Genomic DNA, 45,796 nt, shown 5'->3' with positions numbered 1-45,796 from the left:
TGGAATGCAGCCGTGGGCCGGAATGGCAGCGACCTGGATACGGTCTTCGTCAACCGCCCGGCCGACAACCATCAGCGAGTGATCTACCCCAATGAATAAGACCCGCTTCCTGCTCAATGCCTGTTTGCTGTCGCTGCTGAGTGTGCTCGCCGGTTGCGCCAGCAGTCGTGGTCACTCACTACCCTACGATTCTTGGTTTTTAGGCCTCTTCTCACCTGACTACATGGAGGTCTGGGTCGAGACCGTCGAAGTCGTAGACATCAAAAACCGTGGTTTTCTGGGCGTGATGGGAGGCACGGTCTCGATGGGCTATCCAACGGCGTTCAGCCAAGGCATTCCATCGCGATTCAAAGGTAATCCCAAGGGCTGGCCAAAGAGCCCCGGCGGCGGTAAAGGCAAGCACGTCCTTGGTGCTGACCTGCCCCGTGTGATCTACGTGAATTGGCAATCCCTGGTGGAGCCACAGGCCTACGAGGTCTATATCGAGATACCCGAGGAAGCGCAACAACTCATGCTCAAGCCGGAAAAAGCCTACTGCAACCTGGATGGCAAGTGGATCACCGGTTACCGCAACTTCCTGACCATCGGCCTAGCGCCGGGGGGGATCGCCAAAGTCTGGCTGCAAGCCCCCTGCCTCGCCCCCATCGAAGTCACCCGCGTCGTGGGCAAGGTCGATCCGCGTGGGCCATGGCTAGGTGAGTCGCCGGTGTATGACGAGCTGTCCGAGGAATCCAAGGCTTACATCGAGAAATTTGGCGTGCCCTATGGCTCATGGTGACGACTAGCTGGTTATCGACCAGCCGGCACCACCAGCGAGTGATCTACCCCAATGAATAAGACCCGTCGCCTGCTCAATGCCTGTTTGCTGTCGCTGCTGAGTATGCTCGCCGGTTGCGCCAACGGCCGTGGCCACCCGCTACCCTATGACGCTTGGTTTTTAGGCCTGTTCTCACCTGACTACATGGAGGTCTGGATCGAGACCGCCGATGTAACGGACATCCAAGGCCGTGTATTCCGCCAAGCGATGAGTGGCACCGCGGCGATCCAGACACCGCCGGACAACCGCGGCAATCCCAAAGGCTGGCCGAAACGGCCAGGTATCGGGGCAGGCAAACTCGTCATCGGTGCCGACCTACCCCGTGTGATCTATGTGAACTGGCAATCCCTGGTGGAACCGCAGACTTACGAGGCCTATATCGAGATACCCGAGGAGGCACGGCAGCTTATGCTCAAGCCTGAAAGGTCCTACTGCAACCTGGATGGCAAGTGGATCACCGATTACCGCGATTTCCTAACCATAGGGCTCGCACCGGGAGGTATCGCCAAAGTCTGGATCCGGGGTCAGTGCACAGCCCCCATCGAAGTCACCCGTGTCGTGGGCAAGGTCGATCCGCGTGGGCCGTATCTGGGGCGTTCGGGAGGACGGTATCGCCCGCTCAGCGATATCTCCAAGGCCTACGTAGAGAAGTTCGGCGTGCCCTATGGCTCGTGGTAACAACCCCGGCCTTAACACCCCAAGCTGAACCGAGGCGATAGCCGGTGGTCAGGTATAGGTGTTCGCTCGCATGACGTGATTCAGTCATCGTTACGAGGAGCCCTATGTCACCCAACCCGCTGTCCGCTGCGTTCCTGACCCGGCGCCGACTGCTCGGCGCGTTCTGCGCCGGCACCGCCGGCTGTGCCTTGTCGGCCCCCTGGCCGCTCAACGCGGCGCCACGGGACGAGACACTGGAGACGCTGATGCGGGTGTCGCGGCGGCTTACCGGGCGCGAGGCGCTGGAAGAAGTCATCGGTAAACGCATCCGCGACATCCTCGCCCAACGATATCCGGAGTTCCCCGACCTGCTGGGGCAATTGGCCGGCAGCCTGGAGCAGGACCCGTCGCAGTGGAGCGATCCGCTGCAGCGGATGACCCGCGACCTGCTCAGCGGCTGGTACCTGGGCTATATCGGCGACCCCGGCCAGACGGTGCTGGTCAGCTATGAGCTGGCACTGATGCACGGGCTGGTGGCCGACGTGCTGAAACCCCGTACTTATTGCGCGACCCGTCCCGGCGACTGGGCGACGCTGCCCGGCCAGGAGACCTGAGCCATGGCCGACAGCGATTACGCCGACTATGTGGTGATCGGCGCCGGGCTGGCCGGCGGCATGATCGCCCATCGCCTGGCCGAGTCCGGCAAGGATGTGTTGTTGCTGGAAGCCGGCCCCCGACTGAGCCGCTGGGAAATTCTCGAGCGCTTTCGCAACCAGCCGGACAAGACCGACTTCCAGGCGCCCTATCCGTCCACGGAACATGCGCCGCACCCCATGACCCACGTGAACAACGGCTACCTGATCCAGAAGGGAGACCATCCGTACAACGTCCAGTACCTGCGCCTGGTCGGCGGTACCACCTGGCACTGGGCGGCGGCGACCTGGCGCTTCCTGCCCAGCGATTTCAAGCTGAAAAGCCTGTATGGCGTGGGGCTGGACTGGCCGATCGGCTACGAAGACCTCGAGCCCTGGTATGCCCAGGCCGAAGCAGAGATGGGCGTCTGGGGGCCGAACGACGAGGACCTCGGCTCGCCGCGCTCCGGCCCTTACCCCATGGAGCCATTGCCGCTGTCGTACAACGACCGGCGCATCAAGGAGGTGCTCAACGCCCATGGTTTTCGCGTCGTCACCGAGCCGGTGGCGCGCAACAGCCGACCCTACGACGAGCGTCCAACCTGCTGCGGCAATAACAACTGCATGCCGCTGTGTCCGATTGGGGCCATGTACAACGGCATCATGCATGTGGAAAAGGCGGAAAAGGCCGGCGCCCGGCTGATCGCCAATGCCGTCGTCCACGGTCTGGAGCACGACGACAAACAGCGCATCCGTGCCGCGCTCTACAAGGACCCTGCCGGCGCCGAGCACCGGGTCGAAGGCAAGGTCTTCGTGCTCGCGGCCAATGGCGTGGAGACCGCCAAGCTGATGCTGATGGCAGGGGTCGGCAACCGCTCGGGGCTGGTCGGCCGCAACCTGATGGACCACCCCGGCACCGGCGTCAGTTTCTTCGCCGACGAACCGCTCTGGGCAGGACGCGGCCCCCAGGAAATGACCTCCCTGGTGGACTTCCGCGACGGTCCCTTCCGCAGCGAGTTCGCCGCCAAGAAGATCCATCCCTCCAATCTCAGCCGCCTCGACGAAGTGACCCTCGGCGAACTGCGCAACGGCCCGCTGCGTTTCGGAAAGGCATTGGAGGATCGCATCCGCGACCGCACCGCGCGCTTCGTGCGCCTGGACAGTTTCCACGAAATCCTGCCGCGCCCGGAAAACCGCATCGTGCCCAGCGCCACGGAGAAGGATGCCCTGGGCATTCCCAAGCCGGAGTTCACCTACGCCCTGGACGATTATGTGCGCCGCAGCGCCGCCCATACCCGGGAGGTCTATGCCGCCGCCGCACAGGCGCTCGGCGGCGGCGAGGTGCGTTTCCACGACGACTACGCGAACAACAACCACATCGCCGGCACCACGCTGATGGGCGACGATCCGGCCACCTCGGTGGTGGACGCCGGTTGCCGCAGCCACGACCACCCCAACCTGTTCATCGTCGGCGGCTCGGTGATGCCCACCGTCGGTACCGTCAACATCAGCCTGACCATTGCCGCCCTTTCCCTGCGCCTCGCGGAATCGCTCAAGGGGGAGGTCTGAGGATGTGCCGCCCCGTTTTTTTCTTCCTGTTGTGGATATTGGCCTTTCCCGGCGGGGCCGCCCCACGGCTCTCCGCCGAGGATGAGCTGGCGTCCCAGGCCGATTCGCGGCTGTTCAGCCGCGGCGAATACCTGGCGCGTGCCGCGGACTGCGCCGCCTGCCACACGGCCAGCCCGAACGCCCCCTTCGCCGGTGGCGTGGGTCTGGCGACGCCGCTGGGCGCGGTCTATTCCACCAACATCACTCCGGACCCGAAGACCGGCATCGGCAACTACAGTTTCGAGGATTTCGACCGTGCCGTGCGCCAGGGCATCGCCAAGGGCGGCCGGCGCCTTTATCCGGCAATGCCCTATCCGTCCTACGCGAAGCTGAGCGAAGACGACGTGCGCGCGCTCTACACCTATTTCCTCCAGGGCGGCGTGGATGCCATCGCCCGGGAAAGCCGTGAAAGCGATATCCCCTGGCCGCTGGACATGCGCTGGCCGCTGGTGGTCTGGAACTGGCTGTTCCTCGACGAGAAGCGCTTCGAGCCGCGCACGGACAAGAGCGAGCGCTGGAACCGCGGTGCCTATCTGGTCCAGGCCCTGGCCCACTGCGGCACCTGTCACACGCCACGCGGGTTCGCCTTTCAGGAGGTCGCCCTGGACGAGCGCCAGGAGGGCTTCCTCGCCGGCGGCAGCCTGGGCGGCTGGGATGCCTACAACATCACCTCGCACCCGAAGGCCGGCATCGGCGGCTGGAGCGACGAGGAACTGCTCCGCTACCTCAGGACCGGCTCGACGCCCGGCAAGGCCCAGGCCGCCGGGCCCATGGGCGAGGCGGTGCAGCACAGCTTCCGCTACCTGAAAGACGAAGACCTGCGGGCCATCGTCGACTACCTGCGCAGCGTTCCGCCTGTCGACGACGGCCGCCCCAAGGCCCGCTACGAATATGGGGCACCGGCGAACGACGTGGTGAAGCTGCGGGGCACGCCCGTGCGCCAACCCGGCCAGGCAGGGCCCGACCCGCAACACGAGGGTGCCCGGTTGTTTCTCGGCAACTGCGCCAGTTGCCACCAATGGAGCGGCGAAGGCGCTGCGGACGGTTTCTACCCGGCGCTGATGGGCAACACCGTGCTCGGTGCGCAGAGCGCCACCAACCTGCTTCAGGTGATCCTCAATGGCGTATCCCGTGGCGACGAAACCAGCCGCAACGCCGCCTTCATGCCGGCCTTTCATGACAGCCTGGACGACGCCCAGATCGCCTCGCTGGCCAATTACCTGTTCGAACGCTTCGGCAATCCGCAGGTGAAGGTAAAAGCGGAGGATGTTGCCCGGCTGCGCCCGAGGTGAGGGCAGCCGGAACCGGGTCAGCGTGCCTGGCGCTTGTAGGCCCAGGCGATCAGGCCGAGTCCGCCAAGGATCATAGGCAGGCAAAGCACCTGCCCCATGGTCAGCCAGCCGAAGGCGAGGTAGCCGAGCTGCGCATCCGGGACCCGGACGAACTCGACGATGAAGCGGAAGATGCCGTAGCAGAGGGCGAACATGCCGGAAACGGCCATGGTCGGCCGGGGCTTGCGCGAGTAGAACCAGAGGATGCAGAACAGCGCCACCCCCTCCAGGGCGAATTGGTAGAGCTGGGAAGGATGGCGCGGCAGTTGCTGCGGGTCGGTGGGGAAGATCATCGCCCAAGGCAGGTCGGTGGCCTTGCCCCACAGCTCGGCATTGATGAAGTTGCCGATCCGCCCGGCGCCCAGGCCGATCGGCACCAGCGGCGCGATGAAGTCCATCAGTTCGAAGAAGCTCTTGCCGTTGCGCCGGCCGAACCACCAGGTGGACAGCATTACGCCGATCAAGCCGCCGTGGAACGACATGCCGCCCTTCCACACCTGCAAGATCAGGCTCGGCTGGGCGATATAGGCCGGCAGGTCGTAGAACAACACATAGCCCAGGCGTCCGCCGAGGATCACCCCGAGCGCTACCCAGAAAACCAGATCGGAGAGTTTCTCCCGGCTCCAGGCCGGGTCGAAGCGTTCCAGGCGCCGGGCGGCCAGCCACCAGGCGCCGCCGATGCCGATCAGGTACATCAGGCCGTACCAGTGGATTTTTACCGGTCCGAGGGCAATGGCCACCGGATCAATCTGGGGATAGGGCAGCATCGGAACTCCTTAAACAAGAAAGCTCACGCCCACGCACAGCAGCAACAGTGCGAACAGGCGCTTGAGCACGCGCGGCGACAGCTTGTGTGCCAGGCGCGCGCCGAAACGGGCGAAGAACATGCTGGTGAGGGCAATGCCGACCATCGCTGGCAGGTAGACGAAACCCAGGCTCCATTCCGGCAGGTGCTCGTCGTGCCAGCCGAGCACCATGAAGCTCAGCGCGCTGGCCACGGCGATGGGCAATCCGGTGGCCGACGAGGTGGCCACCGCCTGCTGCATGGGCACGCTGCGCCAGGTCAGGAACGGCACGGTCAGCGAGCCGCCGCCGATACCGAAGATCGCCGACGCCCAGCCGATCACCCCGCCGGCGGCGGTCAGGCCGACCTTTCCGGGCACGTCGCGGCTGGCCTTGGGTCTGAGGTCAAGGCCCATCTGAATCGAGATGACGATGGCGAACACGCCGATGATCTTCTGCAACATCGGGCCCTGGATGGCCGCCGCGGTCAGCGAGCCGAGCGCCGCGCCGAGCAGGATGCCGAGGGTCATCCAGGCGAAGATCGGCCAGCGCACCGCACCCTTGCGCTGGTGCTCCAGTACCGAGTTGATCGAGGTGAAGACGATGGTCGCCAGGGAAGTGCCGACCGCCAGGTGGGTCAGCACCGACGGATCGAAGCCCTGGGCGGTGAAGCTGAATACCAGCACCGGCACGATGATGATGCCGCCACCGACGCCGAACAGGCCCGCCAGTATGCCGGCCGCCGCCCCCAGCACCAGGTAGAGCAGGAATTCCATGGCTACCCCCGAAAAAGCAAAGCGGCATGGTAACGGAAGCATCGCCTTCCCCTCCACCGCCGGCCGCGTCACCCGCGCCGACTTTTTTCGACGGGGTATTGCCATGCGGACATTCATCGCCTGATTTCACCATTCGCACCAGAACCAGCCCAAAGAACACACCGAAGGGGCAGCGCGCTTCCCTCGAATCGGGCTAGGCTGTGGCACACATGCCGAGTTCGGATCGGCATGGCACTCGGCAGCCCGTCTGGTCTCATGAATTGCCGTTGTTCACGGAGGAGTCGCTATGTGTCTGATCGCCTTCGCCTGGCGCCCCGGTCACGCCGTACCCCTGGTGCTGGCCGCCAACCGCGACGAGTTCTACGCCCGCCCGGCCTTGCCGCTGGCGGCCTGGGAAGAGTCCCCCTCGCTCTATGCGGGCCGCGACCTGGAAGCCGGCGGTACCTGGCTGGGTATCGCGCCCGGCGGCCGCTTCGCCGCGCTGACCAACATCCGCGATCCGCGCCAGCCGCCGCGCGGTCGGTCGCGCGGCGAACTGCCGGTACAGTACCTGCGCGGCGACTTGTCCCCGGAGGCCTTCGTCGCCGACGTGGCGGAACGGGCCAACGATTATTCGGTGTTCAACCTGATTCTCGGCGACGATCGCGAGCTCTGGCATTTCAACTCCCGCACCGGCAGTGCCCGCTGCCTGCCAGCGGGCCTGTACGGGTTGTCCAACGCCGATCTGGACACACCCTGGCCCAAGGTGCAGCAGGCCAAGGCGGTGTTGCACCACTGCCTGGGCGAACCGCGTCCGGAGGCGCTGCTCAACCTGCTGCACGACGCCGAGCAGGCCGACGACGCCATCCTGCCCGACACCGGCATCGGCCTGAACACCGAGCGCCTGCTGTCGAGCATCTTCATCGCCACGGCCAACTACGGCACCCGCGCCAGCACGGCGTTGATCATGCAGGCCGATGGCGTGCGGCATATCGTCGAGCGCAGCTACGGGCCCCATGGCGGGCATTTGGGCGAAGTGAGTTTGCGGGTGGATGCGCAGGGAAGGACGCTCGTCTGAACCTCCGTCGCCGGACGCGACGGAGCGCTCAAACCTGAATAGTGGCGGCGGGGTTGATCACCCGGCCGAGGCCCAGGTTGCGCAGGGCCAGGTGCAGGGAGCTGTGGATCACCTGCGGGTTGTCGATGTTCATCAACTGGGCGAGCAGCTCGCGCGCCTTGCCCAGGGTGATCTGGCGCAGCAGCCACTTCACCTTGGGCAGGTTGGTGGCGTTCATCGACAGGCTGTCGAAACCCATGGCCATCAGCAGCACCGCCGCCGACGGGTCACCGGCCATCTCGCCGCAGATGCTCACCGGCTTGCCTTCGAGGTGGCAATCATCCACCACCTTCCTCAGCGCCTGCAGCACCGCCGGGTGCAGGTAATCGTAGAGATCGGCGACCCGCGGGTTGTTGCGGTCCACCGCCAGCAGGTATTGGGTCAGGTCGTTGGAGCCGACCGACAGGAAGTCCACTTGGCGCGCCAGTTCGCGGGTCTGGTAGACGGCGGCGGGAATCTCGATCATCACACCCACCGGCGGCATGGGGATGTCCACTCCCTCGTCACGCACTTCGCCCCAGGCACGGTGGATCAGGTGCAGCGCTTCCTCCAGCTCCTGGGTGCCGGAAATCATCGGCAGCAGGATACGCAGGTTATCCAGGCCCTCGCTAGCCTTGAGCATGGCGCGCACCTGGACCAGGAAGATTTCCGGGTGATCGAGGGTCACGCGGATACCGCGCCAGCCGAGGAAGGGGTTTTCTTCCTTGATCGGGAAATAGGACAGGGCCTTGTCGCCGCCGATGTCCAGGGTGCGCATGGTCACCGGCAGCGGGTGGAAAGCGGCGAGCTGCTCGCGGTAGATCGCCAACTGCTCCTTTTCGCTGGGGAAGCGCTCGTTGATCATGAACGGCACTTCGGTACGGTACAGGCCGACGCCCTCGGCCCCGCGCTCCTGGGCACGCGCCACGTCGGCGAGCAAGCCGGTATTGACCCACAGCGGCATGCGGTGGCCGTCCAGCGTCTCGCACGGCAGCGCGCGCAGGGCGGCGAGGCCCTGGGCCAGTTGGCGTTCTTCCTCGACCACCTCGGCGTATTGCTTGCGCAGCAGCTCGCTGGGGTTGGTATAGACCTCGCCATGGTAGCCGTCGACGATCAGCTCGATGCCGTCTAGCTTGGAATACGGCAGGTCGACCACGCCCATGACCGTGGGAATGCCCATGGCACGGGCGAGGATCGCGACGTGGGAGTTACCCGAGCCGAGCACCGAGACCAAACCGACCAACTTGCCTTCCGGCACCTCGCCGAGCATCGACGGCGACAGTTCCTCGCTGACCAGGATGGTGTTGTCCGGGTAGACCAGATTCTGTTTGCGCTCCTGCTGCAGGTAGGCGAGCAGGCGGCGGCCGAGGTCCTTGACGTCCGCCGCGCGCTCGCGCAGGTAGGCGTCGTCCATCAGCTCGAAGCGCTTGACGTGCTCCATGACCACATGCCGCAACGCACCCTGGGCCCACTGCCCGGTGCGGATGATGCGCTTGACCTCGAGGCCGATGGAGGCGTCGTCGAGCATCATCAGATAGACGTCGAACAGTGCCCGCTCTTCCGGGCGTAACTGGGTGGCGAGCTTGGCGGACAGCGTCCGCATATCTTCGCGAACCCCCTCCAGCGCCTGCTTGAAGCGCTCGACCTCGGCCTCGATGTCATCGACGGTCTTGTCCGGTACCACTTCCAGGTCGGCCGGCGGCAGCACCACCAGCGCGGTGCCGACGGCGGCGCCGGGCGCACCGGGCACGCCGACGAAGCGAGCCTCCTGGATGCCCTTGCCCTGCCGGCCCAGGCCACGGATGGAGCCGGTGGCCTCGGCATGGGCAATGACCCCGGCGAGCTGGGCGCTCATGGTGACCAGGAAGGCTTCCTCGCCTTCGTCGAACTGGCGGCGCTCCTTCTGCTGCACCACCAGCACGCCCATCACCCGACGATGGTGGATGATCGGCGCGCCGAGAAAGGAGGCATAACGCTCCTCGCCGGTCTCGGCGAAGTAGCGATAACGGGGGTGGTCGGCGGCGTTCTCGAGGTTGAGCGGCTCCTCGCGGGTACCCACCAGGCCCACCAGGCCTTCGTTGGGCGCCATGCTGACGCGGCCGATGGAGCGCTTGTTCAGGCCCTCGGTGGCCATCAGTACGAAACGGTTGGATTCGGGATCGAGCAGGTAGACCGAGCACACCTGGCTGCCCATGGCCTCCTTGACCCGCTGCACGATGATCGCCAGCGCCGTCTTGAGATCCTTGGCGGCGTTTACTTCCTGGACGATCTTACGCAGCGTGTTGAGCATGCTCGGGGTCCGTCAATCGCGCGCCGGCAGGCGCGGGGCAAGTTCTTTCAGGGCTCTTCGGTAGACTTCGCGCTTGAAGGTCACCACCTGGCCCAGCGGGTACCAGTAACTGACCCAGCGCCAACCGTCGAATTCCGGTTTGCCGGTCACGTCCATCCGCACCCGCTGTTCGTCGGACAACAGACGCAACAGGAACCACTTCTGCTTCTGACCGATGCACAGCGGCTGGCTGTGGGTGCGCACCAGGCGCTGAGGCAGACGATAACGCAACCAGCCCCGGGTGCAGGCAAGAATTTGCACATCTTGCTGCTCGAGACCGATTTCTTCGTTCAATTCGCGATACAGCGCTTCTTCAGGTGTCTCGGCAGCATTGATGCCTCCCTGCGGAAATTGCCAGGCATCCTGATTGATGCGCCGCGCCCAGAGCACCTGCCCCACATCATTGGTCAGGATGATGCCGACATTCGGGCGAAAACCATCAGGATCGATCACGGCTGTCAACCTCGTAAACGCATGTTTCGGCATTGTTCCACAAAGCCTGTAAGAGCAGCAACGCAAGGGCTGGCGCAATGGGCATGCCGGCGAAAAGGGGCTACTCTAGCCGCCCTCCTTTTATACCCAGCAAGAGATATCACCCGTGCGTTTGGCTCTGTTCGATCTCGACAATACCCTGCTGGCCGGCGACAGCGACCATGCCTGGGGCGACTACCTGTGCGAGCGCGGCATTCTCGACGGCGTGGCCTACAAAGCGCGCAACGATGCCTTCTATCAGGACTACCTCGCCGGCCACCTGAACATCCGCGACTACCTGAATTTCTGCCTGGAAATTCTCGGCCGCACCGAGATGGCCCAGCTCGAGCAGTGGCACCGAGAGTTCATGCGTGACTGCATCGAACCGATCATCCTCGCCAAGGGCGAAGCGCTGCTGGAAAAACACCGCGCCGCCGGCGACAGGCTGGTGATCATCACCGCCACCAACCGCTTCGTCACCGGGCCGATCGCCGCGCGCCTGGGCGTCGAGACCCTGCTCGCCACCGAATGCGAGATGCAGGATGGCCGCTACACCGGTCGCACCACCGACGTGCCCTGCTACCAGGAAGGCAAGGTCACCCGTCTGGAGCGCTGGCTCGGCGAAACTGGCCTGAGCCTGGAGGGCAGTTACTTCTACAGCGACTCGCGCAACGACCTGCCGTTGCTGGAGCGGGTCAGCCATCCGGTGGCGGTCGATCCGGACCCGATCCTGCGCGCCGAGGCGGAAAAACGCGGCTGGCCGGTAATTTCCCTGCGCTGATAGGAACGCGGCCATGAGCCTGCCGGTCCGCCAGCGGGCGCCGGGGAAACGGGCGGAGCGCTGGCACACCCAGGCGCTACTACTTCCGCGTCGAGCGCCTGGACCGCGATGTACACCGACTCTGCCCTTCGAACAGGACAGCGAACCGATGACGGCACGCACCGACCGGGCGCGGCTATGTCAGGGGTTTGAGATCGTTCCCACGCTCCGCGAGGGAATGCAGCCTCGGACGCTCCGCGTCCGTTTGCAGCGAGCGGGACGCGGAGCACCCTGGCAGGGGTTCCCACGCGGGAGCGTGGGAACCATCGGCTTTTTTGCCCTGGGAGTCTCATGCCCCTACATGCCCTTCCCTACCATCAGGAAGAAGATCATGACGAAGGCGATGAACGCCGGCCAGCCGAGGATGAACCAGAGGCGCATATAGCGGTGCGCCAGCGGTGGCAGCGGTGTGCCGTTCTCCAGGGCTTCGCAGGCCATGTCGCGCACGCGGATCTGCAGCCAGACCACCGGCAGCCAGCAGAGCCCAGCCAGTACGTAGAACCCCAGGCTCCACAGCAGCCAAGGCTGGGTCAGCGGCCAGCCGGCCAAATGCACCAGGCCGAGGCCGCTGAGGGGCTGGAACACCGCGGTGGTGGCGATGAACAGCCAGTCGGCGGTGACCAGATGGCGGAAGGTCACCGCGATCACCTCGACGCGCCCGCTCAGCCAGGCGCGCAGCGCGTAGTAGGCCGAACCAAGCCCGGTGCCGAACAGCAGGGTGGAGGACAGGATGTGCAACGTCTTCAGAATCAGGTAGGCACTCATCGCCTTATCTTCTCGCCAGCAGACTCGGTCCAAAGCAGCCAAAGCGTGGCCACCATGAGCACGAGGTTCTTCAGTACCGCCCCGTAGGGGTCGAACCAGTAGTGCGGCAGCAGCAGGCTGATCAGCAGCATGTAACCAAGCATCAGCGCCAATTGTCCGCGCAGGGCCCAACGACGCCAACGCGGCAGCAACAGGCCGACACCCAACAGGCCATCCAGCAGGGCTCCGCCGATCACCGCCAGGCTCGCCAGCCAGCCACTGACCCCGGCCTCGCCCATCAGCCGCAGCCCCCAGCCATAACCGGGCCCGAGGCAGACCAGCGCCGTGCCCAGCCAGACCAGCACCAGACTCGCCAGCAACAACGGTCGCAGCGCCGCAGTGACACTGACGAGCGGGTTCGGCCAGCCGTGCAGGCGGTCCGTCAGCGATGCGGCACGGAAACCGCAGGCTTGTTCAAGGGACTCCGCCGACGCCAGGTTGTCGCGCCGGGCCAGCCGGACGGTCTGCGGGTTCAGCGCGCGCCAGCCAAGCAGCGCGCCCACTCGCGCACCGATGGCTGCCAGGGCTGCCGGAACGCGCAGGTAGCGCGCCGGCCCCCAGCCCTGAGCGGCGCGCAGACGGTCGATCAGTTGCGGTTGGGTCATGGGTTCCGGGCCCACCAGCGGCAACACCATGGGTTGTTCCGGCCAGCAACGCAGCAACGCCAGGACCGCACCCACCAAGTCATCCACGTGCAGCGGCTGGACTCGGGCACGGGTGTCCAGCAGCGGAATCAGTGGCCAGGGCGACAAACGGGAAAACCAGCCGCTGCTGGCGCCGCCCTCGCCCAGCACCAGCGATGGGCGCAGCACCACGGCGGGAATGCCGAGGCCGAGAAGATAGGCATCGGCGGCCGCCTTGCTGGCCAGGAAGGGAATGTCGGGCTGCTCGCCCGCGCCGAGGGCAGAGAACTGCAACACCCGCGCGCAGTGGGCGGCGGCCAGATCGAACAGGCACCGCGCGCCGCTGTCCTGCACCCGGGCCAACTCGGCGGCGTCGCTGCCGAGGATGCCCGCCGCGTTGATCACCAGCTCGACGCCTGCCGGCCAGGGAAAATGCGTCGAATCTTCGGACAGGCGGGCCAGGTCGAGCGCTCGCCATTCGACGTCGGGAAAAGCGTCGGCCCGTGGCCGGCGTGCCGTGGCCACCACCTGGTGCCCTGCGCTACGCAGCGCCTCCAGCAGCCGCCTGCCGATGAAGCCACTGGCCCCGACCAGCAGGATGCGCATCCGTGCGGTTCCAGCCTCAGCCAAGGAACAGCCGGTAGGCCGGGTTGTCGCTCTCGTCCCAGAAGGGGTAGCCGATCTCCTCCAGCGCAGCGGGGATCAGGTGGCGCTCCTCCGTCGGCACTTGCAAACCGGCCACCACGCGACCGTCGGCGGCACCGTGGTTGCGGTAGTGGAACATGGAGATGTTCCAGCGCCCGCCGAGCTTGTTGAGGAAGTTGAACAGCGCACCGGGCCGCTCGGGGAATTCGAAGCGGAATACCAGCTCGTCACTAACGCCCGCCGCATGTCCGCCGACCATATGGCGGATGTGCAGCTTGGCCAGCTCGTTGTCGGTCAGGTCAAGCACCGGGAAGCCCTGCTCGCGCAGGCTGGCGACCAGTGCCGCCCGCGGATCGCTCTCCGGGTGAGTCTGCACGCCGACGAAGATGTGCGCTTCGCGGTCGGTGTGGTAGCGGTAGTTGAATTCGGTGATCTGCCGCTTGCCGATGGCCTCGCAGAACGCCTTGAAGCTGCCCGGCTGCTCCGGGATGGTCACGGCGATGATCGCCTCGCGCTTTTCGCCCAGCTCGGCACGCTCGGCCACGTGGCGCAGGCGGTCGAAGTTGACGTTGGCGCCGGAGTCGATGCCCACCAGCACCTGGCCCGCCACGCCGGTGCATTCCACGTATTTCTTGATACCCGCCACCGCCAGGGCGCCGGCCGGCTCGGTGATCGAACGGGTGTCGTCGTAGATATCCTTGATCGCCGCACAGATTTCGTCGGTGCTGACGGTAATCACCTCGTCCACGTAATGCTTGCAGATGTCGAAGGTATGCTGGCCGATCTGCGCCACCGCCACGCCGTCGGCGAACAGCCCGACCTGTGGCAGCACCACCCGCTCGCCGGCAGCCATGGCCTGTTGCAGGCAGTTGGAGTCGTCCGGCTCGACGCCGATCACCTTCACGTCCGGGCGCAGGTACTTCACGTAGGCCGCGATGCCGGCGATCAGGCCGCCGCCGCCCACGGGTACGAAGATGGCGTCCAACTGGCCGGGATGCTGGCGGAGAATTTCCATGGCCACGGTCCCCTGGCCGGCGATCACGTCCGGGTCGTCGTAGGGGTGGATATAGACGAGACCCTTTTCCTCCACCAGCTTCAGCGAATGCGCCAGCGCCTCGGGGAAGGCGTCGCCATGCAGCACCACCTTGCCACCGCGGGCGCGCACGCCCTGGACCTTCAGCTCGGGGGTGGTGCGCGGCATCACGATGGTCGCCTTGATCCCCAGCTCCTTCGCTGCCAGCGCCAGGCCCTGGGCATGGTTGCCGGCCGACGCGGTGACCACGCCGCGCGCCTGCTCCTCGGGCGAGAGCTGCGCCACCTTGTTGTAGGCGCCGCGAATCTTGAAGGAGAACACCGGCTGCAGGTCTTCGCGCTTGAGCAGAACCTGGTTGCCCAGCCGCTCGGAGAGCTGGCGGGCCGGTTGCAGTGGCGTTTCCACGGCGACGTCGTAGACGCGCGAGGTGAGGATCTTCTTGACGTACTGTTCGAGCATCTCGGGCTTCACGGCGGGGAAATAGGAATAGGCGAGTCTACTCCGCCGAGGCCGCATGCGGCCACCCGCTCCAGCCGACCAGCGGAACGGAATCTTTTGCCGCTTCGCCAGTCAGCAATTCAGGCTCCCGAGCAGTGCGCCGCCTCCCCCAACCGTATGAGGATTCATCATGCCTACCGGCATCTCCCGCCTGCTCGTCCAAGGCAGTTCGAACGACGACCTGCTGGTTGCCCATCCCGAGCCCAGCCGTCTGGTCGGCGGCGAAGGCAACGATGTGCTGATCGATGGCCCCGGCAGCGACTCGCTGCTCGGCGGCGCTGGCAATAACCGCCTGTTCGGCGGGCTCGGCGATGACTACTACACCTACGATGTCTACTCGGGCAGCCGCGACGTCATCTTCGACTTCGACCCCACACCCGGCAATATCGACACGCTGACCGTCGGCGAAAGCCTGGAAGAGTTCGGCCCGTTCGAGCGCTATCAGGACGATCTGCTGATCGGCCTGCACGGCGAAGCCGGCGTCATCACCGTACGTGACTTTTTTCTCGACGCCGCCTTTCGCATCGAGCGCTTCCGCTTCGGCGCCACCCACGTAACCGACAAGGACATCCTGCGCCACTTCCACTTGGACCCGGACGTCCCGACCGGCCGCACCGCCGACGACCCGCCCAGCTATACCGGCGAGCGCATCCGCCTGACCGGCAAGGAGTGGGCCGACCGGCTGGTGGCCGGCGACCAGGCGACCTACCTGCTCGGCCGCGGCGGCAACGATCTGCTGATCGGCAGCCGCTACAGCGACGTACTCAACGGCGGCACGGTCAAGCCGATGTACTTCGGCGACAACCACTGGAACCTGCTCTACGGCGGGCCGGGCGACGACTATTACCAGGTCGACTATTCCTGGGAGTTCAGCGACCACACGATTTATGACTACGACACGACGCCGGGCAACGTCGACACCCTGCACATTCGCGGCCCCCTGGAGCCGCAGTACGCGCGCTTCCGGGGCAGCGAAGGCGGTTCGCTGTACATCGAGCTGGACAGCGAGCAGCGCATCGTCATCACCAACTACTTCCTCGACAAGGCGTTCGTGATCGAGAAGATCCGCTTCGATGACGGCTCCGTGCTGGACGAGGCCGCCATCCGTCAGCGTGTGGGCCTGCCGGCGCCCACGCCGCCACAGGCAACGCTGAGCACACCCCTTCCTCACTGGGCCGGCGAGATGCCAGAGCCGGCGACCGATGGCCTATTGAGCGTGCTGTTCAGCGTTGGCGCCGCTCTGGGTCATAGCGGCGGATGAGAAGCACTGCGGCCAGCCGGGCCGGATGGCTATAATTGCGGTTTTTTCCAGCCCGGCAGAACGTCATGACCCAGGATCAGCTCAAGCAGGCGGTGGCCCAGGCCGCTGTCGACCACATCCTCCCTCACCTCGACAGCAAGAGCATCGTCGGCGTCGGCACCGGCTCCACCGCGAATTTCTTCATTGACGCCCTGGCCCGGCACAAGGCCGACTTCGACGGTGCCGTGGCCAGTTCCGAAGCCACTGCCCAGCGCCTCAAGCAACACGGTATTCCGGTCTATGACCTGAACACGGTGAGCGAGCTGGAGTTCTATGTGGACGGTGCCGACGAAACCAACGAGCACCTGCAACTGATCAAGGGCGGCGGCGCCGCGCTGACCCGCGAGAAGATCGTCGCCGCGGTGGCCAAGACCTTCATCTGCATCGCCGACGGCAGCAAGCTGGTACCGGTGCTCGGCGCCTTCCCGCTGCCGGTGGAGGTCATCCCCATGGCCCGCAGCCATGTCGCCCGCCAACTGGTGAAGCTGGGCGGCGATCCGGTGTACCGCGAGGGCGTGCTCACCGACAACGGCAACATCATTCTCGACGTGCATAACCTGCAGATCGTCGACCCGGTGGGCCTGGAAGCACAGATCAACGCCATCGTCGGCGTGGTCACCAACGGTCTGTTCGCCGCGCGCCCCGCCGACCTGCTGCTGCTCGGCACCGGCGAAGGCGTGAAGACCCTGCGTCGCTGAAACGGTGGCGCCTCAGCGCGGCACCTTGCGGAATAGATAGAAGAGGTTCGGCTCGGACACCAGGTAGAGGTTGCCGGCGTCGTCCATCGCCACGCCTTCGGCCTGCGGCACCGAGCGTTGCAGGCCGTGCATTCCACGCAACAGCGACAGGCTGCTGATCGGCCGGCCGTCGCTGTTCAACTCCAGTACCAGCCGCGACTCGTCGGACAGCGCCAGCAGGTGGCCGCTGCGCTGGTCGAAGTCCAGGCTGGACAGGTCGCGCACGAACAGCCCCTCGTCCCGTCGCGGGTCGTCCACCACGTGGACAGCGAACGGTTTTTCCGGATCGGTGTGCGGAAAGCCGTGAACCTCGTAGATCGTTACCGGATCGCGCTCCTTGGCAACGAACAGGCGCTTCCCGTCCAGGTCGTAGGCCAGTCCCTCGAAGCCCTTGTTGCCGGACCGGCCGATGCCGAGGGAGAGCTGCTGCGCCTCGGCGGCGTCGACGAAACGGGTAGCGTCGTCCAGGCGCACCTTGATCAGGCGCTGGGCGCGCTCGTCGGTGATCACGTAGATGCCCGGACTGATGTACTCGATGGCCTCGGGATCGCCGAACCCCACCAGCGGAATGCGCCGCAGGATGCGGCCGTCCAGCGACAGCTCGATGATCTCCGACTTCTGGTTGGTGACGGTCAGCAGGCTGCGCCGGTCGGGATCGAAAGTCAGGGCGGAAACGTCGTCGGCCAGACCCTCGATGGTCTGCGCCTCGATGGCCACCTCGTAATCCGGCAGCCAGATCGACCGCTCCCGCCACTCCTCGGCGTGGCGCCATTCCTGCACGATGAACCAGCCCCGCTCGAACAGGCGGAACTCCTGGGCGACCAGTGCCAGGCCAAACAGCAGCCCCAGCAGCAGCATGGCGAGCAGGGTCTTGAGTGTGAGGAATCGGCGCATCCGGGTGAACTCGAGTATCGGGGCGCTAGAAATAGCACATCCAGGCTGAAGCGAAGCTGAATAGCGAAGCGGCCACGGGCACGCTCAAGGGCAGCCTGGCGCGGAGGACAGCCAGTGGCACCGCAGCGCCCGTCCCCTGCGCCGTCTCACCTGCAACGGATGAACACCAGCTACCAGCGCCTGCTCGATGAAGTCCGCTACGGCAAGGCACCGCCACCTGCCCACCCAGACCGATCTGCCGATCTACCTGATCGTCGAGTAGTTCAGCGACAGCATAGCGGCCAATTTCCGTCACGACTTCCAACGCTGGCGCGCCGCCTCAGCCGAACCAGCCCTCCCGCCCGAACGGCGGAACGTCGCTGGCAGCCTGGAGCAGGCGGTAACGGTCATAGCGGTAGATCGGCCCGTCCGCCCCCTGAGTGCAGTCGTCGCAGACACCACTCCGGCAGGGCAGGCAACAGCCCGCCGCGATCCAAATCCGGTTGGCCGGCACGCCGCGCTGCAACCACTCCTCCGCCGTTGCCAGCAGCATCGGCTCTGGCCCGCTGCAGAGCACCGCGTCGGGCATTTCGCCGGCACACAGCTCGTCGAGGTAATCCAGGGGAATGCCCCGGCGCCCCCGGTTCGTCGTCTCTTCCAGTGTCTCGATGAAGGGCATGATCAGTTTCCAGCGGCGCCGCTGCCGCCCCAGTACCTGGGCGTCGGCACGGCGCGCGCCGTAGACGACGCTCAGCTGGAACGGCATGTGCTGGCTGGCGGCAGCCTCGATCAACGCGGCCAGAGAGGCCAGCCCGCAGCCGCCGGCGACCGCCAGTATCCGCTGGCTGCTGAAGAACAACGGCCAGCCCTTGCCGAAAGGGCCACGGTAACCCAGCACAGTGCCGGTCGGCAGCTCGAACAGCGCGCCGGTCAGGTGGCCGACCCGGCGGATCAACGCATCGAAGTGGCCGTTCCGGTCCGGCAGGCTGACGTAGCTGAACGGCGCCTCGCCGCCTTCGGGCAAGGACAGCATGAAAAACTGGCCGGGAACCGCCGCCAAGTCGCGGGCCAACGGCTGGTCGATACGAAAGGTGAAATGCCGGGCGCCGTCGCCATCCGCATAGCTATCCAGCAGATAGAGCTTGCGTGGGCTCGGGTCGCTCATGACGGCAGGCTCCGCGGCGACGGGATGCCACCACGGCAACGCCCCTCCTCTGAAAGTGCACGCATTCTGAAACCTCGCCTACGGCCATGGGCCGGCGTGGTGCCCCGGTCCATGCGGCTGGTTCGAGTGAAGTCGAGCGGATGCCCGGTTACGTCTTGACCGCCAGGATGCTGCACGGCACCCGGTACAGGACATGTTCAGTGGTGCTGCCAACCAGTTTCTCCAGCCCCTTGCGGTGCACGCAGCCCATCACCAGCACATCGGTCTGGTTCTCGCTGGCGAACTCGGGCAGGGCCTGGATCGGCGGGCCCATGACGAAATGCTGCCGGTCCAGCGGCACGCCGTAGCGGTCCGCCAGACGAGTGAAGGACTCCCTCAATGACTGGCGCAGCTCTTCGGCGAAATCCGCCGCCCAGGCGACCGTGCCGGCGGACGCATCCGAGAGATAGGCGGGCGACAAGTCGTAGGCATGCAGCAGATGCAGCTCGGCATTGCATTGCAGCGCCAGCCCGTTGGCCGCCTGGATGATGCGGTCGTTGAGTCCCTCGATCTGGTTTTCCGGACGGGACGGATCGACCGCTGCCACCACCTTGCGCGGCAGCGGATGGCCCGCCCCGCTCAGCAGATGCAGCGGCACGGGACATTCGCGCAGCAGGTGCCAGTCCAGCGGGGTGATGAAGGCGCGCTTGAGCGCCGGTTCGTGCTGTACGTCCTTGATCACCAGGTCCGGCTGCATTTCCGCCACATGGCGAAGGATTTCCCGCAACGGCTCGTGGGTCCAGCAGGCCTCGGTGGTGACGTCGATACCCCGGCTGCGCAGCAGCCCGGCCTCGTCCTTCAGCCAGGCGCGCTGTGCGTCCAGGTAGCTGTCTCGGGTCCGTTCCTGAATGGCCTTATCCAGCAGTGGCAGGGGCATGAGCGGCCCGGCGAACGAGGTGATGTGCAGCGCGGCACCGCTGGTTTCGGCCAGGGCGGCGGCCCGTTGCAACGCGGCGGAATGGCGCATGCCCGGGTCGGCGATGAGGAGCAGGCGTTGGTACTGACTCATGGGGCACCTCCTGGAAAAGGTTCAGGCGCCACCGCAAGCCATCCGCAGGGAGCCATGACCGGACGAGCGCACCGGCATGGCAACAGGTTGCGACCAGTTGCTCGATCAGGCGTTGATTTGCATCAAACCGAGGGGCGATCTTCCCCGGCGCCAAGGTGGCGCAGGAACCAGCCCCCAGCCAGGCGGCAGACCTCTTCCAGCGTGCCGGGCTCCTCGAACAGGTGGGTGGCGCCCGGCACCACCGCCAGCCGATGCTCGCAGCGTAGCTGGCGGCCGACCTCGCGGTTCAGGTCCAGCACCACCGGATCGTCGCCGCCGACGATCTGCAGGGTCGGTGCCTTCACCTGCTCCAGGGCCGGGCCGGCCAAGTCGGTGCGCCCGCCGCGTGATACCACCACGCTCACCCGCTCCGGCCGCTCCGCCGCCGCCAGCAGGGCCGCCGCCGCACCGGTGCTGGCACCGAACAGACCGAGGCGCAGCCGCTGCAACTCGGCCCGGGTGCCAAGCCAGTCGATCACGCCGAGCAGCCGACGGGTCAGCAAGGGAATGTCGAAACGCAGCTCGCGGGTGATCCGGTCGACCTCGTATTCGTCTTCGGTCAGCAGATCGAACAGCAAGGTCGCCAGCCCACGGTCGCTGAAATAACGCGCCACTTGCCGGTTGCGCGGGCTCGACCGGCTGCTACCGCTGCCGTGGACGAACACCACCAGCCCAGTGGCCTCTTCGGGAAACAGCAGGTCCGCCGCCAGTTGCGCGTCTCGCAGCGGCAAGGTCAGCGGTGAGGATAGGGTTCGCATGGCATGCCTCCCCGGTCAGGACGACCGCTCCGTTTCCCGCTGCCAGGCACGATGCAGCAGGTCCAGCACCTCCTCGTCCGTGGTCTGGGAGAAATCCACGTACCAGCGGCCGATGGCGCTCAGGTACTCCGGCTGGAACGGACAGACCACCTCGTCGGCGAGGGTTTGCAGACGCAGGACGGTTTCCGGCGCGCCCACCGGCACCGCCACCACGATGCGCGCCGGCGATTGCCGCCGTACCGCCTCCACCGCGGCCTGCATGGTGGAACCGGTGGCAAGACCGTCATCCACGATGATCACCTGGTTGCCGCCGAGCGCCGGAAACGGCCGCTCACCCCGGTAGACACGATCGCGACGGCGCAACTCCTCTCCTTCCGCCTCGGCCACCGCGTCGATGGTCGCATCGCCGATGTGCAAGTAATCCACCACGTCCCGGTTCAGCACCCGCACATCGCCGCTGGCGATGGCACCCATGGCCAGCTCCTCGTGCCCCGGCACGCCGAGCTTGCGCACCAGCATCAGGTCCAACGGCAATTCCAGAGCGGTGGCGATCTCATAGGCCACCGGCACCCCGCCGCGCGGCAGGGCCAGGACGATGGCGTTCGGGTTGCGCCGGTAATCGTCGAGCAACCGCGCCAGGGCCTGGCCGGCGGCGACCCGGTCGCGGATGGGTATTTCGAGGCTTTCCTGAGCCATCTCTCCGACCTCGCTGGGCAGGTGATTGAAAGATGCTGCGCCAGTTTTTTCGCGCTCTCTTTGATCCCGATTAACAGTCAAGGCGACAAGTTCCCCCGCAGCGAAGGGTCGCTTAGAACGGTTGGCACGAACGCCCGCCGATTTCCCTATAAGCCTCGGAGGCGGGCCCACGTGGAAACCGAGACGGCGGATACGCGTCCCTCACGCCCCCTCACCCACCGCGTGCCATACCCCTCCGGGTCGGCTAGGCTGTGCGTTTCGCGAAACGACCGCACCCGGACAGACAAGGAGGCGCCGTGTCACCGGCCATCTCGATTCAACAGGTAGCCAAGGTCTACGCCTCGGGGCACCAGGCCCTCAAGACCGTCGACCTGGATATCCGCAAGGGCGAAATCTTCGCCCTGCTCGGCCCCAACGGGGCGGGCAAGACTACCCTGATCAGCATCGTCTGCGGCATCGTCAACCCGAGCGGCGGACGGGTGCTGGTGGACGGTCACGACATCATCAGCGACTACCGCGCCGCCCGTGCCCGCATCGGTCTGGTGCCGCAGGAGCTGACCAACGATGCCTTCGAGAGTGTCTGGTCGACGGTGAAGTTCAGCCGCGGCCTGTTCGGCAAGCCGGCGAACCCGGCCTATCTGGAGCAGGTGTTGCGCGATCTGTCGCTGTGGGAGAAGCGCGATGCGCGCATCTATCAGCTTTCCGGTGGCATGAAGCGCCGGGTGATGATTGCCAAGGCGCTATCCCACGAACCGGAAATCCTCTTTCTCGATGAACCCACCGCCGGGGTGGACGTGGAGTTGCGCCGCGACATGTGGGAAATGGTCCGGGGCCTGCGCGAGCGCGGCGTGACCATCATCCTCACCACCCACTACATCGAGGAGGCCGAAGAAATGGCCGACCGCATCGGGGTGATCAGCAAGGGCGAGATCATCCTGGTGGAAGACAAGGATGTACTGATGCGCAAGCTCGGCAAGAAGGAGCTGGTGCTGCAACTGCAGCAGCCGCTGGAGCACCTGCCCGAGGCGCTGGCCAACGGCGATCTGCAACTGCGTGCCGGCGGCCACGAGCTGGTCTACAGCTTCGACGCGCAACGCGAGCATACCGGCATTGCCGAGCTGCTGCGCACGCTGGACCAGCACGGCATCGGCTTCAAGGACCTGCAATCGAGCCAGAGTTCGCTGGAAGAAATCTTCGTCAGCCTGGTGAGGGGGCGCTCATGAATTTCTATGCGATCCGCGCGATCTATCTGTTCGAACTGGCGCGCACCTGGCGCACGCTGTTGCAGAGTATCGCCACGCCGGTGATCACCACCTCGCTGTACTTCGTGGTGTTCGGCTCGGCGATCGGCGCCAACATGAGCCAGGTGCAGGGGGTGAGCTACGGCGCCTTCATCGTGCCGGGGCTGATCATGCTGGCGCTGCTCACCGAGAGCATTTCCAATGCGTCCTTCGGCATTTACATGCCCAAGTATTCGGGGACCATCTACGAGGTGCTGTCGGCGCCAGTGTCGTACCTGGAGATCGTCATCGGCTACGTGGGGGCGGCGGCGACCAAGTCGGTGATCCTCGGCCTGATCATCCTGATCACCGCCCGTCTGTTCGTTGACTTCGAAATCGTCCACCCATTCTGGATGGTGGCCTTCCTTTTGCTGACGGCGATCACCTTCAGCCTGTTCGGCTTCATCATCGGCATCTGGGCGGACGGCTGGGAGAAGCTGCAGATCGTCCCGGCGCTGATCGTCACGCCGCTGACCTTCCTCGGCGGCAGCTTTTATTCGATCAGCATGCTGCCGCCGCTGTGGCAGACCCTTACCCTGTTCAACCCGGTGGTGTACCTGGTCAGCGGTTTCCGCTGGAGCTTCTACGGGGTATCGGACGTGAACGTGACCGTCAGCCTGGGCATGACCCTGGGCTTCCTGCTGCTGTGCCTGATCGCGGTGTGGTGGATCTTCCGCACCGGGTATCGGTTGAAGAACTAGGTCGTCTGGTAAAAGCCCAGTGGGCGCATAAATGCGCCCTTACGACATGCCGGTGCGGGGTTCCCACACCGGCCATCGACTTGAAGGACGTAGGGTCGAATTCATTCGACCGCCCGACAGCATGGGGCGAATGGGCTCGCCCCTGCATGGAACGGCTCAGTTCCCCTCGCGGCGCAACGCCTGGGGGGTGAAGTCGCGCGGGCCGAGGTTGGCGTTGAAGTCGTACATCGGCTCGTTGTTGTCCAGGCCGTCGGCCATGTAGCGCCCGCCCTTGAAGTCGTAGAGCGCTTCCAGGGTGCTGTTGAACATAGGCGCGTCGTAGTAGCTGATCGGATGGCTTTCCTGCAGGCCGATCAGATCGCCCTTCTTGTCGTAGAGATCCACCACCAGAATCTGCCAGCTGTCCTCGTCCAGGTAGAAGCGGCGCTTGGCATAGGGATGGCTGAAGCCCTTGCGCAGGGTCGCTTCCACCACCCAGACACGGTGCGGCTCGTAGCGCAGCAGGTCGGGGTTGACCGTCTTCGCGCGGAGAATCTGGTCGTAGGGAATGCCCTTCTGGTGCACGGCATAGCTGTTGTACGGCACCAGCATTTCCCGCTTGCCGACCAGGTTCCACTCGTAGCGGTCGGGCGCGCCGTTGTAGGAGTCCACCATGTCGGCGGTGGCCATGCCATTGGTGTCAGGCTGCAACGCATCGTAGGCCAGCAGCGGCATGCGCCGTACGCGGCGCTCGCCGCGGTTGAAGCGCCATGCCTTGCGGATCGCCAGCACCTGGTCGAGGGTTTCCTGCACCAGCAGCGCGGTACCCGCCAGCTTGGACGGCGCGACCACCCGGTATTTGTAGTGGAACAGGGTGTTGTCCAGGTCCTGCGGACCTACGCCTTCACGGCCGTAGACGAAGTAGACGTCACGTTCCTGCTTCAGCAGGGTGTAGCTGCCGTTGGCCAGTACCGCGGCCTGGTTGGTGACCATGTGAATCTGATCGCCCCGGTAGCGCATGATGTGGTTCCAGATCGCTTCCTGGCCGTTCTGCGGCAGCGGGAACGGAACGCCCGCGGCGACGCCGCTCACGCCGTTGCCGTTGGCGATCAGCTCGGCGTTCAGCGCATTGAAGCGGGTGGCGTCGTAGATGCGCTGCGGCGCCGCGGCACTGCGGTGGCTGGGAAACACGCGGAGCCGGTAATCCGGATAGGTGCGCAGCAGGGTCTTGATGCCTTCGGGCAGCACATCCTGGTACTGCTCGAGATTGCCGGCATTGATCACATAACGGACCGGGTCCGCCGCATAGGGATCGGGATGGTGCATGCCGGGCTGGTAATTCGCCGGAGGGGTGGCGAGCCCGCCGTCCCAGGCCGGAATGCTCCCCGAGGCGTTGCCCGCCCGCTCGCCGCCCAGCGGCGTCAGGTCCTGCCCGAGGCGGGACGCCTGGACGGAATCGACTTTGGCCTGTGCCTGCCAGGCACTTGCCGCCAACAGCAGAATGCTCAGTTTTTTCAGCATGATTGTTCCCCGTAGCCTGCACCGCGCCCTGCCCCGAGTGGGGCGGGCGTTTATTGTTTAAAAACGGTGAGGAGTTGCGCCGGGTGATCCCGGTCTCTTTTGTCTTGCTTGTTGCCGTCCCGCGCCGACGTCAGTCGATGCGCTGGAACAGCAGGTCCCACACCCCATGCCCGAGGCGCTCGCCGCGCCGCTCGAACTTGGTCATCGGTCGATCGTCCGGACGCGGCACGAAGCGCCCGTCCTGCGCCAGGTTGCGATAACCCGGCGCTGCCTGCATCACTTCCAGCATGTGCTCGGCATAAGGCTCCCAGTCGGTGGCCATATGCAGCACGCCGCCGATCTTCAGTTTCTGCCGCACCAACTCAGCGAATGCCGGTTGCACGATACGCCGCTTGTGATGACGCTTCTTGTGCCAGGGATCGGGGAAGAACAGCAAGACCCGATCCAGGCTGGCATCGGCGACACAGTGCCGCAGCACCTCCAGCGCATCGCAGCTATAGACGCGGATATTGCTCAGCCCCTGGGCCTGCATGCCGCTGAGCAGCGCACCGACACCGGGTTTGTGCACCTCGACGCCGATGAAGTCCTGCTCCGGTGCGGCGGCAGCCATCTCCAGGGTCGAGTGGCCCATGCCGAAGCCAATCTCGAAGGTCCTCGGCGCTTGGCGGCCAAACACCTGGTCGAAATCGCGCAGGCCTTCTTCCAGCTCCAGGCCATACTTCGGCCAGCCCTGTTCGAGGCCGCGCTGCTGCCCTTCGGTCATGCGTCCGGCGCGCATCACGAAGCTCTTGATGGTGCGTTGCGGGCGCGCTGCGTCCTGCCCAGCCTGGTGCTCTTGGGTATCGCTCATTGGAAAACCTTGGAATGGCGCCCGGAGCGAGGACCGCTCCGGACGAGAGACATTAGCGGATCATGCCTTCCAGCGGCGAAGAGGCGCTGGCGTAGAGTTTCTTTGGCATACGCCCGGCGAGGTAGGCCATGCGCCCGGCGACGATCGCATGCTTCATCGCCTCGGCCATCAGCACTGGATTCTGCGCATGGGCGATGGCGCTGTTCATCAGCACCGCCTCACAGCCCAGCTCCATGGCGATGGTGGCATCGGAGGCGGTGCCCACGCCGGCATCCACCAGCACCGGCACGGTGGCCTCTTCGAGAATGATCTGCAGGTTGTACGGGTTGCAGATGCCCAGTCCGGTGCCAATCAGGCCAGCCAGCGGCATCACCGCGATGCAGCCCAGCTCGGCGAGCTGGCGCGCGATGATGGGGTCGTCGCTGGTGTACACCATGACGTCGAAACCGTCCTTGACCAGCACGTCGGCGGCCTTGAGGGTCTCGATTACGTTCGGGAACAGGGTCTTCTGGTCGGCCAGCACTTCCAGCTTGACCAGCTTGTGGCCGTCCAGCAGCTCGCGCGCCAGGCGGCAGGTGCGCACCGCTTCCGCGGCGTCATAGCAGCCGGCGGTGTTAGGCAGGATGGTGTAGCGGTCCGGCGGAATCACGTCGAGCAGGTTCGGCTCGCCCGGGTTCTGGCCGATGTTGGTGCGGCGCACGGCAACGGTGACGATCTCGGCGCCGCTCGCTTCGATGGCGAGGCGGGTTTCTTCGAGATCCTTGTATTTGCCGGTACCGACCAGCAGGCGCGACTGATAGGTACGGCCGGCCAGGGTGAAGGGCTTGTCGCTGCGAACTTGGCTCATCGGAAATCCTCTTGGGCGGCTAGCCGCCGCCAATGGCGTGCACCACTTCCACCCGATCGCCCTCGCGAAGCGCGGTGGCGGCATGCTGGCTGCGCGGCACGATATCCAGGTTGAGTTCGACCGCGACGCGACGCCCGGCCAGTTCCAGACGGTCGAGCAGCTCCGCGACCGTCTGGCCTTCGGGCAGCTCGAAAGGTTCGCCGTTCAACTGAATGCGCATGACAAAGCGGTCACAACATTTTGAGGGGTCGGCATTCTAGCCCGATCCCGGCAGCGGACCAAGGTATCCCGCTGCCATTCGTCTTCATTTTTTGACGCGCGGGTCAGATTCCTTGCGCGCGCCAGGCCGCCAGCCCCAGGCAGACCCACCCGGCGAGAAACGCGGTGCCGCCCAGGGGCGTGATGATGCCGAGCTTACCGAGGCCGGTCAGGGTCAGCACGTAGAGGCTGCCGGAGAACAGCAGGATGCCCAGGGCGAACAGGATGCCGGCGGCGCCCAGCACGCGGCTCGGCGCATGCAGCGATACCAGCGCGACACCGAACAGCGCCAGGGCATGAATCAACTGGTAGTGGACGCCAGTCTGAAAAACCGCCAGGTACTCCACCGAGAGCCTGGCCTTCAGGCCATGCGCGGCGAAGGCGCCAAGGGCGACACCGGTGAAACCGAAGAACGCGGCCAGCAGGAGACAGGCTCGAAACATGGATAACTCCCGGACAGAGCGGATGCGGCCGCTATAATGGCCCGCTCTCCCGTTCCGGCCAAGCCACGCATGCTTAGAAACCTACTCCGCCGCCTGATCAAACTAGTGCTCTGGTTCGCCGTCGGTTCGGCGCTGCTGGTGCTGGTGCTGCGCTGGGTACCGCCACCCGGCACCGCGCTGATGGTCGAACGCAAGCTGGAGGCCTGGGGCGACGGGCACTCGCTTGATCTCCAGCGCACCTGGCGCGGCTGGAATACCCTGCCGGACGATCTGAAGATCGCGGTGATCGCCGCCGAAGACCAGAAATTCGCCAACCACTGGGGCTTCGACTTCAGTGCTATCCAGCAGGCGCTGGCACACAATGCCGACGGCGGCAGCCTGCGCGGCGCCAGCACCATCAGCCAGCAGGTGGCCAAGAACCTGTTCCTCTGGTCTGGCCGCAGTTGGCCGCGCAAGGCGCTGGAGGCCTGGTTCACCGCGCTGATCGAACTGCTCTGGACGAAAGAGCGGATTCTCGAGGTCTATCTGAACAGCGTGGAATGGGGCGACGGCATCTTCGGCGCCGAAGCCGCGGCACGCCGCCATTTCGGTGTGGGCGCGGCTTATTTGTCTGCCCAGCAGTCGGCCCAGCTCGCCGCGGTACTGCCCAATCCCCGCGAGTGGAGCGCCGGGCGTCCCGGCGCCTACGTGCAACGCCGGGCCCGCTGGATTCGCCAGCAGATGCGCCAGCTCGGCGGCAATCATTACATCGATCAGTTGCGGCCGGAGTACCCTCACTGGTGGCCGCGCTGGCTGTGAAGCAACTTCAACGTTGCTGCAAGGCCCGCCGCGGGACGCCATGCAGCAACACCACTTCATCGTCCCGCAGGTGCGCGGTCAGGCCGAGGTCCGGGTAGACCCAGGCCTCGCCTTCGGCCAATTGCAAGCGCAGACGCGGCTGGCCAAGGCTGGCGCTGATCCGTTCGGCCGCCATGGGGGTTTCGGGCTTCAGATGCAGGATAGCGATGGCGTGGCTGCCGAGCTCATCGCTGACCTGGCGACTGAGTGGCTGCTCAGCATCGGTGGGCCGCAACCCGGTGGCTTTCGTCAGGCTGGCGCGCTCGCTATCGCTCAGCGCCAGCTCGGCTTCGAGCTGCCAGAGTTCGTCCGCATCGCCGACCTGGGCCCGGTAGAGCAGGCGCGGCTCGTCCAGGCGTGGCTGCAACCAGAGTTCTCCCTCCACCTCTCCGCTCAAGACGGCAAGCGTCAAGCGATCGTCCGCCAGCGGCGCCAGCAGGCGCTCCCGCCATTCCGCCATCCAGGGCAGCGGCTCGCCCTGGCGGGCCTGCATCAGCCAGACACCCCAGCCGAAGAACAGCATCGCCACCAGGGCGAAGACCAGCCAGTGCTGGGGGCGTAGCGGCGGCATGAGCATGGAAAAACCTCCGGGCAGAAAAAAGCCGCACTCAGCAGGCTGGGTGCGGCTTTTCATGTGGCTGTGGATTACGCCTGGATCGAGCCCTTGAGCTTGTTCATGGCGTTTTTCTCCAACTGGCGGATGCGCTCGGCGGAGACGTTGTACTTGGCGGCCAAGTCGTGCAGGGTCGCCTTCTCCTCGGCCAGCCAGCGCTGGTAGAGAATATCCCGGCTGCGCTCGTCCAGACCTTCCAGCGCTTCGTGCAGGTTGCTGGTGGAGCTGTCGCTCCAGTCGGCGTCTTCCAGTTGGCGCGCCGGGTCGTAGCGATGGTCTTCCAGGTAGTAGGCCGGGGACTGGTGGGCGCTGTCGTCGTCGGCATCGGCCGCCGGGTCGAACGCCATGTCCTGGCCGGTCAGCCGGCTTTCCATCTCGCGCACTTCATGCGGCTCGACACCGAGGCTCTCGGCCACCGCGTGCACTTCGTCGTTGTTCAGCCAAGCCAGGCGCTTCTTCTGCCCGCGCAGGTTGAAGAACAGCTTGCGCTGCGCCTTGGTGGTCGCGACCTTGACGATACGCCAGTTGCGCAGGATGAACTCATGGATCTCCGCCTTGATCCAGTGCACGGCGAAGGACACCAGCCGTACCCCCATCTCGGGGTTGAAACGCTTGACGGCCTTCATCAGGCCAACGTTGCCTTCCTGGATCAGGTCGGCCTGGGACAGGCCGTAACCCGAATAGCTGCGGGCGATGTGTACGACGAAGCGCAGGTGCGCGAGCACCATCTGCCGTGCCGCCTCGAGGTCCTGATGGTAGTAGAGGCGCTCGGCCAGTTCGCGCTCCTGTTCCTGGGTGAGCAACGGGATGCCGTTCACCGCATGCACGTAGGCCTCCAGGTTCGCACCGGGAGCCAGGGCATAGACAGGTTGCAAGGACGTGGTCATGCGAATCCTCCGATTCACTAAAGCTGGCGCAGTGTAGCACTGAGCTATCCGACTGCAAGGGGGCGTAAAAGTTTCGTTACACCCATTTCCAAATATTGCCTGAAAGGCCCTGAATACGGGCCCTTCGGGCATTCAGGTCCGCCTCAACGAGGCGCCAGCTCGCTCAGATGCCGCGCCACGGCCAGCCAGGCACCGATGTAACCCAGCAGCACCGCGCCCAGCACCAGGGAGACCGCATCTCCGAGAGGAACGCCGGCCAAGGCGAAGTCGCTACCGTAGAGGCCGGCCAGGCGCACCACCGCTTCGTTCAGCCAATCCAGGCCGAAGGCCAGAATCGCCCAGGCCAGCAGGCCGGCGCCCAGCCCGTAAAGTGCACCCATGTACAGGAAAGGACGCCGCACGTAGCCATCGGTTCCACCCACCAGCTTGATCACCTCGATTTCGGTGCGGCGGTTCTCGATGTGCAGGCGAATGGTATTGCCGATCACCAGCAGCAGTGCCATGACCAGGATCAACGTCAGGCCGAAGACGAAGCGCTCGCCGAGCTTGAGGATCGCCGTCAGCCGCTCGACCCACTGCATGTCGAGCTGCGCCTGCTGCACCTGCGGCAGCTCGGACAAGCGCTGGCGCAGGGCCTCCAGGCCGGTCTTGTCGATTTCCTCGGGAGTCACCACGATCACGCCGGGCAATGGGTTTTCCGGCAGCTCCTTGAGCGCTTCGCCGATACCGGAGTGCTGCTGCAGCTCGGTCAGTGCCTGTTCGCGACTGACCCACTCGGCCTCCGCCACGTCCGGCATGTCGGCGATTTCAGCGCTGAGCCGCTCGCCTTCGCTGTCGCTGGTGTCGAGCTGCATGAACAGGGATATCTGTGCGGCACGCTGCCAGGAACCGCCCAGCCGCTCGACGTTGTCGAGCAGCAACGCCAGCCCCATCGGCAGGCTCAGGGCGATGGCCATGACCAGGCAGGTGAAGAAGCTGCCGACCGGCTGCCGCGCCAGACGCCGCAGGCTATCGACCAGACTGGCGCGATGGCTTTCCAGCCAGGCGTGCAGCAGGGCCTGGAAATCCGGGCCGTCGTCGTCCTTCTTCGCCGGCTTCTCCGCCTTGGGCTTCGGCGTCGCGCCGACGCGCTCGGCCGGCTTCGTTGGCGGTACGCGGGTCGCGCTCATCAGCCAGCCTCCCCGTCGCCGATCAGGCGGCCGCGCTGCAGGGTGAGCATGCGGTGACGCATGCGCGCAATCAGCGCCAGGTCGTGGCTGGCAATCAGCACTGTGGTGCCCAGCCGGTTGATGTCTTCGAATACGCCCATGATTTCCGCCGCCAGACGCGGGTCGAGGTTACCGGTGGGTTCGTCGGCCAGCAGCAGGGCCGGGCGATGCACCACTGCCCGGGCGATGCCCACGCGCTGCTGCTGACCGGTGGACAGGTCGGCCGGATACAGCTCGGCCTTCTCGTGCAGGGCGACCCGCTCCAGCGCCGCGCCAACCCGCTGGGCGATCTCTGCCTTGGGCAGACCGAGAATCTGCAATGGCAGGGCGATGTTGTCGAACACCGTGCGATCGAACAGCAACTGGTGGTTCTGGAACACCACGCCGATCTGCCGACGCAGGAAGGGAATCTGTGCGTTGGTAATCTGCGCCAGGTCCTGCCCGGCGAGCAGCAGCTTGCCGGTGGTCGGCCGTTCCATCGCCAGGATCAGGCGCAGCAGCGTGCTCTTGCCCGCGCCCGAGTGACCGGTGACGAAGAGGAACTCGCCCCGGCGCACCCGGAAGGACAGCTCGTGCAGCCCGACGTGGCCGTTGGGGTAGCGCTTGCCGACCTGTTCGAAACGGATCATGCGTGCTCTCTTTCCGCGAACAGGGCCTGAACGAAGGCGTCCGCCTCGAAGGTACGCAGATCGTCGATACCTTCGCCGACACCGATGTAGCGGATCGGCAGGCCGAATTGCTTGGCCAGGGCGAAGATCACTCCACCCTTGGCGGTGCCGTCCAGCTTGGTCAGGGCCAGGCCACTGAGCGTCACGGCCTGGTGGAACTGCTTGGCCTGGTTGATAGCGTTCTGTCCGGTGCCGGCGTCGAGCACCAGCAGCACCTCATGGGGCGCCGTCTCGTCGAGCTTGCCGATTACCCGGCGAACCTTCTTCAGCTCCTCCATGAGGTTGTCCTTGGTGTGCAGGCGTCCGGCGGTATCCGCGATCAGCACGTCAATCCCGCGTGCCTTGGCGGCCTGCACCGCATCGAAGATCACCGAGGCCGAATCGGCGCCGGTGTGCTGGGCGATCACCGCGATGTTGTTGCGCTCGCCCCAGACCTGCAGTTGCTCCACCGCCGCAGCACGGAAGGTGTCGCCGGCCGCCAGCATGACCTTCTTGCCTTCCAGCTGCAGCTTCTTGGCCAGCTTGCCGATGGTGGTGGTCTTGCCGACGCCATTCACGCCCACCACCAGGATCACGTAGGGCGCCTTGGCCGTGTCGATCTTCAGCGGCTGCTCCACCGGGCGCAGCAGCGCGGTCAGCTCTTCCTGGAGCGCCTTGTACAGCGCGCCGCTGTCGGCCAGCTCCTTGCGCGCCACGCGCCTGGTCAGGCTCTGCACGATGGCGGTGGTGGCCTCGACGCCGACGTCGGCGGTCAGCAGCCGGGTTTCGATCTCGTCGAGCAAATCGTCGTCGATGGCCTTCTTGCCGAGGAACAGACTGGCCATGCCTTCGCCGAGGCTGGCGCTGGTCTTCGACAGGCCCTGCTTGAGACGGGCGAAGAAACCGACCTTATCCTCCGCCTTGGGCGGTTCGACGGCCGGAGGCGCCACCGGGAGAGGTTCGGCCGGCGCGACTGGCGGCTCGATGTGCTCATGCAGCAACTCGCTGCCGGCGTTGATACGAAAACGCGAGGTGGCCGGCCGGGGGGTGTCGCCATTCGCTTCGGAGGGAGCGGTCGGCGGCTGCTCCTGCGACACGGGCGCGACTGGCGGAGGCATCGGGGCGGCGGAAGTGGTTTCGGCCGGTGCCGGGGTCTGCGCCGCCTGGGGTGCGCTCGGCGTCAGCGGGGCGGCGGGGTCGCCACCGCCCTGCGCCGAGGCATCGGGCGTCGGCTCGGGGTGGGCCGGCTCGCCGGTCTGCTCCTGGGGCTTCTTGCGCAGCCAGCCAAACAGGCTTTTCTTTTCACCGGCCTCGGCCGGGGTCTTCTTGTCGTCGTTGGAACCAAACATGGAGACGGGTTTCTCAAGGGAGCGCCACGCGCAGCCTGCCTGAACAGCCGGCGCCGGGGTCAGAGGCAGGGTGAAAACGCAGTTTTGTGCTGGTTTTCAACGCTGCATGGCCAAGCACAGCAGCTTTAGCAGGCCCGAGACGTGGCCGCCAGGAAATCGGACAAGTATCCTAGCACCTCCCCGCCCGCCGACGCTAAGTCCACCGGGCCGCCGAAAAGAGCTTTATCCATGAATGCGATTGCCCGCCACGCCGCCGGCCTGCTGTTCGGCGCTCTCTCACTGCCGATGCTGGCAGTGGCCGCCGATCCCCAACCCACCCACGAATTCACCCTGGACAACGGCCTCAAGATCATCGTCCGCGAGGACCACCGCGCGCCGGTGGTGGTGTCTCAGCTCTGGTACAAGGTCGGCTCCAGCTACGAGACACCCGGCCAGACCGGCCTGTCCCACGCCCTCGAACACATGATGTTCAAGGGCAGCCGCAAGCTCGGCCCCGGCGAGGCCTCGCGCATCCTGCGCGAACTCGGCGCCGAGGAGAACGCTTTCACCAGCGACGACTACACCGCCTATTACCAGGTCCTGGCCCGCGACCGCCTGCCCGTGGCCTTCGAACTGGAAGCCGACCGCCTCGCCAGCCTGCGCCTGCCGGCCGACGAGTTCGCCCGTGAGATCGAGGTCATCAAGGAAGAACGCCGCCTGCGCACCGACGACAAGCCCAACTCGCTGGCCTACGAGCGCTTCAAGGCCATGGCCTTTCCCGCCAGCGGCTACCACACACCCACCATCGGCTGGATGGCCGACCTCGAGCGCATGACGGTCGAGGAACTGCGCGCCTGGTACGAAAGCTGGTACGCGCCGAACAACGCCACCCTGGTGGTGGTCGGCGATGTCACCGAGAAGGAAGTCAAAGCCCTTGCCCAGCGCTATTTCGGCGATATCCCGCGCCGCCAGGTACCGCCGGCGAAAATCCCGCGCGAGCTGAGCGAGCCCGGCGAACGCCTCATCACCCTGCACCTCAAGACTCAGTTGCCCAACCTGCTGTTCGGTTTCAATGTGCCCAGCCTCACCACCGCCGGGAACCCGCGGGAGGCCCATGCCCTGCGCCTGATCGCGTCCCTCCTCGATGGCGGCTACAGCGCCCGCCTGCCGTCGCGCCTGGAGCGCAGCGAAGAGCTGGTGAGCGGCACCTCCGCCTGGTACGACGCCTCGGCCCGGGGCGACAGCCTGTTCGTGCTGTCCGCCACCCCCAACGTGCAGAAGGGCAAGACCCTGGCGGACGTGGAAGCCGGCCTCTGGCGCGAACTCGAAGACCTCAAGAAGAGTCCGCCTTCCGCCGCCGAGCTGGAGCGCGTGCGCGCTCAGGTCATCGCCGGCCTGGTCTACGAACGCGACTCCATCACCAGCCAGGCCACCGCCATCGGCGAACTGGAAAGCGTCGGCTTGTCGTGGCGGCTGATCGATGAAGAGCTGGACGCCCTCAAGGCCGTCACCCCGGCCGATATCCAGGCCGCCGCCCGCACCTATTTCACCCGCTCGCGCCTGAGCGTCGCCCACATCCTGCCCGAGGAAGCCCGCCATGACTGAGCGTACCGGCCAGCGTCACGGCCTGTTCGGCCCCGTCCTGCCCCAGCTGATCGCGGCCCTGGCGATGCCCGCCATCCCGGCCGTCGCGGACACCGCCGCCCCCCGTATCGAATCCCTCGCCAGCCTTTCCAAGGAAGCTCCGGGCTACCGCAGCCTGGATATCCAGAGCTGGCGTACCGCCGAAGGCGCCAAGGTACTGTTCGTCGAGGCCCGCGAGCTGCCGATGTTCGACCTGCGCCTGACCTTCGCCGCCGGCAGCAGCCAGGACGGCGACACCCCCGGCCTGGCCACCCTGACCAACGCCATGCTCAACGAGGGCGTGACGGGCAAGGATGTCACCGCCATCGCCGAAGGCTTCGAAAACCTCGGTGCCGAGTTCGGCAACGGCGCCTACCGCGACATGGCGGTGGCCTCGCTGCGCAGCCTGAGCGCGAAAGACAAACGCGAGCCGGCCCTGGCACTGTTCGCCCAGGTGGTGGGCAAGCCGACCTTCCCGGAAGACTCGCTGGCACGCATCAAGAACCAATTGCTGGCCGGCTTCGAATACCAGAAGCAGAACCCCGGCAAGCTGGCCAGCCTGGCGCTGTTCGAACGTCTCTACGGCCAGCATCCCTACGCCCATCCCAGCGAAGGCACCGAACAGTCGATCCCCGCCATCGGCATCGATCAGTTGCGCGTCTTCCATGCCAAGGCCTATGCCGCCGGCAACGTGGTGATCGCCCTGGTCGGCGACCTTTCGCACAGCGAGGCCGAGGCCATCGCCGCCCAGGTCTCCAAGGCGCTGCCGGCCGGTCCCGCGCTGCCGAAGGTGGTGGAACCGCAGGCGCCCAAGGCCGGGCTCAGTCACATCGACTTTCCCTCCAACCAGACCCACCTGATGCTGGCCCAGCTCGGCATCGACCGGCGCGACCCGGACTACGTCGCGCTCTACCTGGGCAACCAGATCCTCGGCGGCGGCGGTTTCGGCACCCGCCTGATGGAGGAGGTGCGGGAGAAGCGCGGGCTGACCTACGGCGTCTATTCCGGTTTCAGCCCCATGCAGGCACCCGGTCCATTCATGATCAACCTGCAAACCCGTGCCGAATTGAGCGAAGGCACCCTGAAGCTGGTACAGGACATCGTCCGCCGCTACCTCGCCGAAGGCCCGACGCAGAAGGAACTGGACGACGCCAAGCGCGAACTGGCCGGCAGCTACCCGCTATCCACCGCGAGCAACGCCGACATCGTCGGCCAGCTCGGTGCGATCGGTTTCTATGACCTGCCGCTGACCCACCTGGAAGATTTCATGGAGAAGGCCCAGACGATGGATGTCGAACAGGTGAAGGCGGCCATGGCCCGTCACCTGGCCCCGGACGCCTTCGTCATCGTCACCGCCGGGCCGACCGTGGCACAGAAGGAACTGCCGCCGCCCACCGACAAACCCGTACAAGAGCCCATCGGGGTTCCGGAGCACTGATGCGACAGCCAGCAGCGAAACGGCACGGCGGCCAGGGCCAGCTCCGCATCATCGGCGGTGAATGGCGCAGCCGGCGCTTCGCCTTCCCCGATGCCCCCGGCCTGCGGCCGACGCCGGACCGCGTGCGGGAAACCCTGTTCAACTGGCTTGCGCCCTATATCCAGGGCGCCCGTGTGCTGGACCCCTTCGCCGGTAGCGGTGCGCTCTACCTGGAAGCCCTGTCGCGCGGCGCCAGCTTGGCACTGGCACTGGACCTCAATGCCGAAGCCATCGCCAGCCTGCGCAGGCATCTGGACACCCTGAACTGCAGCGCCGGACAGCTCCTGCAAAGCGACGCCCTGCGCTACCTGGACAGCCAGACCCCGACCCCGTTCGATCTGGTATTCCTCGACCCGCCGTTCAACCAGAACCTCCTCGCCCCCACCTGCACCCTGCTCGAAGAACGCGGCTGGCTGGCCAAGGACGCCTGGATCTACACCGAGAGCGAAACCCAGCCCTCCTCTCTCGGCCTGCCAGCCAACTGGCGCCTGCACCGGGAGAAGAAGGCCGGCCAGGTGTATTACGCGCTATGGCAACGCGGCAGTTGAGGATCGCTCAAGCGACCGCTTCGTCAGATAGAAAAAGGGCCTTCGAACGAAGGCCCTTTTTTGTGAGGCAGGGAGATATGACTTGGGTTTGTATGGCCTCGCCGAAGCGAGGCCATACAGCTCAGCTATTGCCAGTTAGCCGCAATAACCGCATTCAAGGCCTCCTTATAGCTCGGCGGCAAGGACGTCTGGCCAGCCGAAGGCGGAGCGAAGGCAGCCATCGCCTCAACGAGCTGGTCTACCTGGCTATCCAGCAAGACCCGGCCATCGGCGGTGCGGAACTGCTCGATGTGCTGAGCTTTTTCCCAACTACCGCCACCCCAGAAATCCCACTTCTCTATGGTCACCTTGTCTGAAGTGCCAACTACCTCGATTTCCAGATCGTGACCACTTCGGCGGAACCACAGTTGCTCGGCATTGATATCGGAACCGAACGACAGCGTATCAATGTGACTTGAATCAGGGTCGAAGTCATGGACAGTGTCCTGCCCATCACCTCGTTTGAAAACGTAGGTATCGCCACCGTAGTCCCCATTCAGGTAGTCGTTGCCAGCTTGGCCCTCGAGCCAGTCGGAACCTGAGCCACCGAACAAACTGTCGGCACCAGCACCGCCCAACAACGTGTCATCGCCACCAAGAGCATCGACCGTTCCGCCCAGAGCAGCGACGGCAAGCGTATCCGAGCCAGCAGTACCTACCACGTCACGCGGTGGCTCCACGACGATATTGAACAGATCGCTTGTAGACGCTCCTGACTTATCCGTCGCACTGACTTTGACTACCGAGGTTCCGGAGCTGGAAGGCAAGCCGCTGAAGGTTCGCGTCGCTCCATCGAACGTCAGCCAACCAGGAAGCGCCGCCCCGCTAGCCAGAGTAGCGCGATACGTAAGCTGGTCATTTGCATCGACATCCGAGAAAGATCCTGCTGGAACCTGGAGGTTGAACCCTCGGCCTTGCACCACCTTCTGATCGGGAATTGGTCGAGAGACCACTGGCGCATCATTGACGTTCGTCACCTTGATATCGAAGATGTCCGACGCCATCAGTCCCGCTTTATCCACAACGGTGACCCGTACGGAAAAGTTGCCGACGTCTCCATTGCTCGGTGTTCCGCTGAACGTACGGCTGGCCGCATTGAATTCCAGCCATGAGGGAAGAGGCTTACCATCCGAAAGGGTAGCCGTAAACGTCAGGGCATCTCCAGCATCAGGATCGTAGAAAGCAGTTGCGGGAAGTGCATAAACGAAGCGTCGATCTTCCAACGCCGCCTGATCGGCGATGGGTGTTTTTACTATGGGCTGCCGGTTCGGCACAGTGCTGAGCTTTGCGGTATCCCAAACCTTACCGTTGGCAAACTCGATTCGCTCAATGGCATGGCCACCAGCGGCCGACCATGGTGAGATGATCTGCTGTCCGTCGCGCAAACGGAGAATCATGCCCTGTTCTCCATGATCGACGGCAACATCTTTCTCACCGATGCCGGCGCCCAGCACAATCGAGTCTATGCCGCCCGATGCCTTGGACAGGTCCTCGACAATCCGGTCTTGCCCCTCGCCCGGGGCAAAGAGATACCGATCATTGCCCGTACCTCCCCTCATGTGATCATTACCAAAGCCGCCGATCAAAACATCATTGCCAGCACCACCATCAAGGAAATCATTTCCCGAACCTCCGCTCAGTCGATTTCCCAAGTCGTTGCCTATCAGCTCGTTGTCCTGACCGTTACCTGTGCCATTCAAAGCCGGCCCCGACAATACAAGCCTCTCGACGTGCTCAGCCAGAGTGAAATTAACAGTGGAAACGACCCGGTCGAATCCCTCGTCAACGGCCTCTTTCACCACATCGGCAATATTGTCGACGAAATAGGTGTCGTTACCCGTACCGCCTGCCATCGAGTCTGCACCCTGTGCGCCATCGATGCGGTTATCCGCGGCGTTGCCGATCAGCGAATTGTTCTCGCTGTTACCCGTTGCATTGATCTGTGCGACTCCTGTAAGGATCAGGTTCTCCAAATTATTCGCTAACGTAAAGGAAACGGACGACTTGACCGTATCGATCCCTTCTCCCGCCATCTCTACTACGCGATCCGCACCATCATCGATGATGTAGATATCGTTACCCTTCCCTCCGACCAGCACATCGGAGCCACCTTTACCATCCAGGACATTGTCGGCAGAGTTACCGACCAAGCGATTCGCCAAGCCATTGCCGGCTCCGTCGATCGCTGCCATACCCGTCAGTTCCAGCACCTCCACCTCATCCGGCAACACATAGCTGACGCTGGATTTGACGACATCATGGCCCCCGCCGGCCGTTTCCTTGACCAGATCGCCGGCGTCATCGATGACATAGGTGTCATCCCCGCTACGTCCTTCCATCGTGTCGGCGCCCTTGCCGCCATCGAGGACATTACCTCCCGCATCGCCGACAAGGAGATCGTCGACGAAAGAGCCAGCGATAAACGCCTTTGGAGTTTCTGCCACGTCGGAGAAGATGAAATTGGCAGCAGACAGTTGTTCGGCCTTCACTCCTTTCAAAGTGAGATAGTGCGTGCCGCTCGCCTGGGGCCCCAGCCATACGCGCAAATAATGCAGTCCATTGATGCTCAAGTCCGAAAACGCCAGATCCGAGAAAGCCCGGACCTTATGGAATTGGGAAAGATCGATTTTCTCGTCCAGGTTACCGACTTCGAAGTCTTCGATCAGATTCGCCATCAAGCCCTGAGAGGCGGTTTCCCGGTTATCCAGGACCACAATGAAACGATCACTCCCCGTACCACCGGATACAGCTGCTCCAGTCAAAGTAACGCCATCGATGGTGATACGCGGTGCCAGCAGCGTGGTGGATGCGTAATCAGAAGCCCCCTGATCTCCTTCCAGATAAAGGGTGTCATCTCCCGCATCACCGCCCAGGTAATCCAATCCATCGCCGCCATACAGCACATCATTCCCGGCACCGCCTCGAACCACATCGCTGCCCGCGCCACCTTTCAGCGTATCGTTACCACCGATCGCGCCGCTCGTTGAGTTCTCGCCGACCAGCACGTCATTCCCGCGCCCACCATAAACGGCGTCATCCCCCGTTCCGCCAAATACCCGCTCACCAACAGAACCAGCCCAATAGGCAATGCCTTTCACAGCATCCGGAAGAACCCGCTCACCGGAGCCCCCATTGCCGAAGCCGTGCCCAGAATGCCGGGCCAATTGGCTCACCTTCACTCCATCTTCCACATAGACGAGGCTATCGAGAGAGAACTTGGCCGCATCGACCTTGAGCAACCGTACGGACTGTCCGCCAGGCAGGTCGATACGCGTATCCAGGCCCTGCTTCGTCACCTTCAAGGCCGGATGTACAAGTGAACTGAAGCCAGACAGCACCAACCGATCGGTACCGATCTGAAAATCATTGATCACGTCAGTTTCGCCAGGATTCCTATCGACGACGAAATAGTCCGTCCCCGCTCCGCCCGTCAGCGTATCGTTGCCCTGGCCACCGATCAGCAGATCATTTCCCGCACCGCCCGAGAGAACGTCGTTACCGCGCCCTCCCATCAAAGTGTTAGCCGCTCCATTACCAATCAGGACATCCCCAAACTCGCCGCCAATCGCATTTTCTATCTGAGCAGGGTTCTGTATGGTCAACCGAGTCCCGGCCAGAGTTGCCACGCCGGTCGAAAGGTCGATTCGGCTGGCACCGCTTATTGCCGCAACGTTCAGGGTATCGACTCCGCCATCCGTGTCGTTCAGAACGTTGCGCTTTCCCGTCGCGGCCAACAGGGCGTATTCATTTGTATACACATACTGGTCGTCCAGGGTCTCTCCCTGGCCATAGATATTCAGGCTCCAATTGTTAAGCGTGCCGGTATCGCCTGTTACGGTATCGATGACTTGCAGTATCCACTTGCCCGTAGCTTGCTCCCCCCTCAACAACGCGGTGTCGAAAACATAATCCAGCGTATGTCCCCCGGCAAAGCTCTCATCTCCGCGCTCGGCAGCCGAACCAGGCAACGCTCTACCCGGACGGTCCATCAGAATTGACTCGGTTCCCGAAGGCGAAATCAGCTTGATGATCAGATCGCCGGGTCGGGCGTGAGTCAGGCTCACCCGAACCTCGGCATGCTCCACCAGCAAATCGACACCCTCTATCGCCAGGGTATGACTGAGGCCGGACGTCACTCCATCAGGGATAGCACTATCGAGGGGACCGGATCGCAGAGGGGCAACCAAGCGATATTCATTGTCATAGGTCTGCTGGGTATTCCATGTTTCCGCCAAACGCACGGCAGCGCGAGCATCGACTTCGCCGTAGCCATAGTCATGGCTCACATGCATGCCGCCACCGTTCCAATTCTTACTGCCGTTGTCCTTCCAAACGGTCGCCGGATCGATAACCTTTTTTGCGGAAAGTGCCAGTATCTGCTGCACATCCCGGTACCCCAAAGCAGGATTGGCTTCCAGCATCAATGCCACGATGCCGGAGACAATGGGAGTAGCAAAGCTGGTCCCTTGCGAAACCGAAGCATCGGCACCGAACGTAGAACCGTTGTCGTTCTGTACCAAGCGTGAAGTAGACGTCACGTTGGATCCTGGCGCGCTGACCAGGATACTGGCCCCTGGACTGGAAAACGGTTTGCCTCCCAGTTGCAAGGCGCCCAGGTCGGTAGACGCATTGATCGCGCCGACTACTATGCTGCTGCGAGTATTCGTCACGTTCGAATAATTGGCGTTGCCCCCTGCCGCCCGGTCGTTACCCGCCGCCGTGACAATCACCGTTCCCAAGCCATCCCGCCCCTCGCGCAGAGCACGACGGTAAGCATCTGGCATATTGCCCAGCTCGGCAGGCGTAAAGCGCAGGTCGAACCGGGAGCTACTTCCCCAACTATGGTTCACTACGTCGTAATCGCGCATGTGACCCAGGCTGGTGAAGTCATCCTTGTCGAGCCAATGTCCTCCGAGCGTTGCGTCGTAGGCCACCCCGACACCGCCCTCACCATTCCGAGCAGCCACCATGACGCCAGCCACCAGCGTGGCATGGTCGCTGAACTTACCCCCACTGCCTTCGCCTGCCATTTGCCCCGGCGTGGCATTCGCCAGCCAGTCCGGGTCAATGTTCCCTTTCAGATCAGCGTGTCGATAATCCAGAATTTCCTTGGTCGTGCCGAATGGGCCATTGGTCTCGAACTGGCCGATCCGCACACCTTTGCCCGTATAGTCTTTCCAGACAGGGAGGATATTGGCCTGAGTCAGATACCACTGATCGGTTACCAGCGGATCGCTGGGCAAATCCGGCGTTCGCAGAAATACCGCAGCGCGCATCACGGCATTTTCACCGCTGGAGCGATCCACGATAGTAGCGGCCTTGTTGCCCTTGGCGTCGGCCACGCTGTATTTGAAGCTCATGACGCCAGTGAAACCGGGGTCCGGTGTAAACTGCACATCCCCCGTCTTGGTCAGTACAGCCTTGCCACCGGTGACCTCGTAAAGTCCGACGATGCGTAAGGCATCCTTCTGCCAATCGATATCATTGGCCAGCAACTGATCCTTGCCGATCAGATGCGCACGGGTGCGTCCGAAAGCAGCCCCTGTCTTGTCCTTATCCAGCACATCCTTGGTTACCAGCGGATTTTCCATACCCGAACTGGCAGTGCCGGGGATATCCACCAGCTTCAGGTTCTTGAAATTGGCCTTCTCCACGCTCTTGACGAAGTCCGTACCATCCCGGCCCGCTACCGTGTCGCTGATCCAGACGCCTTCCTGGGTCTTGGTGAAGCGGTATTCGGAGAACTCGCCCGACAGCTCGATGACATCGGTCCCCTCCCCGCCGTCGAGCGTGTCGTCGCCCGCGCCGCCCATCAGCACATCATCGCCGGCACCGCCACTCAGATGATCGTCGTCCAGGCCACCGTCGATAAGGTCATCGCCCAAACCGCCCTGGATCTGGTCGCGCCCTCGGTGCCCGCGCAGCACATCGTTGCCGGCCCCGCCGTTGATCCAGTCATCGCCGTTTTCCCCGGACAAGGCATCATTGGCAGCCCCACCGATCAGCACGTCGTCGCCATCACCGCCGCGCATATAGACCGTGCTCGCCCCGCCGCCGATGAATACATCGTTCCCGCGCCCACCCTGGGCGATCTCCACTTCGGCCTGCGCCAGATTGAGGACGACACCCTGATCGCCAATGACCTGAACGATGTCGGTCCCGTCGCCGCCATGGATATCGAGCTGTGAGTCGTCGGCATCGATCAGCAGCACATCGTCGCCCGCGCCGGCGTTGAACGTATCGCTGCCTTGGCCGCCCGCCAGCCAGTTGGTCCCGGCATCGCCGATCAGCACATCGTCGCCCGAGCCGCCCGTGGCGTTATTCACTCCTTTCTGCGCAACGTCGATGGTTTCGCCGGTCTCCGACGAAGAGGCATAGGCGCTGACCGGAGCGGCTTGCCCACCGCCCTGGGTCGAGACGACAACGCCTGAGTCGCTCGCCGTGAAGGTATGGCCATTGGGGTTGGCCAGGAAATTGGCAGCAACGGCTTCCTTGGCCGAACCGTTCTGTACGAAGGTCCCCCTGGCCAGCACCTCGTTGCCGTCCCGCACCTCGCCGCTCTGCTCCGTATGGGCCAGGTCGATCCGGGAGATGCCAAGCGCCGACAACGATTTCAGCTCGCTCGCTTCGCCCGTATCTACGGCGCTGTTGCCGTTGACATCGTTCCAGCTCTTGCCGTCATGGTTGGCATCCACCCATACCTTGACGCTGGACCAGGCGGCGTCCTTGTCATCGAAAACAGCGTCGCCGTTGCTGTCCAAGCTCTTCAGCGCGTCGAATCCATTCTTGAAGCGCTTCTCGCCCGCACTCCCAGCACTGCCCGTCGCCCCGCCGAAATATTCGGAGAGGGTCTCGCCGATATGGTCGATCTTGCCATTGCCATCGCGGTCGACCACGACGATGCCGTCGCCCGAACTCACCCAGCCGGTTTCCTCCAGGCTGCCGCCATCGTTATCGATATCGAACAACACCGGCGCACTGACATAGTCGGTCAGCCGGACACCATCCCCATCCAAGTCGAGCACCAGCGGATCGGTCGGCAACGTCAACCGCGCCTGGGCATTGCCCGAATTGAGCAGGGCGCCGGATTTACGGGGATCGTATGAAAAACCCTGCATCGCACTGCGCAGGCTGAAATCGAATACGTCCTTGACGGTATTGCCATTACCCGGCCGGTAGCCGTCGGCGAGGATTTGGGTTGCGGCGGCGGTGAAGGTGTTGTTTATCCAATCACCTTGGTACTGGTTTGAATTGAGTTTGTTGGAATCGTAGCCAAGTTTCCAACCTCCACCACTCGAGACCAAGCCATTGCTAACTTGCGCAGCGGCAGCCTCATGATCGACAGGAGACTTCTCCTCTAAAACCGATACATTATTGACAGCCAAAGAGAAATCACTTTGGGGGTTGGAAGAAATTTCAGGAATTGAGCCAAACACCTTCTCACTTGCAAACCCAGCAGTGTTATCGAACAACTTGAATACGGGGTCCAATAACTGCTGCTCGCTTATCCACGAATTCAGCTCTTTAATCGGTCCTACCTCTTGGGGTAGCAATGCGACCGAATAGAAGGCATGAGCCATACCACTCATGACCGCACCAAACTGAGAAGACCCGGTTAGCTTAGTATAATAATCCCCCACCTGATTGGAGTATTCACCCACACGAGCATCCAGTTTATCGCCCCATTTCGAATCGATATAACTTCCAAGCTTGTACCCTACCGAGAATGACAGCGCCACCCTACCCAAAGCAACATTACTGGTCTTCAGCGCAATCAAGGCTGCGATATCTACATAACTATCCAACCCAGCCGTTCCGTTTGACAGTTTATAAATAGCTGTCGCCAGAATAAACGGCGCCGTCATGGTTGAGGCAACTGCAGCCACCTCTGGACCAAGCGCACTTGAAGCAGCGTTAATTATCGCCGCACCATCGCCAAAACTCCCCAATATATTTTTATCACCCCCTTCCAAAGCATCATTTACAGCTTTCCCCGAAAGAGCCGCATCAATAAGCCCAGCAATCTTTTCAACTTCTTCTATAGAAATAGACATACCCTACACCTTTATCAATACCGAGAAACAGCAAGATATACTATGCAGCTTATAAAGAGACCTGCCAGCATGAAGCCAAGCATGACAAAAGCCCCACCAACAAAACTCACAACTTTATTCTTTCTCCCAGAAAGATACATTCCTATCATATTCAGAATAAGAGTCCATACCTTAAGTGGATCATACATTCCTGAAAAATACCCCCTCCCTAGACCCAGCCCAAACAATGCGGCCAAGAACACGACCACACCAGTCGAGAAATAGAAAACGAAATACTTCAGATGATAGGTTTTATGCCCCAACTCTAGCCGCTTCAATCTTCAACCCCGCATCTAATCATGCCTAAAAAAGAACACCTCAACTCTTTTCCACTCTCACTCAAAGCAAAATCTCGGTCGCCGCCTGTTCGACCGTATATTTCTTCACATATCCCATGGCCTCGCTTGCGCCCTCCAGGCTGTACCGGACAACCTTGAACAAACCGGAGTTGATTGGAAAAGCGAAACCAATGACACCGTCCTGCTGCAAGACCTCATGAATCTGGCTTTGATCGTCCACCCTCAATTCATATTCAACCGAATTACTGGCACAGGACGTCTGGACGGACAACGCGGATGCAGGTGTATTGACCAATACCGGAACCGCCGCCCCCACCTTGCACTCGAACCCTGCCGAAAACACATGCACGCACTTCTGCGTATCGACGAAGCAACGGAATGCCAGGTAGCCACCCGCCTTGTTCTGCGTTATCGCTATCAAGTCCACGCTGTCCTTGGCATGTATCACGGACCAGTCCGAAAAGGTTTCGACAACTGCCGATGCCGCCGCCAGCGAAGAAAAAGCCACACCCACGATTGTCATGAAGAACTTGGTCATTAGTTACCCTTCAGATTGATTGACATCACTTCACCGATGAATCAGCGCTCATCCAAACTTTCATCCACATACTCCTTCAACGGACTCAAGAAGTAATCGATCACCCTGCGCTTATCCGTCTTCACTTCCGCCCGCACGGCCATGCCCGGCGACAGGGCGATTTCCTTGCCGCCGACTTGGAGGGTCTTTTCCTTCAACTGGATGCGCGTGCTGTATACGAGGCCGAGTTTTTCGTCTTCGATGGCGTCGTTGGAGACGCTTT

At 63.8% G+C, this 45,796-nt stretch carries 40 protein-coding genes and 1 pseudogene; 16 read left to right on the top strand and 25 right to left on the bottom strand.

What is annotated here, in order from left to right:
* Positions 1 to 91 precede the first annotated feature (91 nt).
* From BZL41_RS19025 to BZL41_RS19005, 5 genes are all read left to right on the top strand, one after another.
* Complete coding sequence (locus BZL41_RS19025; RefSeq protein WP_095600753.1) at positions 92 to 778, top strand: DUF2931 family protein; 687 nt, start codon at positions 92 to 94, stop codon at positions 776 to 778.
* A 51-nt stretch (positions 779 to 829) separates the two neighbouring features.
* On the top strand, positions 830 to 1,495 hold the full coding sequence (locus BZL41_RS19020) for a DUF2931 family protein (protein WP_095600752.1): 666 nt from the start codon (positions 830 to 832) through the stop codon (positions 1,493 to 1,495).
* A 104-nt stretch (positions 1,496 to 1,599) separates the two neighbouring features.
* Entirely contained in the window at positions 1,600 to 2,088 is a 489-nt protein-coding gene (locus BZL41_RS19015; protein ID WP_095600751.1) for a sugar dehydrogenase complex small subunit, read from the top strand.
* Positions 2,089 to 2,091: 3 nt separating this feature from the next.
* Positions 2,092 to 3,675, top strand: coding sequence for a GMC family oxidoreductase (locus BZL41_RS19010; RefSeq protein WP_095600750.1), 1,584 nt, complete (start codon positions 2,092 to 2,094; stop codon positions 3,673 to 3,675).
* 2 nt (positions 3,676 to 3,677) lie between these two features.
* Positions 3,678 to 5,006 carry a cytochrome c gene (locus BZL41_RS19005; RefSeq protein WP_095600749.1) on the top strand — a complete coding sequence of 443 codons (1,329 nt, stop codon included), beginning with the start codon at positions 3,678 to 3,680 and terminating at the stop codon, positions 5,004 to 5,006.
* A 17-nt stretch (positions 5,007 to 5,023) separates the two neighbouring features.
* On the opposite strand, the gene lgt is transcribed toward BZL41_RS19005, so the two are convergent.
* Together lgt and BZL41_RS18995 are read right to left on the bottom strand one after the other, a co-directional pair.
* A complete protein-coding gene (gene lgt, locus BZL41_RS19000; RefSeq protein ID WP_095600748.1) occupies positions 5,024 to 5,812 on the bottom strand; it encodes a prolipoprotein diacylglyceryl transferase in 789 nt (262 codons plus the stop codon).
* Between the two features lie 9 nt (positions 5,813 to 5,821).
* Entirely contained in the window at positions 5,822 to 6,604 is a 783-nt protein-coding gene (locus tag BZL41_RS18995; RefSeq protein WP_095600747.1) for a sulfite exporter TauE/SafE family protein, read from the bottom strand.
* Here BZL41_RS18995 and BZL41_RS29155 point away from each other — a divergent pair.
* Positions 6,603 to 6,728 carry a hypothetical protein gene (locus tag BZL41_RS29155; RefSeq protein ID WP_256578201.1) on the top strand — a complete coding sequence of 42 codons (126 nt, stop codon included), beginning with the start codon at positions 6,603 to 6,605 and terminating at the stop codon, positions 6,726 to 6,728. The two genes, BZL41_RS18995 and BZL41_RS29155, sit on opposite strands and share 2 nt — an antisense overlap.
* A 162-nt stretch (positions 6,729 to 6,890) precedes the next feature.
* A complete protein-coding gene (locus tag BZL41_RS18990) occupies positions 6,891 to 7,661 on the top strand; it encodes an NRDE family protein (protein WP_095600746.1) in 771 nt (256 codons plus the stop codon).
* Positions 7,662 to 7,689: 28 nt separating this feature from the next.
* On the opposite strand, the gene ptsP is transcribed toward BZL41_RS18990, so the two are convergent.
* On the bottom strand, positions 7,690 to 9,969 hold the full coding sequence (gene ptsP / locus BZL41_RS18985) for a phosphoenolpyruvate--protein phosphotransferase (protein WP_095600745.1): 2,280 nt from the start codon (positions 9,967 to 9,969) through the stop codon (positions 7,690 to 7,692).
* Positions 9,970 to 9,981: 12 nt separating this feature from the next.
* On the bottom strand, positions 9,982 to 10,461 hold the full coding sequence (locus BZL41_RS18980; protein ID WP_095600744.1) for an RNA pyrophosphohydrolase: 480 nt from the start codon (positions 10,459 to 10,461) through the stop codon (positions 9,982 to 9,984).
* Positions 10,462 to 10,606: 145 nt separating this feature from the next.
* Between BZL41_RS18980 and BZL41_RS18975 the strand changes: the two genes are divergently transcribed.
* Positions 10,607 to 11,260: an HAD family phosphatase gene (locus BZL41_RS18975; RefSeq protein WP_095600743.1), complete on the top strand. Its 654-nt coding sequence runs from the start codon at positions 10,607 to 10,609 to the stop codon at positions 11,258 to 11,260.
* 336 nt (positions 11,261 to 11,596) lie between these two features.
* Here the strand turns inward: BZL41_RS18975 and BZL41_RS18970 are convergent, their stop codons facing one another.
* From BZL41_RS18970 to ilvA, 3 genes are read right to left on the bottom strand one after another with little or no spacing between them, the layout of a single operon-like run.
* Positions 11,597 to 12,064 (bottom strand): DUF2269 domain-containing protein, encoded by a 468-nt coding sequence (locus BZL41_RS18970; RefSeq protein ID WP_095600742.1) that lies wholly within the window; start codon positions 12,062 to 12,064, stop codon positions 11,597 to 11,599.
* The gene (locus BZL41_RS18965) at positions 12,061 to 13,332 is read right to left on the bottom strand and encodes an SDR family oxidoreductase (protein ID WP_095600741.1); all 1,272 of its coding nucleotides are present in this window, start codon (positions 13,330 to 13,332) and stop codon (positions 12,061 to 12,063) included. The genes BZL41_RS18970 and BZL41_RS18965 overlap by 4 nt, the downstream gene beginning before the upstream one ends.
* Before the next feature lie 16 nt (positions 13,333 to 13,348).
* A complete protein-coding gene (gene ilvA / locus BZL41_RS18960) occupies positions 13,349 to 14,863 on the bottom strand; it encodes a threonine ammonia-lyase, biosynthetic (protein WP_095600740.1) in 1,515 nt (504 codons plus the stop codon).
* 169 nt (positions 14,864 to 15,032) lie between these two features.
* Between ilvA and BZL41_RS18955 the strand changes: the two genes are divergently transcribed.
* Complete coding sequence (locus BZL41_RS18955) at positions 15,033 to 16,163, top strand: calcium-binding protein (RefSeq protein ID WP_095600739.1); 1,131 nt, start codon at positions 15,033 to 15,035, stop codon at positions 16,161 to 16,163.
* A 65-nt stretch (positions 16,164 to 16,228) separates the two neighbouring features.
* Positions 16,229 to 16,900 (top strand): ribose-5-phosphate isomerase RpiA, encoded by a 672-nt coding sequence (rpiA, locus tag BZL41_RS18950; protein ID WP_095600738.1) that lies wholly within the window; start codon positions 16,229 to 16,231, stop codon positions 16,898 to 16,900.
* 12 nt (positions 16,901 to 16,912) lie between these two features.
* Here the strand turns inward: rpiA and BZL41_RS18945 are convergent, their stop codons facing one another.
* From BZL41_RS18945 to BZL41_RS18925, 5 genes are all read right to left on the bottom strand, one after another.
* Entirely contained in the window at positions 16,913 to 17,833 is a 921-nt protein-coding gene (locus BZL41_RS18945; protein ID WP_095600737.1) for an SdiA-regulated domain-containing protein, read from the bottom strand.
* Between the two features lie 319 nt (positions 17,834 to 18,152).
* Complete coding sequence (locus BZL41_RS18940; RefSeq protein ID WP_095600736.1) at positions 18,153 to 18,977, bottom strand: FAD-binding oxidoreductase; 825 nt, start codon at positions 18,975 to 18,977, stop codon at positions 18,153 to 18,155.
* Between the two features lie 148 nt (positions 18,978 to 19,125).
* Complete coding sequence (locus BZL41_RS18935) at positions 19,126 to 20,025, bottom strand: universal stress protein (RefSeq protein ID WP_095600735.1); 900 nt, start codon at positions 20,023 to 20,025, stop codon at positions 19,126 to 19,128.
* A 122-nt stretch (positions 20,026 to 20,147) separates the two neighbouring features.
* Positions 20,148 to 20,822 (bottom strand): dienelactone hydrolase family protein, encoded by a 675-nt coding sequence (locus tag BZL41_RS18930; RefSeq protein WP_095600734.1) that lies wholly within the window; start codon positions 20,820 to 20,822, stop codon positions 20,148 to 20,150.
* A 15-nt stretch (positions 20,823 to 20,837) separates the two neighbouring features.
* Entirely contained in the window at positions 20,838 to 21,518 is a 681-nt protein-coding gene (locus tag BZL41_RS18925; protein ID WP_095600733.1) for a phosphoribosyltransferase, read from the bottom strand.
* A 296-nt stretch (positions 21,519 to 21,814) separates the two neighbouring features.
* Here BZL41_RS18925 and BZL41_RS18920 point away from each other — a divergent pair, with 296 nt between their 5' ends.
* Positions 21,815 to 22,741, top strand: coding sequence for an ABC transporter ATP-binding protein (locus BZL41_RS18920; RefSeq protein ID WP_095600732.1), 927 nt, complete (start codon positions 21,815 to 21,817; stop codon positions 22,739 to 22,741).
* Positions 22,738 to 23,499: an ABC transporter permease gene (locus tag BZL41_RS18915; RefSeq protein ID WP_095600731.1), complete on the top strand. Its 762-nt coding sequence runs from the start codon at positions 22,738 to 22,740 to the stop codon at positions 23,497 to 23,499. Before BZL41_RS18920 ends, BZL41_RS18915 begins: the two co-directional genes overlap by 4 nt.
* A gap of 156 nt (positions 23,500 to 23,655) precedes the next feature.
* Here BZL41_RS18915 and BZL41_RS18910 read toward each other — a convergent pair whose 3' ends face one another.
* The 5 genes from BZL41_RS18910 to BZL41_RS18890 all read right to left on the bottom strand — a co-directional run bounded on the left by BZL41_RS18910 (position 23,656) and on the right by BZL41_RS18890 (position 27,397).
* Positions 23,656 to 24,999 (bottom strand): DUF1329 domain-containing protein, encoded by a 1,344-nt coding sequence (locus BZL41_RS18910; RefSeq protein WP_095600730.1) that lies wholly within the window; start codon positions 24,997 to 24,999, stop codon positions 23,656 to 23,658.
* A 130-nt stretch (positions 25,000 to 25,129) separates the two neighbouring features.
* Entirely contained in the window at positions 25,130 to 25,849 is a 720-nt protein-coding gene (trmB, locus tag BZL41_RS18905) for a tRNA (guanosine(46)-N7)-methyltransferase TrmB (protein WP_095600729.1), read from the bottom strand.
* A 52-nt stretch (positions 25,850 to 25,901) separates the two neighbouring features.
* The gene (locus tag BZL41_RS18900) at positions 25,902 to 26,696 is read right to left on the bottom strand and encodes a thiazole synthase (protein WP_095600728.1); all 795 of its coding nucleotides are present in this window, start codon (positions 26,694 to 26,696) and stop codon (positions 25,902 to 25,904) included.
* A gap of 19 nt (positions 26,697 to 26,715) precedes the next feature.
* Positions 26,716 to 26,916 (bottom strand): sulfur carrier protein ThiS, encoded by a 201-nt coding sequence (gene thiS, locus BZL41_RS18895; protein WP_084333272.1) that lies wholly within the window; start codon positions 26,914 to 26,916, stop codon positions 26,716 to 26,718.
* Positions 26,917 to 27,019: 103 nt separating this feature from the next.
* Positions 27,020 to 27,397: a DUF423 domain-containing protein gene (locus BZL41_RS18890; RefSeq protein WP_095600727.1), complete on the bottom strand. Its 378-nt coding sequence runs from the start codon at positions 27,395 to 27,397 to the stop codon at positions 27,020 to 27,022.
* Between the two features lie 69 nt (positions 27,398 to 27,466).
* On the opposite strand from BZL41_RS18890, the gene mtgA reads away from it, so the two are divergent.
* A complete protein-coding gene (gene mtgA, locus BZL41_RS18885; protein ID WP_095600754.1) occupies positions 27,467 to 28,195 on the top strand; it encodes a monofunctional biosynthetic peptidoglycan transglycosylase in 729 nt (242 codons plus the stop codon).
* 7 nt (positions 28,196 to 28,202) lie between these two features.
* Here mtgA and BZL41_RS18880 read toward each other — a convergent pair whose 3' ends face one another.
* The 5 genes from BZL41_RS18880 to ftsY all read right to left on the bottom strand — a co-directional run bounded on the left by BZL41_RS18880 (position 28,203) and on the right by ftsY (position 32,938).
* Positions 28,203 to 28,811 (bottom strand): hypothetical protein, encoded by a 609-nt coding sequence (locus BZL41_RS18880; protein WP_095600726.1) that lies wholly within the window; start codon positions 28,809 to 28,811, stop codon positions 28,203 to 28,205.
* 68 nt (positions 28,812 to 28,879) lie between these two features.
* A complete protein-coding gene (rpoH, locus tag BZL41_RS18875) occupies positions 28,880 to 29,734 on the bottom strand; it encodes an RNA polymerase sigma factor RpoH (protein ID WP_084333278.1) in 855 nt (284 codons plus the stop codon).
* Positions 29,735 to 29,877: 143 nt separating this feature from the next.
* Positions 29,878 to 30,903, bottom strand: a complete 1,026-nt coding sequence (gene ftsX / locus BZL41_RS18870; protein ID WP_095600725.1) for a permease-like cell division protein FtsX — start codon at positions 30,901 to 30,903, stop codon at positions 29,878 to 29,880.
* Entirely contained in the window at positions 30,903 to 31,571 is a 669-nt protein-coding gene (gene ftsE / locus BZL41_RS18865; protein ID WP_095600724.1) for a cell division ATP-binding protein FtsE, read from the bottom strand. The genes ftsX and ftsE overlap by 1 nt, the downstream gene beginning before the upstream one ends.
* Positions 31,568 to 32,938 carry a signal recognition particle-docking protein FtsY gene (gene ftsY / locus BZL41_RS18860; RefSeq protein ID WP_095600723.1) on the bottom strand — a complete coding sequence of 457 codons (1,371 nt, stop codon included), beginning with the start codon at positions 32,936 to 32,938 and terminating at the stop codon, positions 31,568 to 31,570. Before ftsY ends, ftsE begins: the two co-directional genes overlap by 4 nt.
* A 228-nt stretch (positions 32,939 to 33,166) precedes the next feature.
* On the opposite strand from ftsY, the gene BZL41_RS18855 reads away from it, so the two are divergent.
* The 3 genes from BZL41_RS18855 to rsmD are packed head-to-tail and all read left to right on the top strand — an operon-like array spanning position 33,167 to position 36,565.
* A complete protein-coding gene (locus BZL41_RS18855) occupies positions 33,167 to 34,522 on the top strand; it encodes a pitrilysin family protein (protein ID WP_095600722.1) in 1,356 nt (451 codons plus the stop codon).
* Positions 34,515 to 35,978, top strand: a complete 1,464-nt coding sequence (locus BZL41_RS18850; protein WP_095600721.1) for a pitrilysin family protein — start codon at positions 34,515 to 34,517, stop codon at positions 35,976 to 35,978. Before BZL41_RS18855 ends, BZL41_RS18850 begins: the two co-directional genes overlap by 8 nt.
* The gene (gene rsmD, locus BZL41_RS18845; protein WP_095600720.1) at positions 35,978 to 36,565 is read left to right on the top strand and encodes a 16S rRNA (guanine(966)-N(2))-methyltransferase RsmD; all 588 of its coding nucleotides are present in this window, start codon (positions 35,978 to 35,980) and stop codon (positions 36,563 to 36,565) included. Before BZL41_RS18850 ends, rsmD begins: the two co-directional genes overlap by 1 nt.
* A 125-nt stretch (positions 36,566 to 36,690) precedes the next feature.
* On the opposite strand, the gene BZL41_RS18840 is transcribed toward rsmD, so the two are convergent.
* The 3 genes and pseudogenes from BZL41_RS18840 to BZL41_RS18830 all read right to left on the bottom strand — a co-directional run.
* The gene (locus tag BZL41_RS18840; RefSeq protein ID WP_095600719.1) at positions 36,691 to 44,658 is read right to left on the bottom strand and encodes a putative Ig domain-containing protein; all 7,968 of its coding nucleotides are present in this window, start codon (positions 44,656 to 44,658) and stop codon (positions 36,691 to 36,693) included.
* A gap of 378 nt (positions 44,659 to 45,036) precedes the next feature.
* Positions 45,037 to 45,534 carry a hypothetical protein gene (locus BZL41_RS18835; RefSeq protein ID WP_095600718.1) on the bottom strand — a complete coding sequence of 166 codons (498 nt, stop codon included), beginning with the start codon at positions 45,532 to 45,534 and terminating at the stop codon, positions 45,037 to 45,039.
* Between the two features lie 41 nt (positions 45,535 to 45,575).
* Positions 45,576 to 45,796 (bottom strand): annotated as a pseudogene (locus BZL41_RS18830) (hemolysin secretion protein D); the annotation flags it as partial.

This window comes from Pseudomonas sp. PIC25 (assembly GCF_002286785.1).
Lineage (GTDB): Bacteria > Pseudomonadota > Gammaproteobacteria > Pseudomonadales > Pseudomonadaceae > Pseudomonas_M.
This window is presented reverse-complemented; position numbering and strand designations above follow the sequence as displayed.

Excerpts from the sequence above, each read along its gene's own strand:
- BZL41_RS18835 (WP_095600718.1), bottom strand. The coding sequence starts at position 45,534 with ATGACCAAGTTCTTCATGACAATCGTGGGTGTGGCTTTTTCTTCGCTG.
- BZL41_RS19025 (WP_095600753.1), top strand. The coding sequence starts at position 92 with ATGAATAAGACCCGCTTCCTGCTCAATGCCTGTTTGCTGTCGCTGCTG.
- BZL41_RS19020 (WP_095600752.1), top strand. The coding sequence starts at position 830 with ATGAATAAGACCCGTCGCCTGCTCAATGCCTGTTTGCTGTCGCTGCTG.
- BZL41_RS18995 (WP_095600747.1), bottom strand. The coding sequence starts at position 6,604 with ATGGAATTCCTGCTCTACCTGGTGCTGGGGGCGGCGGCCGGCATACTG.
- BZL41_RS18840 (WP_095600719.1), bottom strand. The coding sequence starts at position 44,658 with ATGTCTATTTCTATAGAAGAAGTTGAAAAGATTGCTGGGCTTATTGAT.
- BZL41_RS18940 (WP_095600736.1), bottom strand. The coding sequence starts at position 18,977 with ATGAGCGACCCGAGCCCACGCAAGCTCTATCTGCTGGATAGCTATGCG.
- ilvA (WP_095600740.1), bottom strand. The coding sequence starts at position 14,863 with ATGCTCGAACAGTACGTCAAGAAGATCCTCACCTCGCGCGTCTACGAC.
- BZL41_RS29155 (WP_256578201.1), top strand. The coding sequence starts at position 6,603 with ATGGCTACCCCCGAAAAAGCAAAGCGGCATGGTAACGGAAGCATCGCC.
- ftsX (WP_095600725.1), bottom strand. The coding sequence starts at position 30,903 with ATGAGCGCGACCCGCGTACCGCCAACGAAGCCGGCCGAGCGCGTCGGC.
- BZL41_RS18900 (WP_095600728.1), bottom strand. The coding sequence starts at position 26,696 with ATGAGCCAAGTTCGCAGCGACAAGCCCTTCACCCTGGCCGGCCGTACC.
- rpoH (WP_084333278.1), bottom strand. The coding sequence starts at position 29,734 with ATGACCACGTCCTTGCAACCTGTCTATGCCCTGGCTCCCGGTGCGAAC.
- ftsE (WP_095600724.1), bottom strand. The coding sequence starts at position 31,571 with ATGATCCGTTTCGAACAGGTCGGCAAGCGCTACCCCAACGGCCACGTC.
- BZL41_RS19015 (WP_095600751.1), top strand. The coding sequence starts at position 1,600 with ATGTCACCCAACCCGCTGTCCGCTGCGTTCCTGACCCGGCGCCGACTG.
- BZL41_RS19010 (WP_095600750.1), top strand. The coding sequence starts at position 2,092 with ATGGCCGACAGCGATTACGCCGACTATGTGGTGATCGGCGCCGGGCTG.
- BZL41_RS19005 (WP_095600749.1), top strand. The coding sequence starts at position 3,678 with ATGTGCCGCCCCGTTTTTTTCTTCCTGTTGTGGATATTGGCCTTTCCC.
- BZL41_RS18935 (WP_095600735.1), bottom strand. The coding sequence starts at position 20,025 with ATGAGTCAGTACCAACGCCTGCTCCTCATCGCCGACCCGGGCATGCGC.
- thiS (WP_084333272.1), bottom strand. The coding sequence starts at position 26,916 with ATGCGCATTCAGTTGAACGGCGAACCTTTCGAGCTGCCCGAAGGCCAG.
- trmB (WP_095600729.1), bottom strand. The coding sequence starts at position 25,849 with ATGAGCGATACCCAAGAGCACCAGGCTGGGCAGGACGCAGCGCGCCCG.
- ptsP (WP_095600745.1), bottom strand. The coding sequence starts at position 9,969 with ATGCTCAACACGCTGCGTAAGATCGTCCAGGAAGTAAACGCCGCCAAG.
- lgt (WP_095600748.1), bottom strand. The coding sequence starts at position 5,812 with ATGCTGCCCTATCCCCAGATTGATCCGGTGGCCATTGCCCTCGGACCG.
- rpiA (WP_095600738.1), top strand. The coding sequence starts at position 16,229 with ATGACCCAGGATCAGCTCAAGCAGGCGGTGGCCCAGGCCGCTGTCGAC.
- BZL41_RS18890 (WP_095600727.1), bottom strand. The coding sequence starts at position 27,397 with ATGTTTCGAGCCTGTCTCCTGCTGGCCGCGTTCTTCGGTTTCACCGGT.
- BZL41_RS18955 (WP_095600739.1), top strand. The coding sequence starts at position 15,033 with ATGCCTACCGGCATCTCCCGCCTGCTCGTCCAAGGCAGTTCGAACGAC.
- rsmD (WP_095600720.1), top strand. The coding sequence starts at position 35,978 with ATGCGACAGCCAGCAGCGAAACGGCACGGCGGCCAGGGCCAGCTCCGC.
- BZL41_RS18910 (WP_095600730.1), bottom strand. The coding sequence starts at position 24,999 with ATGCTGAAAAAACTGAGCATTCTGCTGTTGGCGGCAAGTGCCTGGCAG.
- BZL41_RS18855 (WP_095600722.1), top strand. The coding sequence starts at position 33,167 with ATGAATGCGATTGCCCGCCACGCCGCCGGCCTGCTGTTCGGCGCTCTC.
- BZL41_RS18880 (WP_095600726.1), bottom strand. The coding sequence starts at position 28,811 with ATGCTCATGCCGCCGCTACGCCCCCAGCACTGGCTGGTCTTCGCCCTG.
- BZL41_RS18970 (WP_095600742.1), bottom strand. The coding sequence starts at position 12,064 with ATGAGTGCCTACCTGATTCTGAAGACGTTGCACATCCTGTCCTCCACC.
- BZL41_RS18930 (WP_095600734.1), bottom strand. The coding sequence starts at position 20,822 with ATGCGAACCCTATCCTCACCGCTGACCTTGCCGCTGCGAGACGCGCAA.
- BZL41_RS18965 (WP_095600741.1), bottom strand. The coding sequence starts at position 13,332 with ATGCGCATCCTGCTGGTCGGGGCCAGTGGCTTCATCGGCAGGCGGCTG.
- mtgA (WP_095600754.1), top strand. The coding sequence starts at position 27,467 with ATGCTTAGAAACCTACTCCGCCGCCTGATCAAACTAGTGCTCTGGTTC.
- BZL41_RS18945 (WP_095600737.1), bottom strand. The coding sequence starts at position 17,833 with ATGCGCCGATTCCTCACACTCAAGACCCTGCTCGCCATGCTGCTGCTG.
- ftsY (WP_095600723.1), bottom strand. The coding sequence starts at position 32,938 with ATGTTTGGTTCCAACGACGACAAGAAGACCCCGGCCGAGGCCGGTGAA.
- BZL41_RS18915 (WP_095600731.1), top strand. The coding sequence starts at position 22,738 with ATGAATTTCTATGCGATCCGCGCGATCTATCTGTTCGAACTGGCGCGC.
- BZL41_RS18925 (WP_095600733.1), bottom strand. The coding sequence starts at position 21,518 with ATGGCTCAGGAAAGCCTCGAAATACCCATCCGCGACCGGGTCGCCGCC.
- BZL41_RS18990 (WP_095600746.1), top strand. The coding sequence starts at position 6,891 with ATGTGTCTGATCGCCTTCGCCTGGCGCCCCGGTCACGCCGTACCCCTG.
- BZL41_RS18850 (WP_095600721.1), top strand. The coding sequence starts at position 34,515 with ATGACTGAGCGTACCGGCCAGCGTCACGGCCTGTTCGGCCCCGTCCTG.